We start from the raw sequence: 56,496 nt of genomic DNA on the forward strand, positions 1-56,496 counted from the left end.
CTGGAAAACGTCGAGACCGTCGCGCAGATGCTTCGCGATGCGGATATCGAGGTGCGCATCACCAACGGGCGCTCGTACAAGGGCGGACGCCGCGGCACCTTCAGCTACAGCGAAAGCGACGCGGGCGGCCCGAAGCCCGCGGTGTGGGTCGTGCGTTCGGACGATACGGTGAAGGCACGCCAGATCCTGCGCGAAGCCGGCCTGCTGGAATCCACGCGCGAAAGCTTCGCCGGCCCGAGTTTCCGCCTCAATTCCGACCCGACGCCGGCTCAGGCGAAGTCGCAATCGCGCGCGTTGCGCTTCAAGCTGGTGCTGATCGCCGGCATCGTGATCGTCGGCGCGCTGGCGATCCGCCACGCGGTGAAGCTCGACATCGCGGGTGAGGCGCTCAAGACGCATCCGCTCGACGGCACGACCGCGCAGATCCCGCAGCCGCTGGCGGCGGCGGTCTTCACGCAGGAATTGCCGAAGACGCGCATCGACGTGGTGTGCTTGTCGATCGACGGCGCCGATGCGTCGCCGGAACTGGTGCAGGCGATGCAGCCGCTGTTGCTGCAGCCGCGACGTCGTGACGTGGTGCCGGCATCGCAATGCATCCGCAACGCGAACGACGACGTCGGCAGCAACCAGCGCGGCACGGGCAAGCCGGCGGTGATCGTCGACGTGCACGCGTTCCGTCCGACCGCGCGCGACGACGACGGCAACGTGACGGGCACGCTGGAAATCACGGCCTACCACCACCGGCTATCGGGTTCGTACAAGACGCTGGAAGTGAAGCAGACCGAAAGCGGATGGCAGGTGGGACGGACGTTGAAGCACGTGGCGATGTGATCGCAACGTCCCCTCTCCCACGAGCGGGAGAGGGGCTGAAACACACATCAACTACCGATCAGATCAACGCTTCGGCGGCGCCAGGTCCGCACGCGTCAGGAAGCCGTCGCGGTCTTCGTCCATGAAGGCGAACGACTTCTCCAGGCGCGGCATCTTCTCGCTGACTTCCACGCGGCTCAGCTTGCCGTCCTTGTTGAGATCGGCGGCGGCGAAGCGTTCCTCGGCGCGCTTGGCGCGTTCGGCTTCGTGCTGCGGGCGCATGCGCTCGTGGTAGCGGGTGAGTTCGCTGCGAACGATGTAACCGTCGCGGTTGCTGTCGATCTCGGCGAACTTCTCGCCGATGAAGCGAAGCGAGCCGGCTTCGGTACGGCTGATGCGGCCGTCGCCGTCGGTATCGGCCTTCACGATGCGATCCATGCCGCCGCCGTGGCGGCCGTGGCCGCCCTTGCGGTGGTGCGGGCGTTCGGACGCGTCGAGCTTGCCGTCGCGATTCTTGTCGAGCTGGTCGAACGAGGCGGCCAGGCGCGGATGGGCGGCGGCTTCGGTGCGATCGATGACGCCGTCGTTGTTGAGGTCGATCTTCTGACGCGTGGCGCCCGACTGCGGCGCGGCGATGGCGGCGCCTGCGACGGTCGCGGCGACGGCGGTGGCGAGCAGGACGGACAGGGTCGTGCGGGTCATGGCAAAGCTCCTGGGGGCGGCACCGGATGGGGCCGATGTCAGGTCAACGCGCGCCGCGATCGCAGGTTGACGTCGCGCCTGCCGCGTTCAGTCGCACGACAGCGTTGTCCTCACGTGCGGCGGCGCTATGCTGCGTGCATGGGCACCGAACCGCAGGACAGCGACGACCTGCGCCTGTTCCACACGGGCGAACACGCATGCGGCTACTGGCCGGAGCGGGCCGCGCGCGACCTGGTGCTCGACCCGCGCGATCCCCGCCTGCGCCACTGGTATCCGCACGCGCTGAGCTGGGGTTTCCGCCGCTCCGGCGACATCGTCTATCGCCCGCATTGCGCCGGCTGCCGCGCCTGCGTGGCCGTGCGCATCCCCGTCGACCGCTTCGTGCCCGACCGCAGCCAGCGCCGCTGCCTCACGCGAAATGCCAATGTCGAAATGCGCGTGCTGCCGGCGCATCGCACGGCCGAGCAGCTCGCGCTGTATCGCCGTTACCTCGCCTCGCGCCACGCCGGCGGCGGGATGGACGGACACGGTGCGTCGGAGTTCGACCAGTTCCTGATCGGCAGCTGGAGCGAAGGCCGCTTCCTCGAACTGCGCGAACCCTCGCGGCAAGGTCCGGGACGCCTGCTCGCCGTGGCCGTCACCGATTGCACGGACGTCTCGCTGTCGGCCGTCTACACCTTCTACGAGCCCGACCAGGCCGACCGCGGACTGGGCACGCTGGCGATCCTGCGGCAGATCGAATGGGCCCGGCGCGAACGCCGTCGCCACGTGTACCTCGGCTACTGGATCGAAGGCCATCCGAAGATGGACTACAAGCGGCGTTTCCGTCCGCTGGAGGCCTTCGACGGCCGGCAATGGCACGACCTGCCCTGAGCGCCGGCTCCGCGCATCCGCCCGCACAACCGCCACGCGCTGTCATCCGGCGTGCGCGGACGCATGACAGAATCGCGCGATGTCCAGACTCCCTCTCCTCCTCGCCGCGCCGCTGGCGCTGCTGCTCTCAGCCTGCACGCAGGTCAACGTCAAGGGCGACCCCGAAGCGTGGGCGCGCGCGATGAGCGCGGACACGACGCTCCGCGTGGCGACGTACAACACGTCGCTCTACGACGACGAGACCGGCGGGCTCGTTCGACGGCTCGAATCCGGCGACGGCGGCGCGCGCAAGATCGCCGCCGTGCTGCAGCGCGTGCGTCCGGACCTGGTGCTGCTCAACGAGTTCGACTTCGACGAGCAGGGTCGCGCGGCTGATCTGTTCCAGCAGCACTACCTGGAAATCGCGCAACCCGGCGGCGGCGATCCGCTGCGCTATCCATACCGCTACCTCGCACCGGTGAACACGGGCGTGCCCAGCGGCCTGGACCTGGATCGCAACGGCACGGCGGGCGGCGAAGGGCGCAATCGCGGCAACGATGCGTGGGGCTACGGCCTGCACCCGGGGCAATACGGGATGCTCGTGCTGTCGAAGTATCCGATCGACACCGAACAGGTGCGCACGTTCCAGAAGCTGAAGTGGAGCGCGATGCCCGGCGCGCGCATGCCGGTCGATCCGAAGACGGATGCGCCGTGGTATCCCGCGGACATCTGGTCGCAGCTACGGCTGTCGTCCAAATCGCATTGGGACGTGCCGGTGCGCACGCCGTCGGGCGTGGTGCATTTCCTCGTCTCGCACCCCACGCCGCCGGTGTTCGATGGTCCGGAGGACCGCAACGGCGCGCGCAATGCGGACGAGATCCGGTTGTGGTCGGAGTACCTGTCCGGCGGCGCGAAGCCGTGGCTTTGCGACGATCGCGGTCGTTGCGGCGGTCTGGCGTCCGATGCGCGCTTCGTGATCGCGGGCGATCTCAACAACGATCCGGTCGATGGCGACGGTCGACACGAAGCGATCGTCGAACTGCTCGAACATCCGCGCGTGCTGCGCTATGCCACCCCGCGCAGCGCCGGTGCGGCGGAAAAGACCGCGCAGTACGCGGCCGCGGGCATCGTCCATCGCGGCGCGCCCGAACACGCGACGGGCGACTTCGGGCCGAAGGCCGGCACGATGCGGCTGGATTACGTCCTGCCGTCGGTGGGTTTCGCGCTGAAGGACAGCGGCGTGTTCTGGCCGTCCTCCACTTCGCCCGACGCCGCGATCGCCGATGGCAGCGATCATCATCTGGTGTGGGTGGATCTGGACGGGGCGGTTTCGAAGTAGCGGTGATGCTGCTTCGTATGACACTGCTTCGTTGACGCTGGTTCGTTGACGCTGCGGCTGTTTCGGTTTCGCCGTGCATTGATGGTTCGTCATCCCGGCGAAAGCCGGGATCCAGGCCCGAAGCGCTTGGGCACTCCATCGCCGGCGAACCATTAGGTCGTCATTCCAGCGGAAGCTGGAATCCATTTTGCTTCTTCATTCACGCAGAGCAACACCGCAGCGCTGTACGGCACGGCCCGTTCACCGACGCGGCTTCGTTACCCCTCACCCCAACCCCTCTCCCGATGGGAGAGGGGCTTAAGCGCGCCCATCGTCACGCGCCGTCATCTAGCCAGCGTTCGCCCGAGCGCGAGCCGCTGGCTCACAAGCGCGCGGCCTCACCCCTCAGGCGGCAGCTTCGTGTCCGGTGTCGGCAACTTACCGAGCGTCGGCGGCGCTACATCGATCTTCGGCTCCACGAAGCCCGCCGGAAGCGGCGGCGCGCCCGACGCAAGCGGAGCAGGCGGCAGGACCGTGGAGGCACCCGGCTCCGGCGCATACACGCGCGGGCCGAAGCCGAACGCCGCATCGCTGCGTGCGGACACGATCATGCGCACCATGCCGGTGGGGATCATCAGTTCGATCTCGACGTCATGCCCGTCGTCACCGCGACCGTGCAGCGTCATGTCGATCAGCGCGCCGCCGGTGTCGATCGCGCTGCACAGCACGTGCGGGCCGTGCGGGCCGTCGTGCAGGTACGGGCGGATCGCTTCGCCCAGGATCTCCAGCGCCTGCGGATACAGGAACACCGCATAGCCCTGGAAGCGGTCGCGCTTGCTGTCTTCGGCCATGGCCAGCCCTCAGCGCAGTTCGAAGGTGAGCGCGGCTGCCGCATCGCGGGCGCGCTGGCGGGCGTTCTCGATGTCCTCGCCCAGCGCCAGCGTGACGGCGACGCGGCGATGGCCTTCCACGCGCGGTTTGCCGAACAGGCGAAGCTGCGTGTCGGCCTGTTCGAGTGCCTTGTCGACATCGGAAAACACCGGCACGCCGTGCCCGTGCGCGAGCACCGCGCACGACGCTGCCGCGCCAGACTGCCGGATCGCCGGGATCGGCAGGCCGAGGATCGCGCGCGCATGCAGCGCGAATTCGCTCAGGTCCTGCGAGATCAGCGTGACCAGGCCCGTGTCGTGCGGACGCGGCGACACTTCGCTGAACCACACGTCGTCGCCCTTCACGAACAGTTCGACGCCGAACACGCCCCAGCCGCCGAGGTCGTCGGTGATCGCACGCGCGATCTCCTGCGAACGCTCCAGCGCGCGCGGCGACATCGCCTGCGGCTGCCAGCTTTCGCGGTAGTCACCATCGCGCTGCAGGTGACCGATCGGCGCGCAGAACGTGGTGCCGCCGGCGTGGCGCACGGTCAGCAGGGTGATTTCGTACTCGAAATCGATGAAGCCTTCGACGATCACGCGGCCCGCGCCGGCGCGACCGCCGGTCTGCGCGTATTCCCACGCCTGGTCGATGTCGGCCTCGGTGCGCACCAGGCTCTGGCCCTTGCCGGAGGACGACATCACCGGCTTCACCACGCACGGCACGCCGATCTCGGCCACCGCGGCGCGGTAATCCTCGAGCGTGTCGACGAAACGGTAGGGCGAAGTCGGCAGGCCGAGCGTCTCCGCGGCGAGGCGGCGGATGCCTTCGCGATCCATCGTCAGGCGCGCGGCGCGGGCGGTCGGGATCACGCGCACGTCGCTGCCGCGCGCTTCGAACTCGCGTTCCAGCTCGACGAGCGTCTGCGTGTGGATCGCCTCGATCTCCGGGACGATCAGGTGCGGACGCTCCAGCGCGACCAGCGCGCGCACGGCGGCGCCGTCGAGCATGTCGAGCACGTGGCTGCGATGGGCGACCTGCATCGCCGGCGCGTCCGCGTAGCGGTCGGCAGCGATCACTTCGACGCCAAAACGCTGCAGTTCGATCGCCACTTCCTTGCCCAGTTCGCCCGAGCCGAGCAGGAGCACGCGGAAACCGTGCGGGGACAAGGGCGTGCCGATGGTGACCATGCGCAATCCGTGGGGGCTGGGAAAGGCGGCCAGTGTACCGGGCGCATCAACGTGACGATCCGCCGGCCGGCGCTCGCGGCGGCGCGAACGAGCCGCTTCGGGCTGTCGGCGCGCAGCGTTGGCATGCGATCCTTGACCGCGATGCCCGGCCCCCACCCGCGCAACCTGGTTCGATGGATGGTCGTCGCGCTCGCGATGACGCTTTCGGCGTGCTCGCGCGAAGCCGAGGCGCCGCGCCCGGTCGAGCACGGCACGCGCCTGGCCGGCGTGCTGATCGACCCGCAGATGGACGAGATCAGCGGACTGGCGGCCTCGCGTCGCCATCGCGACGTGCTGTGGATGCACGACGACGGCGGCAATCCCGAGCGGCTGTTCGCCGTGAGCACGAACGGCACGCGTCTGGCGACATTGCGCGTGGAAGGCGTGACGAAGACCGACTGGGAAGACATCGCCTCGTTCGAACTCGACGGCAAGGCGTACCTGCTGATCGCAGACACCGGCGACAACGGCGGGCTTCGGCGCAGCCTGCAGCTGCACGTGATCGAGGAGCCGGCGAAGCTGGAGAACGCGCGCCTGCGTCCGGCGTGGTCGATCGCCTTCCGCTGGCCGGACGGTCCACGCGACTGCGAGGCCGTCGCCGTCGATGCCGAACGCGAGCAGGTGCTGCTGATCTCGAAGAAGCGCCAGCCGCCCGAGCTGTTCTCGCTGCCGCTGCGGCCCTCGACCGGAACGGCCTTGCAGACGGCGCAGAAACTCGGGCCGCTCGCCGGCGTGCCGCAGCCGTCCGCCGAAGCGCTGACCCGCAGCCCGCAGCGCGCGCGCCTGGACAGCCAGGTCACCGCCGCCGACATCTCGCCGGACCACCGCACGATGGCGGTGATGACCTACCGCTGGCTGCTGCTCTACCCGCGCCTGGGCGACGAAGGCTGGGGCGAGGCGGTCTCCCGCGCGCCGCGCTTCCAGCCACTGCCCTGGCTGCCGCAGGCCGAAGCACTGGGCTGGAGCGCCGACGGCACCGCGCTTTACGCCACCGGCGAGTTCATCCCCGCCCCGCTCTACCGGATCGTCCCCTGACGCCGCTCGTCGGACGGGCGCGCCGACGCGATTGCGCAACCTGATATCTTTTTGATATCAAATCCTCCATCGACGAATGGAGATCGCCCCGATGAAAGAGAACCCGATCCGCTCCCTGCCCGGGATCCCGGTCCTGCTGATCCTGCTCATCCTCCTGGCCACGGCCGGCTGGATGCTGCTGACCGGCCTGGGCGTCGCCGGCGACGACCCCTCGGGAACGCGCCTGGCCTGGGGCCTGCTTCTTGGGCTGGCGAGCTTCGTCTGCCTGTTCGGCCTGTACATGGTCGAACCCAACAAGGCCGCAGTGCTGAGCCTGTTCGGCAAGTACATCGGCACCGTCAAGGAAAACGGCCTGCGCTGGAACAACCCCTTCTACGCGAAGAAGAAGGTCAGCCAGCGCGTGCGCAACTTCGAAAGCGGCAAGCTCAAGGTCAACGAACTGGACGGCAGCCCGATCGAGATCGCCGCCGTCATCGTCTGGCAGGTCATCGACAGCGCCGAAGCCGTCTACAACGTCGACGACTACGAGAGCTTCGTGCACATCCAGTCCGAATCGGCGCTGCGCGCGATGGCGACCAGCTATCCGTACGACCAGCACGAGGAAGGCCAGCTCGCGCTGCGCAGCCATGCGGCGGAAATCAGCCAGCACCTGCAGGACGAACTGGCCGAGCGCCTGGCCGACGCCGGCGTGCGCGTGGTCGACGCGCGCATCAGCCACCTCGCCTACGCGCCGGAAATCGCCCAGGCGATGCTCCAGCGCCAGCAGGCCAACGCGATCATCGCCGCGCGCACGCGGATCGTCGCCGGCGCGGTCGGCATGGTCGAAATGGCGCTGGCCGAACTGCAGAAGAACGGCGTCGTCGAACTGGACGAGGAACGCAAGGCGCACATGGTCAGCAACCTGCTGGTCGTGCTGTGCGGCGAGCGCGGCACGCAGCCGATCGTCAACACCGGCACGCTGTACTGATGGCGATGATCGATTACGTGATTCCCGCCCTCCTGGCGGCCAGCAGCCTTCCGGCGTTCATCGCGGCGTCGTTGATGTCGCGCGGCCGCCCGCCGGGCGCGCCGCGGCCGCCGCTGGCGGTGGTCATGCGGCTGGTGGGCATGGCGATCGTCGCCGGCGCGCTCGGCCTGCTGTGGGCCGGCGAGGACGGCACGCGCCGGCTCGCGGTGATCGTCGCGATGGTCGTGGCGGTGAACGGGCTCGGGCTGGTGCTGCTGTTCAAGCTCGGCCGCGGCCGATCCGGGCCGCGCTGACGGAGGCCCGGTGAGCGAGAAGAAAGCCTTCCCGCTGCGCATCAGCGCCGAGGTGCTCGCCGCCGCGCAGCGCTGGGCGGACGACGAACTGCGCAGCGTGAACGCGCAGATCGAATACGTGCTGCGCGACGCGCTGCGCAAGGCGGGGCGGCTGCCGGGGCATACTTCCGCACAGGAATCCGACCCCGCATCCGACGAGGAATCGACGTGAACCAGTGGACGTACCACGTGTTGGAAATCGTGCCGCGCATGCTTGGCCCGGCCGTGAGCGAGCGGCTGCAGGAAGAACTGAACCGCCTGGGCGCGGACGGCTGGGAGCTGGTCAGCGTGATGCCGGTGACGCCGTTCGACCACCTGCGCGCCGTGCTGAAGCGTCCGGCCTGACGCATTGCCGGGTGCGCCTTCGCACCCGCCCCGCTACCCTGTCCCGATGCGCGCGCCCGTTCCCCTGAAGACCGCCCTGGTCAACACGCCCCGGATCGAGATCTGGCCGGCCGGGCTGCTGCGTGCGCGCAGCAACTTCGACGCACGCGCCCTCTCTCGCGCGCGCCACGTGCTGCGTCGCAAGCGCGACGGCCAGTACCTCGCCGCCGACCTTCCCGAAGGCCTGCTCGCGCTGGTGCCGCGCCTGCGCGCCGAGCCCGGCCTGGACGAAGCGCTGGACCTGCTCGACGCCGCGCCGGCGCACCGTCGCGTGGGGCTGGAGCACGTGCGCGACCTGCCGCTCGACCGGCTGGAAGAACGACTCGAACAGCTCGGCCTGGACCCCCACGCTTACGCCGAGCGCACCGGGCTGGAGCTGGTCGCCGAACCCGACTGGCTCGCCTTCGCCGGGTTCGATCGCTATCGCCGTCCGTTGTGGCTGCACGTCGAAGCCGCGCGCGCCTGGACGCACATGCGCGAGGCGGCATTGCACGACGACGTGGTGCTGGAAGCGATCTCCGGTTACCGCAGCCACGACTACCAGCTGGGCATTTTCGAACGCAAGCTCGCACGCGGACTAAGCGTCGAGGACATCCTCACCGTCAACGCGGCGCCGGGCTACAGCGAACACCATTCCGGCCTCGCGCTGGACATCGGCGCGCCGGACGAGCCGCCCGCCGAGGAATCATTCGAACACACGCGCGCCTTCGCCTGGCTGCGCGACAACGCCGGCGGTTACGGCTTCGCCATGACCTACCCGCGCGACAACCCGCACGGCATCGTCTACGAACCGTGGCACTGGGCATTCCGGACCGCGTGACGCGGCACGGCCGAACCATCCTCCCTTTCCCTTAGATGCCCACGTCCTTCCGTTCGCTCGCCGACGGCGCCTCGCAGCGCGACAACAACTTCAACCTGATGCGCCTGTTCGCCGCGTGGCTGGTGATCTACGGCCATTCGTACGCGGTGACGGCATCGCCGGGACCGGACCTGATCCAGCAGGTGGTGCAGATCCGCTTCGCCGGCGCGGTTGCGGTGGACATGTTCTTCCTGATCAGCGGCTTCCTCATTGCCGCGAGTTTCGAACGCAACCGCCTGCGCGACTACCTCGCCGCGCGCGCGTTGCGCATCTTCCCGGCGCTGATCGTCTGCGTGTCGCTGAGCGTGTTCGTGCTGGGGGCGCTGCTGACGACCTCGCCGGACTACTGGCAGTCGCCGCAGACTTGGAAGTACCTGCTGCGCAACATCACGCTCGACAAGGCGCAGTACTTCCTGCCGGGCGTGTTCGAGGACTTGCCGAACAAGGCGATCAACGGGTCGATCTGGTCGCTGCCGGTGGAATTCCGCCTGTACCTGCTGCTGGCCGCGCTGGGCATGGCGCGACTGCTGCGTGGCTGGCGCTACAACACGCTGGCCGTGGTCGGTCTGGTGGCCGGTTTCATGTTCATCGACGTCGCTTCCCTGGCGTCGTGGAAGGTCTCGAACCTCTGGTGCCAGGCGTTCTTCGCGATGGGTGTGTTCGCCTGGGTAAACCGCGCGCGCATTCCGCTGGCCTGGCCGCTGCTGGTGGTTGCGCTCGGCGCGGCGGCGGTAATGCGCGGCACGGCGTATTTCCATATCGCCTATTTCATCGCGCTGTCGTACACGACGTTCTTCGTCGCCTACGTGCCGAAGCTGCCGCGGCTCCGGCACCACGACATCTCCTACGGCCTTTACCTGTACGGCTGGCCGTCGCAGCAGCTGGTGCTGCATGTAGCGCCCGGAAGCGGACCGCTGTTCAACACGTTCTGGGCGACGCTGCTCGCCGGCACGCTCGCCGCGCTGTCGTGGCGTTTCGTCGAACGGCCGGCGTTGCGGTTCAAGCGCAGGCGCGCGCCGGCGCCCGTCGCGCCGGACGTCGTGCCCGAGCCGATGCCGGTCGCTATTCGCGATCCAGCGTGATGCGCACGCCGGCGACGGTCTTCTGGGTGATGGTCAGGTCGAAGTTCGAACCGCCGGTACGCTTTTTCACCAGCACGTCCTCGCCGTCGTCGACCTCGATCTTGTAGCGATCGCCGAGCTTGGCGCGCAGCGTGTCGCGGATCAGGCGGGCGATGTGGTTCTCGCCGGCGTCCTTCGGCACCTGCACGGTGACGTCGACAGGCGCGGCGTCCGTCGGGGCGATGCGGAAGGCGACGACGCCGTCGCTGTCGGCATCGCTGCTGACCTGGATGCGCCACTTGTTCGACGGAGCCGCCTGCGCGAGCGCGCATGCGCAAAGCAGGACGACGAGAGACACGGCGCGGATGAAGCCGGAGCGTTGGAGCGATCGCATGACGAACCTCCTTCTGTGGGCAGCAGGGACGGACGGCGCGAGCCGGCCGTAGGCGCTTCGAATCTAGGCACGCGCCCCGTCACGCCGGCGTCGCGGTCGCGCCGCGCGCTTGGCAGCCGTCGGGGTGCTCAGTCCTGCGAACGCTTCGTGGGCACTTTCGCGGCCGCGGCGAAGTCCGCGATCCGCCACAGGTAGAGGCTGGCGTAGGTGCGGTACGGACCCCAGCGCTCGCCGGTTTCTGCCAGCACCTTCGGCGTGGGCATCTCCTCCAGCGCGTCGACGCGCTGGGCGCCCTTGCGGATGCCGAGGTCGTCGGTGGGCAGCACGTCGGGCCGACCCAGGCGGAACATCAGCATCATCTCGACCGTCCACCGGCCGATGCCGCGCACCGGCACCAGCGCCTGCACGATGGCGTCGTTGTCCATGACGCTCATCCGGCGAAGGTCGGGGATCTCACCCCGTGCCTCGCGCGCCGCGAGATCGCGAAGCGCCAGCGTCTTGTTGCCCGACACCCCGCACGCGCGAAGGCCCGCATCGTCGATGCGCGCCAGCGTGTCGGCGTGGAAGCGCGTGGCGCCGATCGCCGCTTCCACGCGGCCCACGATCGTCGCCGCGGCCTTGCCGCTGAGCTGCTGGTAGAGGATCGCGCGGGCAAGCGCGTCGACCGGATCGAAGGGTTTGCGCCAGCGCGGATCCGGTTCGATGGGGCCGATCTTCTTCATCCAGCGCGCGAGCTTCCGGTCGCGCCTGACCAGGTGCGCATGCGCTGCGTCGGTATCGAATCCTCGCGAGAAACGGGGCACGTCAGCGCCTCAGCGAGTCGACGGCGTAGAGCACCCACGCCAGGATCATCATGCTGCCGCCGATGGGCGCGAACCGCGTCGTCATGCCGGACAGCACCGCACCGGCGAGGCTGCCGGAGAACACCAGCGTGCCCAGCAGCAGCAACACCAGCGCCAGCGTGCGGAACATGCGCGGCCGCCGCGGCACGAGCGCCGCCAGTGCGATGCCATGCCCGAAGGCGAACAACGCGGCGCTGTGCAGGCGCTGCACGTCCTCGCCCTGCGCGGCATGGGCGGCATAGGCCGACAGCGCGACCGCCGCGGCCGCCAGCAGTGCGCCCGCGGCGGCGAGCAGGCGCGCGGATAGCGGCAGATGGTGCGTGCTCGGGTAGAGGCTCATGCAGGTCGTCCCTTGCGCGAAGTCGGCACGATAGCGCCTGTTCGCGCGAGACTCCAAACCGTGCGGGCCGTGCATGGCCCATTCGCAGTGCGAACGCGGGCACAAAAAAACGCGCCGCGGAGTCCGCGGCGCGTTTCGTGAAGCGTCGGCGCGAGCCGGGCGTCTTACTTGACGGCCCAGAACACGTCGAAGGTGCCTTCTTCGGTGAACGCAGCCGGCACACCGCCGGTCCACGCTTCGTACGGACGGTCGACCGTCTCGTAGCCGTGCGTCAGCGCCCAGCCACGCAGGGCGTCGCGGACCTTCGGCAGGTTGGCCATGTGGCCCTTGAAGCCCGGGACGACGGCGACGCGCGCCGGCTCGTTGAACGCGAAGGTCACCGGACCTTCGAGCTTCACGTCCAGCTTCTCGCTGCCGTCGGCGGCACCGATCTTCTTGACCGGCTGGGCGACGTCGAAGGAGTACATCTCCGAACCGAACTCGTTGGTCACGATGCGGACCGGGCCGGCCGGCTCCAGGCCGTTGGCGGCCATCACCTTCTTGATCCACTCCATGTTGGAGTTGATCTGGCCCATGACCTTGTCGTTGGTGCGCTCGACCGCGGCGGTGACGACCAGCAGGTTCTCGGCCGGGCGATCGACGATCTTGGGCGCCTTCGACGGGTCGGCCTTGCTCAGCTCGGCGTAGTCGTAGTTCGGCACGGCGGCGAGCATGTTGGTCAGGCGGGTCAGGCCCATCTTCATGTCTTCGCCGACGTTGCTGCTGACGTACAGGCCGGCGTAGCGGCCGATCAGGTTCCAGCCGTAGTCGACGTCATAGGTCTGCGTGATCTGCACATTGCGGCCACCGCGGCCGGTCGGACGCAGGGTGAACTCGGTGCGCTTGTTGCGACCCGGCTCGATGTCGGTCAGCGCATAGGCGACGCGCTTGCCCGGATCGCTGGCGGTGATCTCCCAGCTGCCTTGGCGCAGGCCCTTTTCCTTGGAGTTGTAGTCAAGGCGCGCACCCACGCCCGATTCCGGGCCGGAGAGCTTCAGCTCGATCTTCGGGTCGCGCAGGACGAGCGGGTTCCAGTCCTTGAAGCGCTTCAGGCTATTGAGGCTGTCGTACACGATGGTGAGCTTGCGGTTGGTCTCAACCGAATGCTCCAGGTGACGGCTCGACGGCAGCGCGATGCCTACGATGAGGAACAGCGCGGCCACGATGGCCAGGGAAATCAAAATCTCGATCAGACGGGTCATTCAGGTTTCTCCGAGGGCGCCGGTACCCGGTTGACCGGGACACAGACCCGCAATCGTATCAAGGAAGCCGCGGGCGGGGCAGCTGTCCGGGCAAGAAAAGTAAGGTGGGGAAAGGCCGCCTGGCGCGGCGCCCGGAGCCATTGCGCAGGGCCGGCCAGTCCGGAGCCGGGTGACCCGACAGGGTCGGCAAGGTGCGGCCCCGGAACGCCGGGGCGCGGTCGACGACCTTGCCACTTCGGGCCCGTCCGCGTGCGGAAAGGGCCCGGCACCGACCGCGCTCAGACCAGCTGCAACTCGAAGGCTTTGAGCACCGCTCGCGTGCGATCGCGCACGCCGAGCTTGGACAGGGTGAGCCGCCATCGCATGCGAGGCATTGCCTCGCATGGCGGCGAACGCCCGGCGCGCTGCGCCGGGCCGGGCATCCTGCGCTCAGACCAGCTGCAACTCGAAGGCCTTGAGCACCGCGCGCGTGCGATCGCGCACGCCGAGCTTGGACAGGATGTTCGAGACGTGGTTCTTGATCGTGCCTTCGGCGACGCCGAGGGAATTGGCGATTTCCTTGTTGGAAAAGCCACCGGCCATCAGGCGCAGGATCTCGGTTTCGCGTTCGGTCAGCGGATCGGGGCGATCGAGGCTGACGAAGTCGTTGCGCATGTGTTCCAGGCCGGACAGCAGGCGCTGCGTCACCGCCGGCTGCACGAGCGAACCGCCGTCGGCGACGGCCTGTATCGCGCTCACCAGTTGTTCGAGCGAGACGTCCTTGAGCAGGTAGCCCTTCGCGCCCGCCTTCAGGCCGGCCAGCACCAGCTGGTCGTCGTCGAAGGTGGTCAGAATGATCGTCGGCGGCAGCGTGTTGTTGCGCGCCATGTGCTGCAGCGCCTCCAGGCCCGACATCACCGGCATGCGCATGTCCATCAGCACCACGTCGGGCTTGAGCTGCGGAATCAGGTCCACCGCCTGGCGGCCGTCGCCGGCTTCGCCAATTACCTCGATGCCTTCGGCCAGGGCCAACAGGGAGCGGACGCCCTGCCGGACCAGCGTCTGGTCGTCGACTATCAACACACGGATCATGCGATGGCTCCTTCGCAGGCAGCGGCCGCAGCCGCCGAGGCCGGCAGCGTCAGGTGCAGGCAGAAGCCCGCACCCAGCCGGGTTTCGATCTTGAGGTCCCCGCCGTGCGCCTGCAGGCGCTCGCGCATGCCGCGCAGGCCGTTGCCGGCGACGAGGTTGTCGCTTCCGTTGCCGTCGTCGCGCGCGCTCATGACGATGCAGTCCGAACGCCGCCCGGCGTTGATCCACAGGTTGCGCGCGCCGGCGTGGCGCACGGCGTTGGTGATGATTTCCTGCGTGCAGCGCAGCAGCACGTGCGCGCGCTCGGGATCGTCCAGCGTCAGCGGCGCCTGGATGTCCATGTGGATGTCCAGCGCCGGCACGTTCTCGGCCAGCGGCAGCAGCGCGGCCGACAGGTCGATCGCCCCGCCCTCGCGCAGCTGGCTCACCGCTTCGCGCACGTCGGTCAGCAGCAGGCGCGCGAGCGTGTGTGCCTGCTGTACGTGCTCCTTCACACGGCCTTCGGACAGGTGCCCGGCGACTTCCAGGTTGAGGCTCAGCGCCGTGAGGTGATGGCCCAGCAGGTCGTGCAGTTCGCGCGAGATGCGCGTGCGTTCGTTCACCCGAACGCTTTCGCCCAGCAGCGCGCGCGTAGCGCGCAGTTCGGCGTTGAGGCGGCGCTGCTCCTCGCGGGCTTCGGCCTGCTGGCGCGCGACGAGCGCGGTGACGAAGACCAGGCTGGAGAAGCCCATGTAGGTCACCGACTGGAGCACGGCGACCATCGGCGGGAAATCCAGCGCCTCGACGAACAGCGGGATGATCGCGACGTTGCCGCCGACCAGCAGCGCCAGGCCCCAGCGCACCGGCATCAGCCACGGCAGCAGGCCGGCCACGACCATCAGCAGGATCGAGCCCAAGCCCGTGCGCGAGAAGTAGCCGACGCCGATCGCGCAACCGGTGAGGACGAGCAGCAGGACCTTGTCGAGCGCCCCGCTCGGCCGTCCGAGCTGGCGGCTGATCCACCAGTAGATCAGCCCGAACGCGAGGTAAACCACCAGCCAGCGCAGGATCTGCAGCGCCGGTGGGCCTTCGGTGTCGGGACTGAGGATGGTCGGATCGAACCAGACGCTGAGCAGCCAGAGGCCCACGGCGCCCCAGGTGAACAGGCCCGCGTAGCGCAGCAATCGGGTGTGGTTGAGGCGGGCCAGCATGCCGGCATGCTAAACGCATCAAGGGTCTGGGGAGCCGTCCGAAAGTCATGTCTCAGCGGTCGCCCGCATCTTCCCATGGCGTCGTCGGCCGCGCCGTGACGGGTCGCCCGGGGGAGTCGGCCATGCGATAATCGCGACGCCGGCCGCGCTTTGCGCCCGGTCCGAAGCACAGCTGGAGCCTGGAATGTCGATCGTCGTCCGCGACGTGCGTGAGCACGAGCTGGATTCCGTCCTTGCCCTCAACAACGCCGCCGGCCCTGCGATCCTGCCGCTGGATGCGGCGAGACTGCGTCACTTCTTCGATACCGCCGAATACTTCCGCGTCGCCGAGCGCGACGGGGCCATCGCCGGCTTCCTGATCGGCGTGGGCAGCCATACGAACCACGACAGCAGCAACTTCCGCTGGTTCTGCGAGCGTTACCCGAATTTCTTCTACATCGACCGCATCGTGGTCGCCAGCCGCCGTCGCGGCGGCGGCGTCGGCCGTGCGTTCTATGCCGACGCCCAGAGCTACGCCGAGCTGCGCTATCCGCAGATGGCCTGCGAGGTGTTCCTGGAAGGCACCAACGACCCCGCCCTGCTCTTCCACGGCAGCTTCGGCTTCCACGAGGTCGGGCAGCACGTGATGGAAGAGGCCGACGTGCGCGCCGCGATGCTCATGAAGCCGCTGTGCAGCTACGCCTGGGTCCGCGAGACCTACGGCGACGCGCTGCCGCAGGCGCCGTGGATCACCCGCCCGCGCAACGCCGTCGCCGCGCAACGCCTGACCGGTACCGCCCTGTGAGCGCCGCCATGGACTTCGAACTGGCCGGCGAACTGAAGATCGGCCAGGTCGGCATCGCGAACCTGCGCATCCGCACCCTCGACGTCGCCAGACTCACCGAGGAAATGCGCGGCCGCGTGCAGCGCGCGCCGAAGCTGTTCGCGCGTGCGGCGGTGGTGATCGACTTCGGCGGCCTCACGCGCACGCCGGACGAAACCACCGCACGCGCCCTGATCGAAGGCCTGCGCGACGCCGGCGTGCTGCCGGTGGCGCTGGCCTACGGCACCACCGAGATCGAGCGGCTCTCCGAGGCGCTCGGCCTGCCGCTGCTGGCGAAGTTCCGCGCCTCCTACGAGCGCGACGAGCAGGCGCCGTCGCCCGCGCCGACCATTCGTGAGCCAGAGCCCCCGCCGCCGCCGAAGGCCGCGAAAAGCGCGCCCGCCGCCGCGGCGCCGGCCGTCGCGAACGTGGCGCCGGGCATGATCCAGTCGGCACCGGTGCGTTCGGGCCAGCAGATCTACGCCGAAAACCGCGACCTGACCGTACTGACAACGGTGGGCGCCGGTGCGGAGGTGATCTCCGACGGCTCGGTGCATATTTACGGACCGTTGCGCGGTCGCGCCCTGGCTGGCGCGAAAGGCAACGAACAGGCCCGCATCTTCTGCCGCGAGTTCCATGCCGAACTCGTCGCGATCGCGGGCCACTACAAAGTGATGGAAGAAATTCCGAAGGAACTGCGCGGCAAGGCCGTGCAGATCTGGCTCGAAGACCAACAACTAAAGATCGCGGCTCAGGATTGAGACCGCACCACCGGAGGATTGTTTAGTGGCCGAAATCATCGTAGTCACCTCGGGCAAGGGCGGCGTGGGCAAGACCACCACCAGCGCCAGCCTCGCGTGCGGTCTCGCCCGCCGTGGCCACAAGGTCGCCGTCATCGACTTCGACGTCGGCCTGCGCAACCTCGACCTGATCATGGGCTGCGAGCGTCGCGTGGTGTACGACTTCGTCAACGTCGTCAATGGCGAGGCGAACCTGAAGCAGGCGCTGATCAAGGACAAGCGTTTCGAGAACCTGTACGTGCTCGCCGCGTCGCAGACGCGCGACAAGGACGCGCTGACGAAGGAAGGCGTGCAGAAGGTGCTCGACGATCTGGCCGCCGACGGCTTCGACTACATCGTGTGCGACTCGCCGGCCGGCATCGAGAAGGGTGCGTACCTGGCGATGTACTTCGCCGACCAGGCGCTGGTGGTCGTGAACCCGGAAGTCTCGTCGGTGCGCGACTCGGACCGCATCCTCGGCCTGCTGGCGTCGAAGACGCGCCGCGCCGAGAACGGCGAGCGCATCAAGGAACACCTGCTGCTCACCCGCTATAGCCCGAACCGGGTGGAAACGGGCGAGATGCTGTCGGTCGGCGACGTCGAGGAAATCCTCGGCCTCAAGACGATCGGCGTGATCCCCGAATCGCCGGACGTGCTCAACGCGTCCAACAAGGGCGAGCCGGTCATCCTGGAAACCGAGTCCAACGCGGCCCAGGCCTATGACGACGCCGTCGCGCGCCTGCTGGGCGACACCCGGCCGATGCGCTTCATCACTGCAGAGAAGAAGGGTTTCTTCAGCAAGATCTTCGGAGGTTGAGGATGGGCTTGTTCGATTTCCTGCTCGCCAAGAAGCAGACCGCCACGATCGCCAAGGATCGCCTGCGCATCATCGTCGCGCACGAACGCGCCGGCCGCGGCAGCAACAGCCCGGATTACCTGCCGATGCTGCAGCGCGAGTTGCTGGAGGTGATCCGCAAGTACATCAATGTCGACGCCGAATCGGTGAAGGTTGACCTGATCGGCGAAGGCGACAGCAAGGTATTGGACATTTCCGTCGCGCTGCCGGAAAACCCGGCGCAGGCGTGATCGCCTGATCCCTTCTCCCGCCCGCGGGAGAAGGTGGCCGAAGGCCGGATGAGGGCAGCCCAGAGCTGCCGCTCCGTTCGCCCTCACCCTGCCCTCTCCCTGCCCTCTCCCGCAAGCGGGAGAGGGGACGAAACCCGCAATGCTCACCCTCGCCGACATCTCCTTCGACGCCACCGCCGCGCTGCTCGTGCGGTACGGCCTGGCGTTGCATCGCGTCGCCGACGGCGAGGCGATCCCCGGCAGCTACTGGGGCGAATGCGAAGCGGGGCTGATCGGCCACAACGTCTATGCGCGCGGCGACACGCCGGTGCATTCGCTGCTGCACGAAGCCGCGCACCTGATCGTCCTGCCGCCCGAACGCCGCGCGCAGGTGCACACCGACGCCACCGATTCGATCGAGGAAGAAGACGCCGTGTGCGTGCTGCAGGCGCTGCTCGGCGATGCGCTGCCGGGCGTCGGACGCGAACGCGTGCTCGCCGACATGGACGGCTGGGGCTACACGTTCCGGCTGGGTTCGGCGAAGGCGTATTTCGAACGCGATTCCGATGCCGCATGGGAATGGCTGCATGTGCGCGGCCTGGCCGATCTGGCAACGCGTTCCCTGGCGGCGCCTCTCTAAGCCGTCATTCCCGCGAAGGCGGGAATCCAGCCGCCCGCTGCAATTCCCCCTTCCGGAAGTGAGGCGTTTGAGTGCTGGATCCCCGCCTTCGCGGGGATGACGGGCTGTCGCGACCCAGTACCCGCCGCGCTGCACCGCACCAATCTTCCTTCCCTTGCGCCCGTCCCGCGCCGCCTCTAGCCTTCCGGGGCCGCCGTCTGGCGGGCAGTTCACTCCGGAGAGAGTCATCATGAAACCCGTACGCGCGCTCCTCGCGCTCAGCATCACCGCGGCCGCGATCGGCCTGGGCGGTTGCAAGAAGGAACCGACCCCGACCACCACGACCACCGGAGCGCCGACCACCGCGCCGGCCGGCGAGACCGCCGACCAGTTCATCGCCCGGGTGAACGATGAGTACCGGAAGATGTATCCGGAGATGACCGCCGCGCAGTGGCTGTCCTCGACCTACATCAACGACGACAGCCAGCTGCTGTCGGCCAAGGCCAACGAACGCTACCTCGCCCAGCTCAACAACTGGATCGAGCAGGCCAAGCGTTTCGAAGGCCAGCAGATGTCGCCGGAAACGGCGCGCTCGATCCAGTTGCTCAAGCTCGGCACCGCGATGCCGCCGCCGAAGGATCCGGCCAAGCTCGAGGAACTGACCAAGATCGCCACGCGCCTGGAAGGCATGTACGGCGCCGGCACTTACTGCACCGGCGAAGGCGACGCGAAGCAGTGCCGCCAGCTGGGCGACCTGGAAGACGTGCTGCGCACCAGCCGCGACTACGACGAGCAGCTGCAGGCGTGGCAGGGCTGGCACACCATCTCCAAGCCGATGCGCGGCGATTACACGCGTTTCGTCGAACTGGTGAACCAGGGCGCGCGCGACATGGGCTTCGCCGACACCGGCGAGATGTGGCGTTCGGGCTACGACATGACGCCGGCCGAAATGGCCACCGAAACCGACCGCCTCTGGGGCCAGGTCAAGCCGCTGTACGAACAGCTGCACTGCTATGCGCGCACGCGCCTTGAAGCGAAGTACGGCACCGACCGCGGCCACGTGGCCGGCAACATGCTGCCCGCGCACCTGATGGGCAACATGTGGCAGCAGGACTGGGGCAACCTGTGGGACATCCTGGCGCCGTATCCGAACGCCAGCGTTCCGGAGATCACCACCGCGCTGGAATCGCAGTACCGCGCCACGCACGACGCGATGCTCGCGAAGAATCCGGGCAAGCGCGCGCCGGCGGAACTGGCGCAGCTGGAGCAGGACGCCCGCCTCGCCTCGGCCAAGCTGATGAGCGAGCGCGCGCAGGATTTCTACACCTCGCTGGGCATGCAGAAGCTGCCGGAGAGCTACTGGACGCACACGCAATTCATCAAGCCGCGTGATCGCGACGTGGTCTGCCACGCGAGCGCATGGGACATGAACATGGCCGGCGACGTGCGCATCAAGATGTGCATCAAGCCGAACGAGGAAGATTTCACGACGATCTACCACGAGCTCGGCCACGTCTATTACTACCTCGCGTACAACAAGCTGCCGCCGCTGTTCCAGCAGGGCGCGCACGACGGCTTCCATGAAGCCATCGGCGACACGATCGTGCTGTCGATGACGCCCAAGTACCTGCAGTCGATCGGCCTGGCCGGCGAGCAGCAGGTCAGCGACGAGGCCGTGGTCAACGCGCAGATGCGCATGGCGCTGGCGAAGGTCGCGTTCCTGCCGTTCGGCCTGATGATCGACCGCTGGCGCTGGGGCGTGTTCGACGGCTCGATCAAGCCGGCCGACTACAACAAGGCGTGGTGGGAACTGAAGGCGAAGTACCAGGGCGTGGCGCCGTCGACGGCGCGCGGCGAGGAGTTCTTCGACGCCGGCGCGAAGTACCACGTGCCGGGCAACACGCCGTACACGCGCTACTTCTTCGCGCACGTGCTGCAGTTCCAGTTCTACAAGGCACTGTGCGATGCGTCGGGCTACAAGGGCCCGCTGCACGAGTGCAGCTTCTACGGCAACAAGGAAGCCGGCGCGCGCTTCCAGGCGATGCTCAGCAAGGGCGCGAGCCAGCCGTGGCAGAAGACGCTGAAGGAACTCACCGGCGGCGAGCAGATGGACGCCTCGGCGGTGCTGGAGTACTTCGGCCCGCTGCAGACCTGGCTGAAGCAGCAGAACGAAGGCAAGACCTGCGGCTGGCAGGCCGATGCGACCGCCGCAACGCCCGCACCCGCGACGACGCCCGCCGAACCGGCGAAACAGCAAGCGCCGAAGCAGGGCTGAGTTTCGTCCTGAACGCGCGAAGGAAACGGCCGGCCCTGCCGGCCGTTTTCTTTTTTGCGACATCCCACGGCATTCCCGCCAACCTGCGTAGCGCGGACGCCACGGCCACGCGGGTATGGTGACGGCATGAACAAGCACCTGGTTTTCCTCGCCGTCGCCGCCACGCTGCCGTTCGCCACGAACGCCACCGAACGCGTCGACCTGCTCATCCGCGACGCCACCGTCGTCGACGTCGTCTCTGGAAAACTCCAGCCGCATCGCACGATCGCCGTGCGCGACGGGCATATCCTCGCCATCGCCGATGCGAAGCAGGCGAAGCGATACGAGGCGCCGCAGGTCGTCGATGCGCAGGGCAAGTTCGCCATCCCGGGCCTGTGGGACATGCACGTGCATTTCGGCGGCGGCGACAAGTTGATCGAGGAGAACCGCAACCTGCTTCCGCTCTACCTCGCGCACGGCATCACCGCGGTGCGCGACTGCGCGGGCGATCTGAGCCCGAGCGTGCTGCAGTGGCGCGACCAGGTGAGCAAGGGCGAGCTCGCCGGCCCGCGCATCTTCACCTCCGGCCCGAAGATCGAAGGCTACAAGTCGATCTGGCCTGGCGACATCGAGATCGGCAATACGGCTGAGCTCAACGCCGCACTCGATCAGTTGCAAGGCTGGAAGGTCGACTTCGTCAAGATCACCGACAACACGCTGTCGCCGGAACTCTTCCTCGCAGCCGTGAAGGAAGCCGACCGTCGCGGCCTGCGAACTTCCGCGCACGTGCCGTATTCGCTCACGCTGGAAGAAGTGAGCGCGGCGGGACTGGATTCGATCGAACACTTCGACTACGCCTACAAGGCCGGCTCCCCGCTGGAGAAATCGCTCGGCGAGAAGATCGCGACGGGCGAGATCAACAGCCGCGATGCATGGACGCAATGGAACGCCACCTTCGATCCCGCGCGTGCGATGGCGGCCTACCGCAACCTCGCCGCGCACGGGACCGCGATCACGCCGACGATCAACGGCAGCCGCGTGGTGACCTACCTCGACCAGGACGACCACAAGCGCGACCCGTACCTGAAGTACATCGGCCCCGGCCTGCAGGCCACCTACACCTGGCGCGTCGAACGCGCGGCGAAGGACGACGCGCAGGCCGTCGCGCGTCGCCACGAACGTTTCGAGACCAGTGCGGGCGTGCTGCCGATGATGCAGAAGGCCGGCATGACGATCCTCGCCGGCACCGATGCGGGCTTCCTCAACTCCTACAACTACCCCGGCATCGGCCTGCACCAGGAACTGGGCTGGCTCGTGCATTACGGCCTGACGCCGACGCAGGCGCTGCAGGCGGCGACGATCAACGGCGCGCGCTTCCTCGGCCACGCCGATGAATACGGCACGTTGCAGCCGGGCAAGGTCGCCGACGTCGTGCTGCTCGACGCCGACCCGCTGCGCGACATCGACGCCACGCGCCGGATCCACACCGTGGTGCAGCGCGGCCAGGTGCATGACCGCGCCGACCTCGACGCGATGCTGGCCGACGTCGAACGCCGCGTTGCGGCGCAGCAGGCCGCGGCGGCGTCGACGGAGCCCTGATGGCCGCCGCACGCCGGCGCTTCCCCAATGGCAGGGGCGGTCGTACCCTGCGCGCATGAACCGCGCCGACCGCCTCTCCGACCTCGCACCGCAGCCGCTCGAACACGCCACCGCCCTGCCCGCGCGCTACTACGTGGAGGCGGCGATGCCGGCGCTGGATCGCCGCGCCATCTTCGACGCAGGCTGGCAGCTGCTCGCGCACGTGTGCCAGCTGAAGGACGCCGGCGACCACGTCGTCGGCGATTTCGCCGGGCTGCCGGTGATCGCGGTGCGCGGCGCGGACGGCGAGATCCGCGTCTTCCACAACGTCTGCCGCCATCGCGCCGGGCCGATCGCCAGCTGCGACGGCCTGGCCGCCAAGTCGCTCCGCTGCCGCTACCACGGCTGGACGTACACGCTGGACGGCGTGCTGCGTTCCGCGCCGGAAATGGGCTCCGCGCCGGACTTCGTGCCCGGCGACATCCATCTGCCGCAGCTGGCCGTGCGCGTGTGGCAGGGGATGGTATTCGCGGCGGTCGATGAAGCACGCGCGCCGGCCTTCGACGCGTTCGTCGAGGGCATCGACGAACGACTCGGCGCGAACCGCCATCTCGAACATTACGGCCACCACCGCCGCGTCGGCTACGACGTCGCGTGCAACTGGAAGGTCTACGTCGACAACTACCTCGAGGGCTACCACGTCCCGCACATCCATCCCGGATTGAACAAGCTGCTCGATTACCGCAGCTACATCACGGAAACCGCGCAGTGGTATTCGTACCAGTTCAGCCCGCTGGAAAGCGGCGACGGGCTCTATGGCGACGGCGACGCGCTGTATTACTGGCTGTGGCCGAACACGATGCTCAACATCCTGCCCGGCCGCCTGCAGACCAATCGCGTGGTGCCGAAGGGCGCAGACCGATGCCGCGTCGAGTTCGACTTCTACTACGCGATGGACGACAGCGACGAAGCGCACCAGCGCCGCGAGGCGGACCGCGATTTCAGCGACGAAGTGCAGCTGGAAGACCTGACGATCTGCGAGGACGTGCAGCGTGGGCTGTCGTCGGGGTCGTACGAACCCGGGCGGTTGAATCCGTTGCGCGAGAACGCGGTGCATCACTTCCATGAGCTGCTGCGTTCGGTGTATCGGGCGGATGGGGGGTAATGCCGTCATTCCCGCGAAGGCGGGAATCCACACTTCAGCGCGTCAAGTTTCCTGAAAGCAGAGCCACATCGGACAGATGGATCCCCGCCTTCGCGGGGATGACGACTCAAAAGCGACGCGCCGCCCTGCCCTTCGGCGTCCCCGACCTCGACCAGCACACCACCCATGACCCAAACCCGCCCTCTCGGCTTCTGGTCCGCCACCGCGCTCGTGGTCGGCAGCATGATCGGCTCCGGTGCGTTCCTGCTCCCGGCCGCGCTGGCGCCGTTCGGCGCGGCGAGCCTGCTCGGCTGGGGCATCACGCTCGCCGGCGCGATGCTGCTGGCGATCACCTTCGCGCGACTGGCGATGCGCTGGCCGCAGACCGGCGGACCGTACGTGTTCGCGCGCAACGCGTTCGGCGAACTGCCGGGCTTCGTCATCGCGTGGAGCTACTGGATCTCGATCTGGTGCGCCACGGCCGCCATCGCGGTCGCCTTTGCCGGGAGCATCGGCGCGATCTTCCCCGCGCTCACCGCCACGCCGCTGCGCGCGGCGCTCTGCGCGCTCGGCGCGTTGTGGCTGTGCAGTGGCGTGAACCTCATCGGCCTGCGCGAAGCCGGCGGCCTGCAGCTGATCACCACCGTGCTGAAGCTGCTGCCACTGCTGCTGTTCGGCCTGGTCGCGATGTGGTTCGTCGATGCGAAGCACTACACGCCGTTCAACCCGACCACCGACAGCCTGCCGCACGTCGCCAACGCCACCGTCGCATTGACGCTGTGGGCGATGCTCGGGCTGGAAGCGGCGACGGTGCCTGCAGGCTCGACCGAGAACGCACAGGCGACCGTGCCGCGCGCGACCGTGCTGGGTGCGCTCCTCGCGGGCGTAGCGACGATCCTCGCCTGTACGGCGGTGCTCGGGCTGCTGCCGCGCGAAGTGCTCGCGCAGTCGCAGGCGCCGATGGCCGATGCCGCACGTTCGCTCTGGGGACCGGCCGCGGGCGTGACGCTCGCCGTCGTCATGGCGATCTCCTGCTTCGGGGCGCTCAACGGCTGGATCCTGCTGTCGGCGCAGCTGCCGCTCGCCGCCGCGCGCGACGGCCTCTTCCCGGCCTCGTTCACGAAGCTCGACAAGGGCGGCACGCCCGTGGTCGGCGTGATCGTGAGCAGCGTGCTCGCCAGCGCGCTCGTCGCAGCGAACTACAGCCGCTCGCTGGTGCAGGTGTTCACGTTCTCGATCCTGCTCTCGACCGCCGCCACGCTGCTGCCGTACGTCGTGAGCAGCGCCGCATGGCTCGTGCGTGGCACGGGCGCGGTGAGCCGCACGCTCGCCGCGCTGGCGCTGGGCTACAGCCTGTACGCGATGTTCGGCATCGGCACTGAAGCGCTCGTGTGGGGCGCGGTGCTCATCCTCGCCGGTTTCCCGCTCTATGCGTGGATGCGCCGGCGCCGCGTCGCGGTCAGCGGCTGATTACAGCGTTTCGCCGGGGACGGTCTGCGTCGCCCCGTTGCCCGAACGCATCCGCGACACGCGCGCTTCCCAGCGCCAGAAGCCGAACGCGATCGTCAGGAACGCGATGGCGGTGGCGATCAGCCACAGCGCGTGGTCGCTGATCAGCGGCGAAAGCACGCCGGCGATCACCGCGTTGAGCACCAGGCCAGTAAACGCCTGCAGCGACGACGCCGAGCCGCGCTGGCGCGGGTACATGTCGAGGATCGCAAGCGTCACGATCGGGAACACCAGCGCGATGCCGAACGCGTTGAGCATCATCGGCAGCACCGCCCACGGCACCTTGGGCACGTCGGTGAGCAGGTTGTAGCCGAGGTTGATCGCCATGGCGACGGCCGAGCACGCGAACCCGATCGACACCAGCTTCGCGCCGCTCACCTTACCCGCGCTGCGCCCGGACACGAACGCGCCCAGGATCATGCCGCTGATCATCGGCACGAAGAACCAGCCGAACTCGCGCTCGCTGAGCTTGAGGATGTCGAGCACGAACGCCGGCGCCGACGCGATGTACACCCACAGCGCGGCGAAGTTGAACGCCGCCGCGGCGGACAATCGCTGGAAACGCGGATTGACGATGATGGCCACGTAATCGCGCAACAAACGTTTCGGCGCCAGTGGCAGGCGCGCCTGCGGCGGATGCGTTTCGGGCAGCGCACGCCACGTCGCGACGATCAGCACGATCGAGAACGCGACCAGGAACCAGAAGATCGCCGGCCAATGCGCGACGCCGAGGATCCAGCCGCCGATCACCGGTGCCAGCGCGGGCGCGACGCCGAAGATCATCGACACCTGGCTCATCAGCCGCTGCGCGTCGTCGCCGTGCAGCACGTCGCGAATCACCGCGCGGCCGACGATCAGGCCCACGCCGGACGAGAGACCCTGCAACGCGCGGAAGGCGAGCAGCGTCGTCAGGTCCTTCGACAGCGCGCAGCCGACCGAGGCGATGGCGAACACGATCAATCCGCCGAGGATCACGCGCCGGCGCCCGATCGCATCCGACAGCGGCCCGTGCACGATGCTCATCAGCGCGTAGGCGACCAGGTACACGCTGATCGTCTGCTGCATCGCGAGCTTGTCGGCACCGAACTGCGCGCCGATGGCCGGGAACGCAGGGAAGATCGTGTCGATCGAGAACGGTCCGAACATCGCCAGTCCGCCCAGCAGCAGGGCGAGGCGGCGGACGGGAATGGACAGCGTGGCGGGTTGCGTGGGCATCGGCTCGGTCGAATTCGATTCTTGCGAACACGGACGCGATCGCGCCCGCGTGTGTGACGGTCAGGCGTCCGGCGGGCCTTTCAGCTCGACGAGGTTGCCTTCGGGGTCGTACAGGTATTGCGATGGGCCCTCGCCCTCCGCGCCGTAACGCGAACCGAACTCCGCGACGCGGACTTCGTGCGCTGTGAGGTGGGCGACGATCGCGTCCACGTCGAACGGTTCGACGCGCAGGCAGAGGTGGTCCATGTTGTGGCCTTCCTGGCCCGGCGCCGCGCCGCCCTTGCGGCCCAGCGTGCCGTCCACGTCGACCAGGTCGATCAGGCTGGCGCCGGCGCGAAGCTGGATCAGGCCGATGGCGGCCTGCCGGCGTTCGACGGTGCAACCCAGCACGTCGCAGTAGAACGCCACCATCCCGGCGACATCGCGAACCCGCAGCACCACGTGGTCGATCTGCTGCAACTGGAACGGCGGTGACGGCATCGGCGGCATCCTGCGCACGGGCGCACAGGATACAGCCGGCCCGTCTTGCCGAATGCGTCGTCATGCACGGTCGTCAACCGCACGAATACTTCGTCGGCCGGAGAACGGCGAAGGCCCGCCTCCGAAAAGGCGGGCCTAGCTGGCGATATCCGGCGGGCGACCGCGATGGCCGCCCGCCTGGCGTGCTTGCGGACCGCCAATTACCAGCCGAAGCCCACCGCGGCACCGACCGACTGATCGTCCTGGGTGAACGCGCCGCCCAGGGTGAAGTTGGCCGAATCGCTGATCGCGTGCTGGTAGCCGACCGACAGCGCCACTTCGCCGTTGACCACGCCGGTGCCCACCGCCGCACGATCCTGCGTGTGCAGGCCGGCGAGCGAGGCCGACATCATCGACATCGCGCTGTTCATCGCGCCCATGCTGTCGATGCGCTGGTCCTGCACGTTGAAGCGGTCGTCCATCTCGCCGTGCAGCGCGTCGAAGCGCGAGTCGGTGTACGAACGGGACTGCTCCAGCACTTCCGTGTTGCCCTGGACCATGCGCTGGTTGAGCGTGGCGACATTGCTTTCCACGTTCGTCACGCGACCGTCGATGGTGGTGACGTCCGAACGCAGGTTCGTCACGTCGCCTTCGGTCTTCGTCTGACGCTGGTCGAGCGTGGCGACGTCGCCCTCGGTCTTCGTCTGGCGCTGGTCGAGGTTGGCGATGTCGCCTTCGTTCTTCGTGGTGCGTGCATCGACGCCCGCGATGGCCGACTCGTTGGCGGCCACGCGCTCGTTGGTGGCGTTGAGCTGCGAACCGTTCACGGCCTGCTTGCTGGTCGCCGAGACTTCGCCGTCGGCGACGCCGCCGAGCTTGCGCTCGCCCTGCGTGCCGGCGATGTTCACCTCGGTGCCGTCCTTGTCGGCGGCGACCGTGATCACCTTGCTCGTCGCGTCCTGCTTCACCAGGCCGACTTCGCCGTTGCTGATCTGCTGGCTCAGGTTGGACACGTCGCCTTCCACGTTCGTCACGCGGTTGTCGAGGTTGCTGATGTCGCCCTCGTTCTTCGTGGTGCGGTCGTCGAGCGCCGCGATGTCGCTGGTGTTCTTGGCAATGTCGGAGGTGTTCTTCGCGATGTCCGACGTGTTCTGCGCAACCGAAGCCTCGGTCGCGTCGGCGCGCGTCTGCAGGTCGGCGATGTCGCTGGTGTTCTTCGCGATATCCGTCGTGTTCTTCGCGATGTCGCTGGTGTTCTTCGCGATGTCCGTCGTGTTCTTGGCGATGTCGCCGGCGTTCTTGGCGATGTCCGTCGTATTCTTCGCGATGTCGGTGGTGTTCTGGGCGACGGCGGCGTCGGTCGCGTCGGCACGGCCCTTCAGCGCGTCGATGTCCGACGTGTTCTGCGCGACATTCTGGTTGGTGGTGTACAGCTGCGAGCCGTTGATGGCTTCCTTGCTGGTCGCCGAGACCTCGCCTTCGGACACGCCCTGCAGCTTGCGGGTGCCGGCAGTGCCGGTGAAGTCGACGGCGGCGCCATCGGTGTCCTTGCCGACGGTGAGCTTCTGGCCGGCGGCCGACTGCTGCACCAGGCCGACCGTGCCGCTGCTGATGTTGTTCACCGTGGTCTGCAGCGACGAGATGTCATTGGCGTTGCTGGTCACGCGGGTATCGAGCGCGCCGAGCGCGGCGTCGACCTTGCCGAACGCAGTGCCGACGTCCGTCGCCGCGCCCGAGGAGCCGCCGATCGTGTTGGCGTTGGCGAGCGCGTAGCTCGGCGCGGTCACGTTGCCCGACGCATCCAGCGGGGAACCGAAGGCGGCCGCGATAGCGGTGTTGCTGTCGAACAGCTGGTCGCCGTTGATGGCATCCGCGCTGCCGCTGGCGACGTTCCCCGCGGCCAGGCCGGTGATCTTCGTCGAGTTCATCTCGAGGCCGCCGTGGAAGCTGGCGAGCTTCCAGGCATCCAGGTAGCCGCCGAGGTTCAGCGAGTCTTCGTTGCCGTTGACCGTGTCGCTGGCGTAGAAGACGGCGCGCTTGCCCGGATCGCCCTGCCCGCTTTCGCCCGTGCCGGCCGCGACGAGGCAGGTCCCGCTCGCGGAGGACGTGTGCAGGGTCGGCGAGTTCTCGTCCTGCAGGTACGTGCAGCCGATGGCCGATTCGTTCGTGCCCGCGTTGATCACGACCTTTGCCTGGGCATTGCCGACGGCGGCAAGCGCGACGACAGCGGTCAGCACGGCGCCGGCAGCGGACGCCTTCGTGCGGCCCTTGGCCATTTCGGAAGCCACGACATAACGGCCTGTGGCGGCGTTGAAAACGATGCGGAAGATCTTGTTCATGACATCACCTTTGAGAGTTGGAGGACGTTGGATGCGGTGTGCTTCGCAACGGCGGTGATGTTCGTGATCTGAGACTTTTGCTTACATCAGAGTTTTCTACAGACTGTGCATTTCGCCTTCGCGAGACGCGCTACAAGGGCTTCCGAAAGGAGCTTTCGGAATATTCCTACCCAACATCGCGCCGAATGGCCGCGCCTTCGGTGTTGGTCGGCCTGAGATGCGCAAGGAAAAGTTGTGCGCGGACGCCTCGGGTATTGCGCCGGCCATCAAAAAGGGCCATGCGACGCGCGTGCAGACGAGTCATGCACGACCCGCGCGACCTCGCCGGCGCGGCCAGGAATTCAGGGCCAACGCCTCACGTCACGCGAGCTCGTGCGGATCCCCTGCCCCGTCCACCGTCTCGTGACGTTTCTCCAGCGCTGCAACGACGGCCTGCCGCCTCGCGCCGCCGATCATCGCCGTGAGCCAGTCCTGCAGCAGGTCGGCCCACGCACGCTTCGCATCGGGATGCGACAACTCGTGATCCGCACCTGCGATCGTTCGCGTCGTGATGGACGACGCACGCACCAGTGCGCCACGGAAGCTTTCGGCGACCGGCTGCGGCAACACCTGATCGTGCTGCGAGGACACCAGCAGCACGTCGCCGCGGAACTGCGTCAGCGCCGTCAACGCGCGGTTGCCGTCGGGCGGCTGTATCTGCCGGCGGTACTCGTCCAGCGCGACGCGCGCTTCCAGTTCGTGCTTGGGCACGTTCCAGCCCTCGTCGGGATACAGCGCGGGCGCGCGCAGCGCGAGCCATTGCACGCGGCGCTGCGCGGTCAGCAACGTCGCGAGGTAAGCGCCGTAACTGAAACCGACGACCGCGATCGCGCGCTCATCGACATCGTCACGCGCAACAATGCAGTCGTAGGCGGCGAGCAGGTCACGCAGGTTGTCCTCGCGCGTCACGCGTTCGTGGCGCGGGTCGTCGCGATCGTGTCCGCGCAGGTCGACGGCCAGCACCACGCAACCGACCGCGACCGCGTCGCGCACGTGCCCCAGGTCGAACTCCTGCGTCCCGTTCCAGCCGTGTACGAAGATGACGGCCGGTAGCGCGGGTTGCGGCACTGCCAGCGTCGCGCAGAAGTGGTCGTCGTCGACGCGGATGCGCCGCGATTCCACGCGTACTTCCACCGGCGAAGCGGCCTGTGCCGAGGCCGCTTCGGCGCACGTCCGCTCGCTGTCGATGTCCGCCTCATTCATGGCCGGATCGTCGCGCCGGGCTCGTGATCCCCTCGTCGGCGAGCCGCCGGCGCGCCTCCATGGCATCGCGACTTTGCATCACGCGGCCTTGAAGAACGCCGTCATAAGGTCGATGCCTAGCCAGCACGAGCAGGCCGGGGACGCGCCCATTCATGCGCCTTCCCCGAGCGGCGACGGCGTCCCTCAGAAACCGAACCCATGAAGATCGCGCAGATTTCACCCTTGTACGAAGCGGTCCCGCCGAAGCTGTACGGGGGAACCGAACGGGTCGTGGCACACCTCTCGGATGCACTGGTCCAGGCCGGACATGACGTCACTCTGTTCGCGGCCGGTGACGCGAACACGCGGGCGACGCTCGCGCCGATGCGCGACCAGGCCATCCGGCTCGACCCAGCGCCGCTGAAGAGCGACCTCGCCGCGCACCTGGCGATGCTCGACGAAGTGCGACAGCGCGCCGATGAATTCGACATCCTGCATTTCCACATCGACCTGCTGCATTTCCCGTTCTTCCAGGACATGCCGTGGCGCACGCTGACCACGCTGCACGGTCGGCTGGACCTGAAGGATCTTCCGGAAGCGTATGCGTGCTGGCCGCAGTTCCCGCTGGCGTCGATCTCCGACCATCAGCGCCGGCCGATCCCGTCGGCGAACTGGGCGGGCACGGTGTACCACGGCATGCCGCCGGAGCAGTACGAGTTCAGCCCGACGCCGCGCGGTGGGTACCTGGCCTTCCTCGGCCGCATCTCGCCGGAAAAACGCGTCGATCGCGCCATCGAGATCGCACGCCGCGCCGGCCTGCCGCTGCGCATCGCGGCGAAGGTCGACACGGTGGATCGCGCGTACTTCCACGACGAGATCGAACCGCTGCTGTCGACGCCGGGCGTGGAATACATCGGCGAGATCAGCGACGAGCAGAAGAGCGATTTCCTTGGCGGCGCGGTCGCGCTGCTGTTCCCGATCGACTGGCCCGAACCGTTTGGCCTGGTGATGATCGAGGCGATGGCCTGCGGCACACCGGTCATCGCGTGGAACTGCGGCTCGGTGCCGGAAGTGCTCGACCACGGCGTAACCGGCGTCATCGTCGACGGCATGGACCAGGCGGTGGACGCCGTGCAGGCCGTCGCACGCTACGATCGCGGCCGTATCCGCGCGCGATTCGAACAACGCTTCTCGTCCGCCGCGATGGCTCGCCGCTACGTCGAGCTGTACTGGCGCGTGCTCGAACAGGGCGGCACGCGCATCCGCCTCACCGCATGATCGACGGCAGCCGCACGCCAGCGACGCCGCGCGCCACGGAGGGCGCACCGCTCCACCCCACTTCATCGACGGGCTGACCATGGATCCCGCCGCTGCCGCGACCTTGTTCTCAAGTTACGTCCTGAAGGACGGCGACACGTTCCTCATCGCGAACGGTTCGGGCGACGTCGTCGGCGAAGGCGATGGCCAGTTCCACAACGACACGCGCGTGCTCTCGCGTTTCCGCCTCACGCTCGGCGACACGGCGCCGGCGCTGCTCAGTTCGATGGTCTCGCGCGACAACGTGTTCTTCGTCGCGCACCTGACCAATCGCGCGCTTCCGCCGCTCGGCGGCGACGCGACGCCGCATGGCCTGGTGCACATCAAGCGCACGCGATTCCTCTGCGCGGACCGGTTGTTCGAGCGCGTGGCGCTGACGAACTACGGCACCGACGGGGTGCGCCTGCACCTCGCCTTCGATTGCGATGCCGATTTCCGCGACATGTTCGAAGTGCGCGGCACGCATCGCGCGGCGCGCGGACAGCAGCTGCCGCCGCATCCGCGCGAGGATGGCCTGACCTTCGGCTACGTTGGACTCGACGGTGCGCCCTGCCGCGCGTCGATCGTGTTCTCGCGCGCACCGCAACGCCTCGACGACGGGCGACTCGCGTTCGACATCACGTTGCCGCCGCGTGGGCGCGACGAGTTGTACCTGGAAGTGAGCGCCGACGACGACCCGCCGCCGGCCACGCGTTCGCGCTATCGCGCCGCGGCGAGCGTCGCGCGCACGCGCATGCGTCGCAGGCAGCGGCGGCTGTCGCGCGTGCGCAGCGAGGCGCCGCTGTTCAATTCATGGATGGAACGTTCGCGGGCCGATCTTGCGCTTCTGACGAGCGAACTCGACACCGGCCCGTATCCGTACGCGGGCATTCCGTGGTTCTCCACGCCCTTCGGTCGCGATGCGGTGATCACCGCGCTGCAGACGCTGTGGCTGGATCCGCAGCTCGCGCGCGGCGTGCTCGCCTTCCTCGCGAAGAACCAGGCGAAGGAAGAGTCGTCGTTCATGGATGCCTCGCCGGGCAAGATCATGCACGAGACGCGCAAGGGCGAGATGGCGCGTCTTCGCGAACTCCCGTTCGGCCTGTACTACGGCGGCGTGGATACGACGCCGCTGTTCCTCGTGCTCGCGTCGGAATACGCGCGCCGCACCGGCGACGTCATCTTCATCCGCAGCATCTGGAACGAGCTGAAGGCCGCGGCAGCCTGGATCGAACGCGTGTGCGACGCGAATCCGCTGGGGTTCCTCGATTACGCGCGTGGCGAAGCGACGGGGTTGGCCAACCAGGGGTGGAAGGACAGTTTCGACTCGGTGTTCCATGCCGACGGACGTTCGCCGCAAGGCCCCATCGCACTCGTCGAAGTGCAGGGTTACGTCTTCGCCGCGATGCGCGGCATGTCGCGACTGGCACTGGCACTGGGCGAGGACGACTCGTCGAAGCAATGGCTGTGGCGTTCGGAACGCATCGCCGAAGCGGTCGAGCAGCACTTCTGGATGGAATCGGGTTTCTACGGCATCGCGGTCGATGGCGAGAACGCGTTGTGCGCGGTGCGCGCGAGCAATCCCGGCCACCTGCTCTACATGGGCCTGCCGAAGCACGCACGTGCGCAGGCGGTCTCGGCGCAGCTGATGTCGCAGGACTTCTTCAGCGGCTGGGGCATCCGCACGCTCGCCGTCGGCGAGGCGCGCTACAACCCGATGTCGTACCACAACGGCTCGGTGTGGCCGCACGACAGCGCACTGTGTGCGGCGGGCCTGGCGCGCTATGGCCAGCGCGAGGCGTCGGTGCGATTGCTGCGTGCGGCGTTCGAGGCGGCGGTCGGATTCGACATGCGGCTGCCCGAGCTGTTCTGCGGCTTCCCGCGCGTGCCCGGCGGCGCGCCGGTGGCGTATCCGGTCGCCTGCTTGCCGCAGGCGTGGGCAGCGGGATCGGCGTTCATGTCGCTGCAGGCGTGCCTGGGCATCGAGATCGATGGACCTTCCGCGGAAATCGTGCTGGATCATCCGCGCCTGCCCGCAGGTGTCGAGGAGCTATCGATCCGGAATCTGACCCTCGGCGAGCGACGCGCGCACCTGGTGCTCAAGCGCGTGGCCGATCGCGTGGCGGTGTTTGTGGAGGGGCCGGATGCGGCGGGGGTGGTGGCGAGGGTGCGGGGGTGAGGTAGGTTGCTGACGCGGCCCTGCCACGTATCGTGCCTGGTGGGTTGCCGCTCGCTTACGCCGAGCAAATGCAGGATCAAAAGCTTCCGCTCGTAAACGAGCGGGTTACTTTTGTTTCGGCAAAAGTAACCAAAACCATCCGCTCCTGACGCGATCCGCCGCTACGCGACGGTGCCCTGCGCTCCTTGGCAATCAGGGGACGTCGCCCAAACTCGCTGCGCTTCGCTCCGCTCAGACAGTGGGCGACTCTTCGCCCCTGATTGCCTCCGGTGCTCGGCTCGCTTTAAGTCGCTGGGAGATCAAAAGCGCATACAACGGCAGCGGCAGCGGCAAGCGGAAAGGGCGATGGCGGGTCAAAAATATCGTCATCCCGGCGAAAGCCGGGATCCAGGCCAGGAGTGCTTGGGCACTCCTTCCACGTTGACCCATTCCCACGTCATTCCAGGGAACGCTGGGATCCATTTGCTTCTGCCGCCGCGTTATGGCGACGAGCATTGCGAGCGCCAACGTACTCGCCCGCCCCGACCCTCACCCCAACCCACTCCCGGCGGGAGAGGGGCTAAAGCGCGCCGTCATTTCAGCCGAAGCTGGAATCGATTTGCTTTTGCTGCCGCGTTTGGCGACGAGCATTGCGAGCGCCAACGTAATCGCTCGCCCCGCCCCTCACCCCAACCCCTCTCCCGGTGGGAGAGGGGCTAAGGCGCGCCGTCATTACAGCGAAGCTGGGATCCATTCCGCTGTTGCCGTTGCTGTTGCTGTTGCTGTTGCTGTTGCTGTTGCTGTTGCTGTTGCTGTTGCTGTTGCTGTCGAACAGCCTATTCGTTGCTAGCCCCGTAGGGCGCCGCACAGGATGTGCGGCGCTGAGCGCTGAGCCATGGATGGCGAATCGCGAACGCGCCTACTCGCTTTCCGGTCGTGGGATTGATTGTCGGGGAACTGCCCTTTCTTTTGGTTACTTTTCTTTGGGCAAGCAAAGAAAAGTAACCCGAGCGCCGCAGGCGATCGGAAGCTTGGCTAGTGATTCTTCTTCGCTCTCACGGGCTTCGGGGAAAGCATGGAAAGTCCATGGATTCCCGCCTTCGCGGGAATGACGAGCAAGGGCAAGAGCAAGAGCAAATTGCAAGATCGAGATGGAATCCCAGCTTTCGCTGGGATGACGAGTGTGGTTCACCAGCGTCGGAATGCCTGCACGCTACGGGCCTGGGTCCCGGCTTTAGCCGGGATGACGCTGGTGTGATTCAACGTGGTTGGAGTGCCCGACCGTCTTTCGCGGCATGGACCTCGCGAATATTCGGGCCGACGTCCCGACCTCCCGACCTCCTCCAGAACCACAGCAGCCTAAGCCGCCTCCCGCGCCCGCAGCGCGACTTCCACCGCGCGGAACACCGCACTCATCTGCAGCGGCTTCTGCAATACGGCGGCGACCGCATCGGACGGCAGCGCGTCGTGGCGGAGCGGATCGGCCGGGTCGCCCAGCGTGATCACCGGGCCATCGAAGCCCGCATCGCGCAGCGCCAGCAACAGGCTGACGGCGGAGAGCATCAGGATGTCGCTGTCGATGATGGCCACCGATGGCAGGCCTTCGCGAGCGAGCAGACGCAGCGCCGCAGCGCCATCGACCGCGATCTGCGGCTCGTAGCCCTGGCTGTCGAGCGCGTTCGCCAGCAGCGACAGGCGCGTGCCATCGCCATCGACCAGCAGGATGCGCTGGCCATTGCCCACGGCGAAACGCTCGCCGGCGGCATCGCCATCGGCACCGGGCGCGCGCAGCGGCAGGTGCAGTTCGAACGTCGTGCCCTGCCCGACTTCGCTTTCCACCACGATGCGGCCCTGCAGCGAATCGACGAAACGCTTGCACGACATCAGCCCGAGCCCCGTGCCGTCGGGCTTGGTGGTGAAGAACGGCGTGAACAGCCGCGCTCGTGTGTTCGCATCCATGCCGCAGCCGCGGTCGGAAATGCGGATGCACAAGTGATCGCCGCCCTCGCGCGTGACGCGTCGCGCGGACAGCCGAAGTTCGCCGCCTCGTTCCCTCATCGCCTGCACGCCGTTGAGCGCGAGGTTCACCAGGCACTGCTGGAATTCGATGTAGTTGCAGCGGATGACGAGGTCTTCCTCCAGCGGCTCGCACACCAGCTGGATGTCGCGCGGCAGCGTGCCCTGCAGCAGCAACTGCACCGCCTGGAAGAGCTGCGCGACGGCGACGTCCTCGCTCGCGCGATGCGAGCCACGCACGAAAGCGAGCATGGATTCGGCCATCTCGTGGCCGCGCCGCCCGCTTTCGGCGATCAGCGACGACAGCCGATGGATGTTCGGATCGTCGCTGTAGGAGTTCAGCAGATCCGGCACGATCAGCAGCGGTTGCAGCACGTTCCGCAGGTCGTGGCTCAGGCCGGCGGCCAGCATCGCGAGGCAATCCAGGCGCTGCGAACGCATCAGCTCCTTTCCGGCAAGCTCGCGCTCGCGTGCGTTGCGCGCTTCGCGCACCGCGCGCGCCACCGCGTTGGGCAGACGCGCGGGATTCTGCTTGAGCACGTAGTCGTTCGCGCCGCGATGCAGCGCGTCGACCGCCGTTTCCTCGCCGATGGTGCCGGAGACGAAGATGAAGGGCAGCTCGGCATCGCGCTCGCGCAGGATGCGCAGCGCTTCCATGCCGGAGAAACCCGGCAGCGACAGGTCAGACAGCACCACGTCGAAGCGCTCGCGGGCGAGCGCCTCGCGCAGCGCGGGCTCGCTGTCGACGCGATGGAACCGCGCCTGCAGCCCGGACTCCAGCAACTGCTCGCTGAGCAGTTCTGCGTCCTCGCTGCAGTCCTCGACCATGAGGACGCTCAGCGGACCCAGCGTCGATGGCGTCCCGTTGGACTGCATGCTCAGACCGGCTGTTGTCCAGCGCGCTCGGGCGCCTGGTTGATGACGGCCCAGAACGTGCCGAGCGTCTTCACCGCCTGGAAGAACTGATCGACATCGACCGGCTTGACCACGTAGGCGTTCACGCCCATGTCCCAGCTGCGGGCCAGGTCGCTTTCCTCGCGCGAGGACGACAGGATGACCACCGGCAGGCAACGCAGGTGATCGTGCTCGCGGATGGCCTGCAGGACTTCCAGGCCGTCCATGCGCGGCATCTTGATGTCGAGCAGCAGCACGGCCGGCATGCCCTCGGCCCGATCGGCGAATTTGCCGCGACGCAGGAGGTAATCCAGCGCCTCGACGCCGTCCTCGACGTGCACGATGGGATTGATGAGGTTGGCCTCACGCAGGGCGTCGATCGCCATTTCGGCGTCGGCCTGGCTGTCTTCGGCGAGGAGGATGGTGCGGTAGTCGGTCATGCGGCGGTTCGCTCGTAAGTGGGCGCATCCAGCGCCGCGGGAAGGGTGAAATGGAAGGTGGTGCCGGCATCGGGCGCGGATTCGGCCCAGATGCGGCCGCCGTGGCGCGCGAGCACGCGGCGCACGCTGGCCAGTCCGATGCCGGTGCCGGGGAATTCGGTGGCCTTGTGCATCCGCTGGAACACGCCGAACAGCTTGCTCGCGTACGCCATGTCGAAACCGGCGCCGTTGTCGCGCACGCTGAATTCGTGCGAGCCGTCGTCGAGCATGCGATGGGCGACCTCGATCGTCGCGACGTCCCGGCGCGAGGAATACTTCACCGCGTTGCCCAGCAGGTTGGTCCACAGCTGGCGCATCATGTTTTCGTCGGCGACCAGGATCGGCAGCGGCGCGATGCGCCATTCCACGCGCGGCGCCCGCGCTTCGGCGCCGGCATCGAGCATCGCGCGCGTTTCGGCCACGACCGACTGCATGTCCACCGCCTGCAGGCGCAGTGCGCTGCGACCCAGGCGCGAATACACCAGCAGGTCGTCGATCAGCTGCGACATGCGTCGCGCCGAACTGCCGATGACGTCCAGGTAGTGGTGCGTCTTCTCGTCGGCGCTTTCGGACAAATGGCGCGCGAGCTTGTCGGAAAAACCGGCGACGTGGCGCAGCGGCGCGCGGAGGTCGTGCGAGACCGAATAGCTGAAAGCCTCCAGCTCGCGGTTCACTTCCGATACCTGCTCGACCTTGCCTTCCAGCTGTCGGTTGAGTTCGGCGATCTTCTGGTTGGTGGCTTTCTGCGCGGAGACGTCGGAGATCGTCATCAGCACGACGTGGTCGTCGACATCGGGCAGCGGCATGCGGCGCGCGTTGAGCAGCACCGTGCGCGACGGACCGTCCGGCTGCTTCTGGTCCTGTTCGAAGTCCCACAGCTCGCGGCCGCGCTGGAGCACGTCGCGCAGGCGCTGGCGCAGGACCGGATCGTCCCATGCACCGTGGCCGATGTCGGACAACGACAGCGACACGCCATCGCCCTCGATGCCGTACATCTCGGCGAACGCGGCGTTGTGCATCACGATGCGCTGGTCGTCGTCGAACAGCACGATCGGCTCGCGCACCGTCTGCAGCACCGCCATCGCGCGGGCGCTGGCCTGCGTGGAGCGTTTCTCGGCGTTGATCCGGCTGGAGATCTGCCGCCCCAGCAGGAGCATCACGATGCCCATCAGGACCAGCTGCGCGGTCATCGCGGCCCAGCCGAGCCATGTGGCGTGGCGGCGCTGCTGATCGGCGTCGAAGTTCCGGCGCGCCAGCAGGTCGCGTTCGTTCCTGCGCATTTCCTCCAGCGCCGGGCGGATCGCGAAACGATCGGCCAGCGGCGCGAGGATCTGCGCGCTGTGGGCCGCACCGCCGCTCGCCGTATCGCGCAGGAGCTCGTCCATGACGTCCATGCGGTTCTCGACCAGCTCGCGCAGGCGGCCGATCAGCACCTGCTGCGCGGGGTTGTCGGCGGTGAGCACGGTCAGCCTGTCGAGGTTCGGACCGATGGCGGCCTTGCTTTCGGCATAGCGCTGGCGCGTCAGCGGCCGGTCGTGGCCCAGCGCGATCGACATGGCGGCCGATTCGGCGTCGCGCACGCTCAGCGCGAGCGAGGCCACGGATGCCTCCACCTCGTGCGTGTGCGACACCGCGTCCGCCGCCGCGAGGTTCTGCTCGGACAGGCGCTGCAGCAGCAGGAAGGGCGCGACCATGATCAGGACGATGCCGGCCGCCAGAAGCGGCAGCCTCCATCGTCCCCACGGGATGCGAGTCGTGACTGGTTCCATCTTTCCCCGGTACCGGCGAATGGCCCGCCGGCAAACTGATTCGAGACGCGCAGCTTCACTGCATGCGCGCCTGAACACGCGCCGTGAAGCGCGCCGATGCTAGCCGATGGCGGCGCGTGCGTCAGGTGAAGGCCGCGTGCGGCGCTTTGCCGTATCGGGTCGGAGCGTCGCGCCGCGGCGGCGCAAGGGCCGGGCTTCACTTGCCGTCCTCGCCCGGTGTGGTCACCTTTGCACCCTGGAAACACCGTGGACCCACGCCATGAGCAAATTCCATCGCGACCACGAGGGGCTGCCCGAGGCCGACACCCGCAAGGGCGAGCTGCGCAAACCCGACGACCGCGACGATCAGCCCGGACAGGGCGCGGACCTCACCCCACCGCTGCGAGACACCGCGCTGGACGCCGAGTACGACCTGCCCGACAACGGGACGCCCTCGCAGGCCGAGCGTTGATCGCAGGACGTGGCGTTTTGCACGGAAATTTAACGGCGGGCGCACTAGGCTCGTCGCCGCACAGGGGGAAGTGACATTGGTCGACGCGATTCCCACGCCGCGTGATACGGGCGTGGACTTTGGCGATGTATCCGTTCGCGGGCTCGACGACGAGTCCCGCCAGTTCGCGCTTCTCATCGGAAGCGTGACGGACTACGCCATCTACATGCTCGACCCCAACGGCGTCATCCGCAGCTGGAACCCCGGCGGCGAACGCATCAAGGGCTACACCGACCGCGAGATCGTCGGCCAGCATTTCTCCCGCTTCTACACGCCCGAGGACATCGTGCGCGGCGAACCGCAGCGCGGCCTGGAAGCGGCGCGCACACAAGGCAAGTTCGAATCGGAAGGCTGGCGCCTGCGCAAGGACGGCACGCGTTTCCGCGCCAGCGTGGTGATCGACCCGATCTGGCAGGACGGCGAACTGATCGGTTTCGCCAAGGTCACGCGCGATGTCACCGAGCGCTACGAGGCGATGCTGCGCCTGCAGGCCGCGCAGAAGGCGCTGGCCCAGTCGCAGAAGCTGGAGGCCATCGGCAAGCTCACCCTGGGCCTGGCGCACGACTTCAACAACCTGCTGACGGTCATCGTCAACAGCCTGGACCTGATCGGCCTGAAGAACACGCAGGATGCGCGCACGCTGGAGTGGATCGAAGCCGCACAGCGCGCCGCCGATCGCGGCACCCTGCTCACCCGGCAGCTGCTCGCGTTCGCGCGCGGCCAGAACCTGGCGCCCGAACCCCACGACATCAACGACCTGCTGTCGCGTTCGTCCGAGCTCTACCGCCGCGCATGCGGTGCGTCGATCCGGTTCGAGTTCGACCTGGCCGACGACGCCCCGCCGCTGGAAGTGGATGCCGCGCAGTTCGAGGCCGCCGTGCTCAACCTGGTCGCCAACAGCCGCGACGCGATGATGCCCGGCGGCGGCACGATCACGGTGCGCACGCGCCGCACGAAATGCACGCGACCCGAAGCGCCCGACGAGGGCGATCGCGAGTACGTCGTGGTCGAGGTGATCGACGACGGTTCGGGCATGAGCAGCGAGGTCGCGGAACGCGCTGCCGAGCCGTTCTTCACGACGAAGGAAATCGGCAAGGGCAGCGGCCTGGGCCTGAGCCAGGTGTTCGGTTTCGCCGCGCAATCCGGCGGTTTCGTGCTGCTGCAGAGCGAGCCCGGCCAGGGCACGCAGGTGCGCATCCACCTTCCCGCACAACTGGCGCCCGGGGGCGACGCCGCGAACGGAGAACGAACCGATGTCTGAGGTACGCGTCCTGCTGGTCGAGGACGAGGACGATCTGCGCCTGCTGATCGGCGAAGCGCTGCGCATGACCGGATACCGCGTCAGCACCGCCGCCGACGGCCCGCAAGCCGTGACCGCGATGGAGCGCGAGGCGTTCGACGTCGTGGTCAGCGACGTGAGCATGCCCAACGGGATGTCGGGGATCGAGCTGTCCGACCACGTCGCGCGATTGCAGCCGCACGCGCGGGTGATCCTGGCATCGGGCTTCGCGCGCGCGCAGCTGCCGGCGCTGCCGGGGAACGTGATCTTCCTGCCCAAGCCCTACCGTATCCCGCAACTGCTGGCGCTGCTTCCCGAGCGCGCCGAGCCGGGCGATGCGCCGTTACCCGCGTGAAGACTGAAGTTGTGCCCGCTTCGGCCGATATCGAAAGGTGATGCCGATGTAACCGTGTCCGCGCAGCGATGCGCTCACAACGTTGTCACCGTCGGACGCACTGAATAGAACGCACCGAAAGGTCCCGGACCGCTGCCGGAAGAACACGCGACGCGATGCCTCCCGACGAACGCTCCCGTCCCGCCAGTCGCCGCACGCAATCGGCTGCCGCCGTGCTCGGCTTCGGACTGGCGCTGGCGGTGGTGCTCGCCGCGACGCTGTTCGCCGGCGCGGCGGCCGACCGGGCCAACCGCCTGGAAGCGGCCGAGCGACAGAATCTCGCGCTGGCCGCCGGCGCCGAGCGCCTGGTCTGGCTGCAGTTGCGCAACCTCGAACGCGCGATGCGCGGCATCTCCAACGATGTGCAGGGTGTCGCCGTGGCCGCACCTGAACACCTGCCGCAGCTGATCACCGAGTTCTTCGCCGGCGTCTCCCAGCGCCAGCAGGAACTGGAAAGCCTCGAGCTCACCGATGCGCAGGGCCGCCCCATCAGCAGCGGCCGCGGCGAGCCCGACCTGCCGAACTGGCCGGATCTCCGCACGCCGCAGCCGCATCCGCAGTCGATGTTCGTCGGCCCGCTCGCACAGCATCGCGGCCAATGGCTGCTGCCGCTCGCCCTGCCGATGGACGACGGACGCTGGATCGTCGCGCGCCTGCGTACGACCGAACTGCAGAAACTGGTCATGCACCTGGATGCCGACCGCATCCACCTGATCCAGCTCGCCGGCGCCGATGGCCGGCTGGTCGCCGACACGCGAGGCGAGCAGTACGTCGGCCAGCCCGACGACGCCGTGGTGCCGACCCGGATCGAACCCACGCTGATGGAGGAGGATGACGACGACCAACGCGACGGCGTGTCGCGCATGACCGTCAGCGGCCTGGTGCCCGACTACCCGCTGCATGTCGACGTCGCCATCGCGCGCGGGTACATCCTCGCGCCGTGGTGGCGCCTGGTCGCGGCGGGCATCGCGCTCTACCTGCTGTACCTGGTGGGCCTGGTGTACGTCGTGCGCGTGGTCCGTCGCAATGCGCGGGCGAACGCGCAGATGGTCGAACGCCTGACCGAAGCGGCCGACAACCTGCGCCGCGCGCAGCAGCTGGGCCGAACCGGCACGTGGATCGCCGACCGCAACGGCACGATCTGCTGGTCCGAACCGGTCAGCGACCTGCTCGGCCTGCCGGAAGGACAATCGGCCGCGACCATCGGCGAGTTCTACGCGATCGTGCATCCAGACGACCGCGAACGGTTGTCCCAGCACTTCAACGAGGCGTGGCGGACCGGCGCGCCGTACTCGCTGGACTATCGCATCGTCCGTGGCGACGACGCCCGCGTGCGCTGGATATCCGCGCGCGGTGCCGCCACGCGCGACGACGACGGCACGGTCGAAATGGCCGGCACCGTGGTGGACGTCACCGATCGCATCGAGGCGCAGCTGGCGCTGGAGGAAGCCGAACGCCAGTTCCGCCTGCTGTTCGAGCGCAATCCGCTGCCGTTCTGGGTCTTCGACGTGCGCACGCTGCGCTTCCTCGAAGTGAACCAGGCGGCGATCGACCAGTACGGCTACTCGCGCGAGGAATTCCTCGCGATGACCATCTACGACATCCGCCCGGAAGAACATCGCGAAGAGGTCGCCAACGACCTGGCGAACCATCAACCGGGCGACCGAGACGAGATCCGCCTGTGGGTGCATCGCCGCAAGAACGGCCGCCTGCTGGAAGTGCGCATCCACGCAACCGACATCGATTTCCGCGGCAATCCCGCGCGGCTGGTGCTGGCCGAGGACGTCACCGACCGCATGGCGCAGCAGCGCGAGCTGGCCTATCGCGCGAGCCACGACATGACCAGCGGCCTGCTCAACGCCGACGCGCTGGCGCAGCGCATCGATGCGTTGCCGCCTGGCCCGTGCCGCATCGCGTGCGTGCAGTTGCGCGGGCTGGAACTGATCGAGGACAGCCTCGGACGCGAAGCCGGACACGACACGCTGCGCGTCATCGCCACGCGCATCGCCCGCCTGGGCGAGCGCTTCGGCGTGGCCGGGCACGTGCGCGGCGAGGAGTTCGCGCTCGCGGTGCATCCGGTGGAGGCCTGGGGTGAAGCGCTCGAATGCCTTCAGCAGGAACTCGCGCGACCGATTCCCGGCGAGGACACGCTGCACCGGCTGGAATCGTGGATCGGCGTGTCGGACATGCGCACCGGCGACGACGAGGCGGTGCAGGCGATCAGCAACGCGGGGCTGGCGGCGCACGTCGCACGCACCGAGCATCGGCCGATCGTCGTGTTCGAGCCGGGCATGGCGCGCCATGCGAGCGATCGCCTGCGACTGGCCGGCCGCATCCACCGCGCGATCGACGCGGGCGAATTCGAACTGCATTTCCAGATCCTGTGGGACGTGGCGTATTCGCGCCCGGCGGGCCTGGAAACGCTGATCCGCTGGCCGCAACGCGGTGGCGGCTACCTGCCGCCGTCGGAATTCATCGGCCTGTGCGAGGACACCGGCCTGATCGTCCCGCTCGGCCGCTGGGCCTTGCGCGAGGCGGCCGCCGCGCACCGCCTGCTCGAACGCGCCGGCTTCCCCGGCCTGCCGGTGGCGGTGAATGTCTCGCTAATGCAGTTCCTCGATGGCGACATCGCGCACGACATCGAAAGCGTGCTGCGCGAATACGAACTGCCGCGCGGCGCCCTGCATATCGAACTGACCGAAAGCGTGCTGATGACGCGTCCGGAACAGGCGCTGGAAACATTGCGGCGATTGCAGTCGGCCGGCGTCTGCCTGTCGCTGGACGATTTCGGCACGGGCTTTTCGAGCATGTCGTACCTCAAGCAGCTGCCGCTGGATGCGATCAAGATCGACCAGTCCTTCGTGCGCGACGTACATCGGGACGAGCGCAGTGCGTCGATCTGCCAGGCACTGCTCGCACTCGGCCATGGCCTCGGGCTGGAGGTCGTCGGCGAAGGCGTGGAAACGCGCGCTCAGTACGAATGGCTCGCCATGCACGGCTGCAACCAGGTCCAGGGCTTCGGCATCCACCGTCCGGCCCCGCTGGCGCAGGCGATCGAAACGCTGCGCGAAATGCGCGAGTGGGTGGACGGGCCGTGGCAGGCGTTTGCGACGGAGGGGTGAGCCTTCCGTTCGGCAGCCTAAGCAACGAGCTATCGCAAGCGCCAGCGTGATCGCAGATCTGCGCTCACCACAAGCCCTCTCCCGCACTCGGGAGAGAAGCTAAAGGCAACGATGGGCCCCAGCTCCTGATCGTCATCCCGGCGAAAGCCGGGATCCAGGCCCGTAGCGCTTGGCGTTCCTTCAACGTTGGCCCATGTCAACATCATTCCAGGGGGAGCTGGAATCCATTTTGTTGTTGCGTTCGAGACGTGAAGCAGCAGCGCAGCGCTGTGCGGCCCGGGATGTTCACCGATACGGCTTCGTTGCCCCTCACCCCAACCCCTCTCCCGATGGGAGAGGGGCTAAAGCGCGCTCGCCGTCGGGCCGCCGTCATTCCAGCGCAAGCTGGAATCCATCTGCTGTTGCTGTTGCTGTTGCTGTTGCTGTCGAGCAGCCTATTCGTCGCTAGCCCCGGAGGGCGCCGCACAGGATGTGCGGCGGTGAGCGCTGAGCCATGGATGGCGAATCGCGAACGCGCCCTTTTGCTTTCCGGTCGTGGGACTGGGTTGGACTTGTACGCACTTTCTTTGGGTTACTTTTCTTTGTGCGAGCAAAGAAAAGTGACCCGAGCGCCGCAGGCGATCGGAAGCTTGGCGGGTGATTCTTCTTTGCTTTGCCGGGCTACGGCTAACGCATGGAAAGTCCATGGATGGTGCCGCCATTCGGCGGCCCAGAAGCGGCCCGCCTTCGCGGGAATGACGAGCAAGAGCAACGGCAACGGCGATTGCAGCCGCAGCAGCAAGATCAAGATGGATCCCGGCTTTCGCTGGGATGACGAGCAAATTGCAAGCGCAAGTCAGCAGCAACGGCAACAACAGCAACAACAAAAAACCCCTCCACCAATCAGCAGAGGGGCCGTGCAGTCCACCCGCGAAAACGGCGGCCTACCTCGCCGCCGTCGCCCGCGACAGATCCTGCTGGATCGTCACCGCCTGCCCGGCTTCGATCCGCTCGCCGCCGCGCACGATCAGCCGGTCGCCCGGCTTCACCGCGCCCTGCACTTCCACCAGGCCGTCGACCTCCGTGCCGGTTTTCACCGGCAGGCGTTCGGCCGTACTGTTCGATGCCACGCGCAGCACGTAGTCGCCATCGCGACGCAGGATCAGCGCGTCGCGCGGCACCGCGACGACCGAACGCCTGCCCGAATCGGGCATGCCGACGTCCACCGCGGTGCCGACGGGAAGTTCGCCGTCCTCCATCGCGATGCGCAGTTCGAGCTGGCGCGACGCCTCGTCACCGACCGGCACCAGCGCACTCACCGGATGCGTGCGGGTACCGCTCTTCTCGGCGGTCCCACGCTTGCCGACGCTGACTTCCACCGGCATGCCGACCGCGAGGTGCTGCGCCAGATCGACCGGCGCGCGCACGCGTACTTCCTGCGCGCCGGTGTCGACCAGCCGCGCGACCGGATCGCCGATGCCGACGTATTCGCCCAGCTGCACGGAACGCTCGGCGACCACGCCGTCGAACGGCGCGCGCACCACCATCTGTGTGCGGCGAAGCCGCGTCTGCGCGAGCAGCGCCTGCGCACGCGCAAGGTCCTGCGCGAGCATGTCGCGATCGGCGCGCGTCTGTTCGTACTGCGCACGGGCGATGTTCTGCTGCGCGGCGAGCTGCGCATAGCGCTGCTCCTGCCGCGCCGCCATGTCCAGCTGCGCCCGGATGCGCGCCACGTCCGCCTCGCCCTGCTGCTGTTGCAGGGCCAGCGTGCTGTCGTCGAGCACCGCCAGCGGTTCGCCTGCGCGGACCTTCTGCCCGACTTCGGCCACGCGCACGACGCGGCCGTCCTGCTCGCTGGCGACTTTCGCGTCGCGGCGGCTGATCACGCTGCCCGGCGCCCAGTGCATCGGCGCCAGCTCCGTCGTCACTGCATTCGCCACGCCGACCACCGCCGGCGGCGTGGCGGGCTTGGCAGGCGGCGTCGCTTCGACTTCCCAGCGGATCAGCGGAACCAGCAGCACGGGCACCAGCGCGAGCACCAGGATGATCCGGCCGGGCAGGCGGGACGACGGCTTTCGGGACTTGAACTTCATTGCATGCCTCCGGGGGGAAGGGATGGGTTGCTTCAGGCCAGCGCGGGGGCGCCGGCTTCGATGCGTTCGCGGCGCGATTCGGCCAGTCGCAGCAGCGCCGGCACCAGCACCACGATGAACACCAGGCTCAATGCGACGCCGCCGACGGACACCGCCGCGAGGCCGCGATAGATCACCGCGCCGGGACCGGGGTTGATCGCCATCGGCAGTGCGCCGAGCACGCCGGTCAACGCGCCGATGAGGATCGGGCGAAGGCGCTGGTCCAGCGCCTGCTTGAGCGCCTCGTCGAGCGTCGCGCCCGCGGCCTGCCCTTCGCGCGCCTGCGCCACGAGCAGGATCGCGTTGTTGATCACCATGCCCAGCAGCATGATGAAACCGATCATCGACAGCAGGTCGAGCGTCTGTCCGGCGATGAGATCCAGCACGCGCAGGCCGATCACGCCGCCGAGCACCGCCATCGGCAGCGTCGCCATCACGTAGGCCGAATCGCGCAGCGACCTGAACATCGCCGCCATCAGCAGGAACAGCACCACCAGCGCCATCGCGAAGTTCGTGCCCATGCTGCGCACGACCTCGCCGAGGCGGTCCGCGCTGCCCGATACGCGGATCGCGGCATCCTGCGGCAGCGCATCGCGCAGCACCGGCACGACGTCGCCTTCGACGATGCCCAGCGCTTCTTCCAGCGACATCGCCGGCGGCGGATCGACGGTGAGCGTCACCGTGCGGCGGCGATCGACGCGCCGCATCTGATTGGGCGCGAGCACGGTGTCGACCTGCGCCAGTTCCGCCAGCGTCAGCGCGCCGCCGTTCGGCGTGGCGAGCGGCGCGGCGCCTAGGCGCTCGACGTCGTCCTCGCGATCGCTGCGCAGGATGATCGCCAGGCGCCGGTCGCCGTCGAAGTATTCGCCGAGCCATTGCCCGTCGCCGAGCGCACGCACGACGGTCGCAAGATCCGGCCGGCGCCAGCCCACTTCGGCGAGGCGGCGATCGTCGGGATTGATGCGCAGCTCCGGCGTGCCGGCGTCGGCATTCGGCCACGCCTGCACGTTCGCGCCGGCGAACTTCTCCGACAGCAGCTTGCGTCCGGTTTCCGCCGCGCGCGTCAGCGCGTCGCCGTCGGCATGCTGCAGATGGATCGCGATGGCGCGCGCCGAGCCGCCGAAGCTGCCGAACAGTTCGCCTTCGCTGGCGAACGCGCGCGTGTCGGGGAAACCGACGGCCACTTCATCGCGAACGATGCGTTCGAGTTCGCCGATGTCGTCCGGATCGACCACGCGCGCACCCACCGTGCCGCCGCCGGGCCACAGGTTGAGGTACCAGTTGCTCAGCTGCGGGGCCTTCTCGCCGTCCATGTACGGCTTCATGCGCGCCAGCAGCGTCGGCGCGATCTCGGCGTTCACGCGCTCCGGGCTCATGCCGGGCGGGAAGTTGAAGATCGCGTCCACCGCCGCGCGCTTCACCGGCGGCAGATAGTCGATCTTCGGCATCAGCACCACGGTCAGCACGATCGGCGCGACGACCAGCGCGCCGACCCACGCGAGCTGGTTGCGGCGGCTGCTCGTGGCGCGCATCGCCCAGTCGCTGACGCCGATCCAGAAACGATGCTGCTTCTGCTCGTGCACGTCCTCGCGCGTGCGCAGCCACGAACTCGCGGCGGCGGGCAGCACGGTGACCGCGATCAGCAGCGAGATGCCGACGGCGATGGAAATCGTCAACGCCAGGTCCGCGAACAGCTGGCCTTCGACGTCTTCCATGAAGATCACCGGCAGGAACACGGCGATGGTCGTCAGCGTGGACGCGACGAGCGCGCCGCCGACCTGCCGCGTTCCGTCCAGCGCGGCCTGCTTCGCGGGCACGCCTTCCTCGCGCAGGCGCACGATGTTTTCGGCGACGACGACCGCGGCGTCCATCACCATGCCGACCGCGAACGCGAGACCGGCGAGCGAGATCACGTTGAGGCTGCGCCCGGTGAGCTTGAGCACGATGAAAGTCGCCAGCAGCGAAATAGGAATCGCGCAGGCGATGAGCGCGGTCGCGCGGACATCGCGCAGGAACCACCACAGGCAGCCCACCGCGAGCAGCACGCCTGCGCCGAGACTGCCCGACAACAGGCCGATCGCGCGGTTGATGAACACCGAGGCGTCGAAGCTCTGGCGGATGTCGAGCCCGAGCGGCGCCAGTTCCTTCGCGCGCACTTCCTCCACGACCGCCTTCACGCGATCGAGCGTGTCGAGCACGTTCGCGCCGCTCTCGCGCAGGATGCGCAGGCCGATGGCGGGATTGCCGTTCTGGTAGGCGAAGAAGCGCTGCTCGGGGCGCTTCACTTCGACGTTGGCGACATCGCCCAGCCGCACCGGCCGGCCGTCGCGCCAGGCGAGGATGAGGTTGCCGAGCGCTTCGGGGGAATAGCGCCCGGCGAACCTCAGAACGTATTCGCGACGACCGGCCTCGACGACACCGCCGGACACGTCGGTCGCGCGCGCGGCGACGTCGGCGATCTGCGGGATCTGGATGCCCAGCGCGGCCGCGCGCTCCAGGTTCATCGTGATGGTGAGTTCCTCCGGCGCACCGCCGTTGATCTCCACGCCCGCCACGCCTTCCACAGCCGACAGGCGCGGCACGATGCGATCCTCGATCATCTGCCGCTGGTCGAGGATGTCGCCGGGCGTTCCCGGCAGCTGCTGCACGAAGAAATAGGTGAGCGAGTTGTTGGCGTTGTCGGCGCCAGCCTGCACGACCGGCGGCGTCGCATCGCGCGGCAGCGGCTGCAGGCGGTTCATGCGCGAGAGCACTTCGACCAGCGTCGCGTCCATGTCGCTGCCGACGGCGAAGGTCAGGTTGATGAAACTGTTGCCGGCGTTGATGTTGGATTCGATCTCCGCCAGCCCGGGCAGCCCCTGCATCACCGCTTCGATCGGCTCGACGATTTCCGATTCCATTTCCTGCGGCGACGCGGCGCGCCAGCTGGTCTGGATCGACATCTGCGGGCGTTCGATGTCGGGGAACAGCTGCAGCGGCAGCTTCAGGAGGCACAGCAGGCCGAAGGCGCAGACCATCGCGACGGCGACGGCGACCGCGGCGGGATTGCGCAACGAGGCTTCGGTGAGTTTCATCGTGCGGCTCCGCGCGGGGGACGAGTGCGGAGCGCACGATGCGCCTGCGCGACTTTGCCGGGATGGTCCGGAAGTCACGCGCGGCGGGGCTTTGCGTTCAGTCGTTGAGTCGTCGCGGTGAAGCGTTCCTGGCCGGCTATTCGTGTTTCTTTGGTGCAACGTGGGGCGTTGTGTGCACCCAACTAATGGCAGGGGTGTTGGGTGTGCGGGCTTGCACGTGGTGACGGGCTTTATGCGTTGCGCATGTGTCTGGTACGCGCGGCGGACGCGGCGACCGATGCGTGCGTCGCGCCCATTCGCCCATGCGCCCATGCGCCCGTCATCCGTCATCCCGGCGAAGGCCGGGATCCAGGCCCGTGGTCTCCGGGCACTCCGCGGCGCGGCGAACGACATCACCGCCATTCCAGTGAGACTTAGAATGCATTTTTTCTTCTGCGTTCTGGCTAGAAGCAACTGCGCAGCGCTGTGCCGCAACGGTCGTTCACCGCTGACGCTTCGTTGCCCCTCACCCCAACCCCTCTCCCGATGGGAGAGGGGCTCAAAGCAATGGCTTCGTTGCGCCCAACGTCGCGGAGCCTGCTGTTGCTGTTGCTGTTGCTGTTGCCGTCGCCGTTGCTTTCCGTCTTTTGCAGCGACTTAAAGCGAGCCGAGCACCGGAGCCAATCAGGGGCGAAGAGTCGCCCACTGTTCGAGCGCAGCGAGTTTGGGCGACGTCCCCTGATTGGCGAGGAGCGCAGGGGACCGGCGTCGCGTAGCGGCGCCGGCTCGCGTCAGGAGCGGATGGTTTTGGTTACTTTTGCCGAAACAAAAGTGACCCGCTCGCTTGCGAGCGGAAGCTTTGCACTTGCTTGAATGCTGTTGCTACAGCTTTGCTGATGGCTGCGGTCCAAGGCGCAACAACAAGATCAACATCACGAGCAACAGCTTCCGCCCTGAAGGGCGGGTTACTTTTGTCTTGGCAAAAGTAACCAAAACCGTTCGCTCCTGACGCGAGCCGCCGCTGCGCGGCGGTGCCCTGCGCTCCTCGCCGGAAAAGGGTCGTCGCCCGAACTCGCTGCGCTACGCTCCGCTCAGACAGCGGGCGACTCTTCGCCCTTTTCCAGCTCCGGTGCTCGGCTCGCTTTAAGTCGCTGATGAAGATCAAGGTCAACATCAAAAGCCCGAGCACAAGCCCGAGCTACGGCAAGAGCTGTCGCAAGCCTCAAATCAAAAGCGCCAGCTTGTCGCGATGCGTCCGCGACAACTTCAACTCCTGCCCGCAATCCAGCCGCAGGAATCCTTCCCCGTTCGTATGCGGCCGCAACTCCACCACCCGGCGCGCATTCACGATCGTCGACCGGTGGATGCGCGGGAAACGCTGCGGATCAAGCTGTTTTTCCAGATCGCGCATCGTCGCGCGCAGCACCAGCGTCTCGCCCTGCGGCGCGGCGCGATCGGCCGGGCCGTCGGTGTGGATGCACATGTAATCGCCGGCCGCATCGATCCAGCGGATGCTCGACAGGTCGACGCGTACGGTCCGGCCACCATCGCGCACGGCGAGCTTGTCGTCGCGACGCAGTTGTTCCAGCGCGTCGGGTTTCAAGGCTTCGTCCAGGTCGAGCAGCGGCCGCCCACTCAGCTCGCCGAGCAGGCCGAGCAGATGCGCGCAGTGCCCGCTGGCCTCGCGCTGCGAACGCGCCTGCTGCACGCGGGCAAGCGCCTGCGCCAGGCGGCCCTCCTCGACGGGCTTGAGCAGGTAGTCGGTCGCCGACGCCTCGAATGCACGGATCGCGTAGTGGTCGTACGCGGTGACGAAGACCACCAGCGGCATCTCGTGCGCGGGAATGCTGCGCAGCGTTTCGAAGCCGTCCATGCCGGGCATCTGCACGTCGAGGAAGACCAGGTCCGGGCGATGCTCGCGCATGCCGGCGATGGCGGACAGGCCATCGCCGTACTCGCCGACGATCTCGACGTCCGGATGCGCTTCCAGGCGGATCTCCAGCCCGCGGCGCGCGAGCGGCTCGTCGTCGACGATCAGCGCGCGAAGGCGCGTACCGTGCGTGGCGGATTCGGACTGGCGCTCGCGCTCCACTACGCGACTGTCGACCGCTCGATCCATCTTCAGTCTCCACCCAACTGCTTGGTTTCGAATGGCAGGCGCAGTTCGACTTCGATGCCGCGCTCGCGGTTGCGCACGGAGAAGCTGCTTTCCTCGCCGTACAGCACGTTGAGGCGTTCGCGCGTGTTGCGCAGGCCGACGCCCTTGCCCGGCGGAAGCTGGTTGCCTTCCAGGCTCGAGCACCCCGGGCCGTCGTCGATCACGCGCAGCACGAGCTGATCGCCATCGCGTTCGGCCTCGATGCGAAGCAGCCCGCCGGCGACCTGCTTGGCGACGGCGTACTTGATCGCGTTTTCCACCAGGGGCTGCATCAGCAGGCTCGGCAGCAGCGCGCGCCAGCAGTCCTCGTCGATGTCGGTCTCGATGCGCAGGCGCTCGGCGAAGCGGATCTTCTCGATGTCCAGATACAACGTGAGCGCGTCCAGCTCCTGCCGCAACGTGACGCGCTGCATCGGATCGTTGTCCAGCGAATGTCGCAGGAATGACGACAGGCCCTGCACCATGCGGTTCGCCGTGGCGTTGTCGCGATCGAGCACGAGCGTGGAGATCGCGTTGAGCGTGTTGAACAGGAAGTGCGGATTGAGCTGGTAACGCAGCATCTTCAGCTGCGCCTGGTGCGCCATCGTGCGGGCGGCGAGCGCGCGTTGCGTTTCGTCTTGCAGTTGGCGGTAGTACTTGATGCCCAGGTACAGGCCGACCCACGCCAGCACCACGTAGATGTAGGTCAGCGAATAGGCGATGTACGCCATGCGACTGGTCGGCGCGCAGGTGTCGCAGAAGCGCACGAGCATCGTGCGCGTGGTCAGGTCCATCACCGCCGAGCTGGCGAGGATCGGCACGATCATCGTCATCAGCAGCTTGCGCGGCGACAGGCCCCAGCACGCGCGCAGCAGGTAGCGCAGCCCGAGCGTGACGACGAAGCCGGTGCAGGCGGCCGTGAACGGGACGATCCAGTAGCCGGACGGCTTGCCGTAGGCGATCGCCGACAGCCAGCTCTGGCCGAAATAGCCGAGCCAACCGGCCGAATGGAAGATCCAGAACAGGTGCTGGCGGGGCAGATCCAGCGGGTGGGTCGCGGTAATGGCCATGGAAGCCGCAGGAGCGAGGACGCGGTGCAGCGATGCTAGCCCGTCGGCGGGGCCGGGCGGGAACGGTTCGTCGGCGGTGGGGCACGGTTTGGCGCTTGGAGGCCTCGCACCCCTCTTGATAGCCCCTCTCCCGCTTGCGGGAGAGGGGGTGGGGTGAGGGCGGGCCGAGCGATGCGGCCGCCGCTCGTGGTGCTTAGTTCCCCCAAAAGCAAAATGGATCCAGCTTTCGCTGGAATAACGGGGACCTGGGTACCGTCAGGTGGAGTGCCCGGAGGCTGCGAGCCTGGATCCCGGCCTTCGCCGGGATGACGTGAGAGTAGTCGGCGAGATGACCTCAGCCGTCCCGCTTGGCGGCCGCTACCCCATCCCGCTTCTGCTTCCGCCGCTCATCGATCACCGCCGTGATCAGCGCGCCGATGAACACGATGAGCGCCGCGTAGTACATCCACACCAGCGCGAGCACCAGCGCGCCCATCGAGCCATAGGCCGAACCGGGATTGGACTCGCGCAGGTACCAGCCGATCAGCCAGCGCCCGAGCACGAACAGCAGAGCGGTGATCGCGCCGCCGCCGAGCGCGCGCTTCCAGCCGACCGAGCGGTCCGGCAGGTAGTGGTACATCAGCGCGAAGCTGATCGCGTACACCAGCCACGTCGCCACGTTCATAACGATGGGCAGCGCCCATTCCATGCGCGAGAAAGCCAGCTGCACGAGTGTCGATACCGTCATCGACACCAGCAGCAGGAAGCCCATCGCGAGCACCAGGCCCATCGAGAACACGCGCTTGCGCAGCCACGCCATCGCGCCGGCCAGGCGCGTGGCATCGGTGCGGAAGATCTTGTTGAGCACGTCCTGCAACTGCGCGAACACCGCCGTGGCGCCGATGAACAGCAGCGCGACGCTCCACCATCCGGCGATCGAACCCGTATCGGGCCGGTCGCGCGCGTTGTCGACCACGGTGCGCGCGACGCGTTCGGCTTCGCCGCCGGCGAGCAGGCCGATCTGCTGCATCAGCGATTCCTGCGCGCCGGGCAGCAGCGCGCTGGTCAGCCAGACCAGGATCAGCAGCAGCGGCGCGAGCGAGAGCATCGCGTACAGCGCGAGCGCCGCCGCCTGCGCCATCAGCTCGGTATCGACGAAACGCCGCACCAGATCGGCCGGCAGGCTGCCCTGCGCGCGCCGCACGAGCGCCTTCATCGCCGGGCGGCGGAACGAGTCGCCACGGTCGGGCTCGGTCCGGCGCGGCGCGGTGGGATCGAGCTTCTCCGCCGTTTTCTCGACCGGGTTCTGTGCGGTTTCGTCTGCCATCGGACGAAGGAATAGCGCGGCGGGCGTGAAGTCGGGATGCGCGCGCATTCCGTCATTCCCGCGAAGGCGGGATGACGACATCGCGAGGTCGCGTTGCCTTCATCTCCATTAGCATCCGCCCATGCCCATCAAGCCCCTGCCCCGCCGCTTCTACGCGCACGATTCACGCGACGTCGCGCCGCTGCTGCTCAACAAGGTGATCGTCACTGCCGACGGACGCGTCGGGCGCATCGTCGAAGTGGAGGCCTATCGCGGCGGCGAGGATCCGGCCGCGCACTCGTTTCGCGGACCGACGAAACGCACGCAGGTGATGTTCGGACCGCCCGGGCATCTGTACGTCTATTTCATCTACGGCATGCACTGGGCGATCAACGCGGTGTGCGGCGGGCCGGCCGGGCACGCGGTGCTGATCCGCGCGTTGTCGCCGATGGAGGGCATCGACCGCATGCGTCGCGCACGCGGCATGGAGGACGTGCGGCTGCTTGCGAGCGGTCCCGGCCGCCTCGCGCAGGCGATGGGCCTGAGCGGCGTTCATAACGGCGTGGACATCACGGATCGAAAATCGCCGGTGTGGTTCGGCGACGACGGAACGCCGCCGCCCGACTCGCCCGTCGCGTCGCCGCGCATCGGCATCAGCAAGGCGACGGACCTGCACTGGCGATGGCACGTGGCGGCCGATCCGCATGTTTCGAAAGGCGGCAAGCCGAAGGTGCGGAAGAAGGCCTAGCGCAAAAAGAAGCCCCGCATCGCGGGGCTTCTTCTACACACGATTGCGACCGGCTCAACTCGACGCGCGGCAACCCTGCACGAACACCTTGTTGTCGGTCTCCACGCCCCAGCGGCCGTCCAGTTCGCGGCAGCCGGCGGTCCACGAGCCGACCAGCACGCCTTCGTCGTCGTAGTACAACCACGTGCCCTGCCAGCTCGCGGATGCGGTGAACGACGACAGGCCCACCAGCGCGGCCAATGCGAAGATCCTGAAACGACGCATGCTCATCTCCTTTGATGTCGCGGCAAGGTTCCGCCCGCGCACCGTAGGCGATGCAGCGGGCCGGTTCTGTTAACCAGCCCGCACTCCGCGCGTGAACGACGCCTTCACATGCGCGCCTTCACGCGCTCGGTTTCGCTCAGTCGTACTGCGCCGTCTTCACCAGCATGTGCTTGGCCAGCAGTGCGTGCAGGTAACCGACGCCGCGCGCGATGTGCAGCGTGACGAACAGCAGCAGCACGCCCACCAGCATCGCGATCGGCCACAACCAAGGCTGGTCGTTCGAGTTGATGTTCCAGGGGTCGAGCGAAAGGACGTCGGCATGACCCAGCACCAGTCCGATCGGCGCCGCGATCAACGCCAGCGACACGCTCAGGCACGTCACCACGACGGTGAAGTACACGATGCCCAGCGGCAGCATGAAGAGGAAATACAGCTGCGTCGCCCAGATGCGCGGATCGGTGAACAGCTCGCCGATGCGCTTGAGCAGCGGCTGGCCACGGCTGCTGTACAGCGGGCGGCGCGGCATGCGTTCGCCGAGCATCGCCTCCACGATGCGGCCTTCCACCAGCGACAGCACGCGGATCGAACCGAAATACAGGATCACGAACGGCACGCCGATGATCAGCACCGCCAGGCCGGCCGACAGCGACAAACCCGTCACCACCCACGTGAAGTAGAAGATGCCCGTGGCCAGCGACAGCAGCATGTAGAACAGCGCGCCGTACGTGCGCGGCTCTGCGATCACGCCGAAGAACTGGCCCATCCACGAGCGGCGCGGCTTCGGCGCGGGCGGACGCAGTGCCGTCTGCACCTTCACTTCGGTGTCGCGATAGATGTCGGCGACCTCGTCAGGCGCGCCGTAGCTGCCGGCGACGGCGACGATGACGTCGGCCTCGCTCCTGCCGGGGTTTTCGGCCAGTTCCGAACGCAGGTATTCCTCGGCGTCGTACAGCGCGTCCTGCACGAGCGCGGGGTCGGCGCCGGCGAGCGAACGACGCAGGTGTTCGAGGTATTCGGGAATGGTCGTGGGCAGGCCACCGGGGCGGACACTGCTGGCTTCGAAGGCGTTCATGGCTCAAGTCCCCCCAGGACGGAATCGACACTGTCGCGGGTCGCGCGCCACGCGGCGGCCCATTCGTGCAGCACCGTGCGACCTGCATCGGTGATGCGGTAATAGCGCCGCGGCGGGCCGGTCATCGACGGCTCGACGTGGCTGTCCAGCAACCCCGCCCCTTCGAGGTTGCGAAGCACCGGGTACAGCGCGCTCTGCTTGCCTGCGAGCACGCCGCCGCCGATGCGTTCGAGCTGCTTGGCGATCTGGTAGCCGTACAGCGGGTCCGGCGCCGATCCCAATACCGCCAGCAGCGCCAGGGACACGGTGCCCGCGCTGAGCTCCTTCTGGAATTTCCGCAGCTGGGTATCGAGTTCGATCATGTCGACGGGTGGGTCG

51 protein-coding genes and 1 pseudogene (1 of these 52 only partly in view) are annotated in these 56,496 nt (G+C 67.8%); 26 read left to right on the forward strand and 26 right to left on the reverse strand.

What is annotated here, in order from left to right:
* A protein-coding gene (locus tag GOY17_RS13170) for a hypothetical protein (protein WP_157030739.1) crosses the window boundary here: on the forward strand, positions 1 to 831 show its 3' portion. The gene continues 27 nt to the left of window position 1, outside the view; the window shows 831 of its 858 coding nt (coding positions 28–858); its start codon lies beyond the left edge, outside the window; it ends in the stop codon at positions 829 to 831.
* A 63-nt stretch (positions 832 to 894) separates the two neighbouring features.
* Here GOY17_RS13170 and GOY17_RS13175 read toward each other — a convergent pair whose 3' ends face one another.
* Entirely contained in the window at positions 895 to 1,512 is a 618-nt protein-coding gene (locus tag GOY17_RS13175; RefSeq protein ID WP_157030740.1) for an EF-hand domain-containing protein, read from the reverse strand.
* A 138-nt stretch (positions 1,513 to 1,650) separates the two neighbouring features.
* Between GOY17_RS13175 and GOY17_RS13180 the strand changes: the two genes are divergently transcribed.
* On the forward strand, positions 1,651 to 2,385 hold the full coding sequence (locus tag GOY17_RS13180; protein ID WP_115842866.1) for an arginyltransferase: 735 nt from the start codon (positions 1,651 to 1,653) through the stop codon (positions 2,383 to 2,385).
* 79 nt (positions 2,386 to 2,464) lie between these two features.
* Positions 2,465 to 3,703: an endonuclease/exonuclease/phosphatase family protein gene (locus tag GOY17_RS13185; protein WP_157030741.1), complete on the forward strand. Its 1,239-nt coding sequence runs from the start codon at positions 2,465 to 2,467 to the stop codon at positions 3,701 to 3,703.
* A gap of 377 nt (positions 3,704 to 4,080) precedes the next feature.
* Here the strand turns inward: GOY17_RS13185 and GOY17_RS13190 are convergent, their stop codons facing one another.
* Both GOY17_RS13190 and purT read right to left on the reverse strand, forming a co-directional pair.
* Positions 4,081 to 4,533 carry a hypothetical protein gene (locus GOY17_RS13190; RefSeq protein WP_157030742.1) on the reverse strand — a complete coding sequence of 151 codons (453 nt, stop codon included), beginning with the start codon at positions 4,531 to 4,533 and terminating at the stop codon, positions 4,081 to 4,083.
* A gap of 9 nt (positions 4,534 to 4,542) precedes the next feature.
* Entirely contained in the window at positions 4,543 to 5,742 is a 1,200-nt protein-coding gene (gene purT / locus GOY17_RS13195) for a formate-dependent phosphoribosylglycinamide formyltransferase (RefSeq protein WP_157030743.1), read from the reverse strand.
* Positions 5,743 to 5,865: 123 nt separating this feature from the next.
* Here purT and GOY17_RS13200 point away from each other — a divergent pair, with 123 nt between their 5' ends.
* From GOY17_RS13200 to GOY17_RS13230, 7 genes are all read left to right on the forward strand, one after another.
* Positions 5,866 to 6,816: a YjiK family protein gene (locus tag GOY17_RS13200; RefSeq protein ID WP_157030744.1), complete on the forward strand. Its 951-nt coding sequence runs from the start codon at positions 5,866 to 5,868 to the stop codon at positions 6,814 to 6,816.
* Positions 6,817 to 6,907: 91 nt separating this feature from the next.
* Positions 6,908 to 7,783: an SPFH domain-containing protein gene (locus GOY17_RS13205; RefSeq protein ID WP_157030745.1), complete on the forward strand. Its 876-nt coding sequence runs from the start codon at positions 6,908 to 6,910 to the stop codon at positions 7,781 to 7,783.
* Positions 7,783 to 8,076, forward strand: a complete 294-nt coding sequence (locus GOY17_RS13210; RefSeq protein WP_157030746.1) for a hypothetical protein — start codon at positions 7,783 to 7,785, stop codon at positions 8,074 to 8,076. Before GOY17_RS13205 ends, GOY17_RS13210 begins: the two co-directional genes overlap by 1 nt.
* 10 nt (positions 8,077 to 8,086) lie before the next feature.
* The gene (locus GOY17_RS13215; RefSeq protein WP_115842860.1) at positions 8,087 to 8,287 is read left to right on the forward strand and encodes a type II toxin-antitoxin system antitoxin; all 201 of its coding nucleotides are present in this window, start codon (positions 8,087 to 8,089) and stop codon (positions 8,285 to 8,287) included.
* Positions 8,284 to 8,460, forward strand: coding sequence for a DUF4177 domain-containing protein (locus GOY17_RS13220; RefSeq protein WP_232338430.1), 177 nt, complete (start codon positions 8,284 to 8,286; stop codon positions 8,458 to 8,460). The genes GOY17_RS13215 and GOY17_RS13220 overlap by 4 nt, the downstream gene beginning before the upstream one ends.
* 46 nt (positions 8,461 to 8,506) lie before the next feature.
* On the forward strand, positions 8,507 to 9,319 hold the full coding sequence (locus GOY17_RS13225) for a M15 family metallopeptidase (protein ID WP_157030748.1): 813 nt from the start codon (positions 8,507 to 8,509) through the stop codon (positions 9,317 to 9,319).
* A 35-nt stretch (positions 9,320 to 9,354) separates the two neighbouring features.
* Positions 9,355 to 10,440 carry an acyltransferase family protein gene (locus tag GOY17_RS13230; protein ID WP_157030749.1) on the forward strand — a complete coding sequence of 362 codons (1,086 nt, stop codon included), beginning with the start codon at positions 9,355 to 9,357 and terminating at the stop codon, positions 10,438 to 10,440.
* Here GOY17_RS13230 and GOY17_RS13235 read toward each other — a convergent pair.
* The 7 genes and pseudogenes from GOY17_RS13235 to GOY17_RS13265 form a co-directional block, all read right to left on the reverse strand.
* Positions 10,421 to 10,813 (reverse strand): hypothetical protein, encoded by a 393-nt coding sequence (locus GOY17_RS13235; RefSeq protein WP_157030750.1) that lies wholly within the window; start codon positions 10,811 to 10,813, stop codon positions 10,421 to 10,423. The genes GOY17_RS13230 and GOY17_RS13235 overlap by 20 nt on opposite strands.
* Before the next feature lie 128 nt (positions 10,814 to 10,941).
* Positions 10,942 to 11,616, reverse strand: a complete 675-nt coding sequence (locus GOY17_RS13240) for a DNA-3-methyladenine glycosylase family protein (protein ID WP_157030751.1) — start codon at positions 11,614 to 11,616, stop codon at positions 10,942 to 10,944.
* A 1-nt stretch (position 11,617) separates the two neighbouring features.
* Positions 11,618 to 11,995 (reverse strand): DUF423 domain-containing protein, encoded by a 378-nt coding sequence (locus GOY17_RS13245; protein ID WP_157030752.1) that lies wholly within the window; start codon positions 11,993 to 11,995, stop codon positions 11,618 to 11,620.
* Positions 11,996 to 12,159: 164 nt separating this feature from the next.
* A complete protein-coding gene (locus tag GOY17_RS13250) occupies positions 12,160 to 13,236 on the reverse strand; it encodes a polyketide cyclase (RefSeq protein ID WP_115842853.1) in 1,077 nt (358 codons plus the stop codon).
* Positions 13,237 to 13,514: 278 nt separating this feature from the next.
* Positions 13,515 to 13,583: pseudogene (locus tag GOY17_RS18965) on the reverse strand (DNA-binding response regulator); the annotation flags it as partial.
* Positions 13,584 to 13,665: 82 nt separating this feature from the next.
* Entirely contained in the window at positions 13,666 to 14,307 is a 642-nt protein-coding gene (locus GOY17_RS13260; protein WP_115842852.1) for a response regulator, read from the reverse strand.
* Complete coding sequence (locus tag GOY17_RS13265) at positions 14,304 to 15,497, reverse strand: sensor histidine kinase (RefSeq protein ID WP_115842851.1); 1,194 nt, start codon at positions 15,495 to 15,497, stop codon at positions 14,304 to 14,306. The genes GOY17_RS13260 and GOY17_RS13265 overlap by 4 nt, the downstream gene beginning before the upstream one ends.
* Before the next feature lie 184 nt (positions 15,498 to 15,681).
* Here GOY17_RS13265 and GOY17_RS13270 point away from each other — a divergent pair, with 184 nt between their 5' ends.
* The 9 genes from GOY17_RS13270 to GOY17_RS13310 all read left to right on the forward strand — a co-directional run bounded on the left by GOY17_RS13270 (position 15,682) and on the right by GOY17_RS13310 (position 25,208).
* On the forward strand, positions 15,682 to 16,281 hold the full coding sequence (locus tag GOY17_RS13270; protein WP_115842850.1) for a GNAT family N-acetyltransferase: 600 nt from the start codon (positions 15,682 to 15,684) through the stop codon (positions 16,279 to 16,281).
* Positions 16,282 to 16,289: 8 nt separating this feature from the next.
* Positions 16,290 to 17,060: a septum site-determining protein MinC gene (gene minC / locus GOY17_RS13275; protein ID WP_157030754.1), complete on the forward strand. Its 771-nt coding sequence runs from the start codon at positions 16,290 to 16,292 to the stop codon at positions 17,058 to 17,060.
* A 25-nt stretch (positions 17,061 to 17,085) separates the two neighbouring features.
* On the forward strand, positions 17,086 to 17,895 hold the full coding sequence (gene minD, locus GOY17_RS13280) for a septum site-determining protein MinD (protein WP_115842848.1): 810 nt from the start codon (positions 17,086 to 17,088) through the stop codon (positions 17,893 to 17,895).
* 2 nt (positions 17,896 to 17,897) lie between these two features.
* Positions 17,898 to 18,164, forward strand: coding sequence for a cell division topological specificity factor MinE (gene minE / locus GOY17_RS13285; RefSeq protein ID WP_115842847.1), 267 nt, complete (start codon positions 17,898 to 17,900; stop codon positions 18,162 to 18,164).
* 139 nt (positions 18,165 to 18,303) lie between these two features.
* Positions 18,304 to 18,783 (forward strand): hypothetical protein, encoded by a 480-nt coding sequence (locus GOY17_RS13290; RefSeq protein WP_157030755.1) that lies wholly within the window; start codon positions 18,304 to 18,306, stop codon positions 18,781 to 18,783.
* A gap of 229 nt (positions 18,784 to 19,012) precedes the next feature.
* Entirely contained in the window at positions 19,013 to 21,037 is a 2,025-nt protein-coding gene (locus tag GOY17_RS13295) for a M2 family metallopeptidase (protein WP_157030756.1), read from the forward strand.
* A gap of 126 nt (positions 21,038 to 21,163) precedes the next feature.
* Positions 21,164 to 22,615 carry an amidohydrolase family protein gene (locus tag GOY17_RS13300; RefSeq protein ID WP_157030757.1) on the forward strand — a complete coding sequence of 484 codons (1,452 nt, stop codon included), beginning with the start codon at positions 21,164 to 21,166 and terminating at the stop codon, positions 22,613 to 22,615.
* 55 nt (positions 22,616 to 22,670) lie between these two features.
* Positions 22,671 to 23,759 carry an aromatic ring-hydroxylating oxygenase subunit alpha gene (locus GOY17_RS13305; RefSeq protein ID WP_157030758.1) on the forward strand — a complete coding sequence of 363 codons (1,089 nt, stop codon included), beginning with the start codon at positions 22,671 to 22,673 and terminating at the stop codon, positions 23,757 to 23,759.
* A gap of 165 nt (positions 23,760 to 23,924) precedes the next feature.
* A complete protein-coding gene (locus GOY17_RS13310; RefSeq protein WP_157030759.1) occupies positions 23,925 to 25,208 on the forward strand; it encodes an amino acid permease in 1,284 nt (427 codons plus the stop codon).
* Here the strand turns inward: GOY17_RS13310 and GOY17_RS13315 are convergent, their stop codons facing one another.
* From GOY17_RS13315 to GOY17_RS13330, 4 genes are all read right to left on the reverse strand, one after another.
* On the reverse strand, positions 25,209 to 26,462 hold the full coding sequence (locus GOY17_RS13315; protein ID WP_157030760.1) for a multidrug effflux MFS transporter: 1,254 nt from the start codon (positions 26,460 to 26,462) through the stop codon (positions 25,209 to 25,211).
* Between the two features lie 60 nt (positions 26,463 to 26,522).
* The gene (locus GOY17_RS13320; protein WP_157030761.1) at positions 26,523 to 26,942 is read right to left on the reverse strand and encodes a VOC family protein; all 420 of its coding nucleotides are present in this window, start codon (positions 26,940 to 26,942) and stop codon (positions 26,523 to 26,525) included.
* A gap of 200 nt (positions 26,943 to 27,142) precedes the next feature.
* Positions 27,143 to 29,260: an ESPR-type extended signal peptide-containing protein gene (locus GOY17_RS13325; RefSeq protein ID WP_157030762.1), complete on the reverse strand. Its 2,118-nt coding sequence runs from the start codon at positions 29,258 to 29,260 to the stop codon at positions 27,143 to 27,145.
* 360 nt (positions 29,261 to 29,620) lie between these two features.
* Positions 29,621 to 30,502, reverse strand: coding sequence for an alpha/beta hydrolase family protein (locus GOY17_RS13330; RefSeq protein WP_157030763.1), 882 nt, complete (start codon positions 30,500 to 30,502; stop codon positions 29,621 to 29,623).
* A gap of 270 nt (positions 30,503 to 30,772) precedes the next feature.
* Between GOY17_RS13330 and GOY17_RS13335 the strand changes: the two genes are divergently transcribed.
* The gene (locus tag GOY17_RS13335; protein ID WP_232338431.1) at positions 30,773 to 31,759 is read left to right on the forward strand and encodes a glycosyltransferase family 4 protein; all 987 of its coding nucleotides are present in this window, start codon (positions 30,773 to 30,775) and stop codon (positions 31,757 to 31,759) included.
* Positions 31,760 to 31,838: 79 nt separating this feature from the next.
* Entirely contained in the window at positions 31,839 to 33,956 is a 2,118-nt protein-coding gene (locus tag GOY17_RS13340; RefSeq protein WP_157030765.1) for an amylo-alpha-1,6-glucosidase, read from the forward strand.
* A gap of 1,338 nt (positions 33,957 to 35,294) precedes the next feature.
* Here the strand turns inward: GOY17_RS13340 and GOY17_RS13350 are convergent.
* The 3 genes from GOY17_RS13350 to GOY17_RS13360 are packed head-to-tail and all read right to left on the reverse strand — an operon-like array spanning position 35,295 to position 39,093.
* A complete protein-coding gene (locus GOY17_RS13350) occupies positions 35,295 to 36,827 on the reverse strand; it encodes a response regulator (protein ID WP_232338432.1) in 1,533 nt (510 codons plus the stop codon).
* A gap of 2 nt (positions 36,828 to 36,829) precedes the next feature.
* Positions 36,830 to 37,285: a response regulator gene (locus GOY17_RS13355; protein ID WP_157030767.1), complete on the reverse strand. Its 456-nt coding sequence runs from the start codon at positions 37,283 to 37,285 to the stop codon at positions 36,830 to 36,832.
* Positions 37,282 to 39,093 (reverse strand): sensor histidine kinase, encoded by a 1,812-nt coding sequence (locus tag GOY17_RS13360; protein WP_157030768.1) that lies wholly within the window; start codon positions 39,091 to 39,093, stop codon positions 37,282 to 37,284. The genes GOY17_RS13355 and GOY17_RS13360 overlap by 4 nt, the downstream gene beginning before the upstream one ends.
* A 259-nt stretch (positions 39,094 to 39,352) precedes the next feature.
* On the opposite strand from GOY17_RS13360, the gene GOY17_RS13365 reads away from it, so the two are divergent.
* From GOY17_RS13365 to GOY17_RS13380, 4 genes are all read left to right on the forward strand, one after another.
* Entirely contained in the window at positions 39,353 to 39,544 is a 192-nt protein-coding gene (locus GOY17_RS13365) for a hypothetical protein (RefSeq protein ID WP_115844862.1), read from the forward strand.
* A 112-nt stretch (positions 39,545 to 39,656) separates the two neighbouring features.
* The gene (locus tag GOY17_RS13370; RefSeq protein ID WP_232338610.1) at positions 39,657 to 40,844 is read left to right on the forward strand and encodes a two-component system sensor histidine kinase NtrB; all 1,188 of its coding nucleotides are present in this window, start codon (positions 39,657 to 39,659) and stop codon (positions 40,842 to 40,844) included.
* On the forward strand, positions 40,837 to 41,217 hold the full coding sequence (locus GOY17_RS13375; protein ID WP_115844860.1) for a response regulator: 381 nt from the start codon (positions 40,837 to 40,839) through the stop codon (positions 41,215 to 41,217). Before GOY17_RS13370 ends, GOY17_RS13375 begins: the two co-directional genes overlap by 8 nt.
* A 155-nt stretch (positions 41,218 to 41,372) precedes the next feature.
* The gene (locus GOY17_RS13380; RefSeq protein WP_157030769.1) at positions 41,373 to 44,378 is read left to right on the forward strand and encodes a bifunctional diguanylate cyclase/phosphodiesterase; all 3,006 of its coding nucleotides are present in this window, start codon (positions 41,373 to 41,375) and stop codon (positions 44,376 to 44,378) included.
* A gap of 571 nt (positions 44,379 to 44,949) precedes the next feature.
* Here GOY17_RS13380 and GOY17_RS13385 read toward each other — a convergent pair.
* From GOY17_RS13385 to GOY17_RS13410, 6 genes are all read right to left on the reverse strand, one after another.
* Complete coding sequence (locus GOY17_RS13385) at positions 44,950 to 45,165, reverse strand: hypothetical protein (protein WP_157030770.1); 216 nt, start codon at positions 45,163 to 45,165, stop codon at positions 44,950 to 44,952.
* 136 nt (positions 45,166 to 45,301) lie between these two features.
* Positions 45,302 to 46,450 carry an efflux RND transporter periplasmic adaptor subunit gene (locus GOY17_RS13390; RefSeq protein ID WP_157030771.1) on the reverse strand — a complete coding sequence of 383 codons (1,149 nt, stop codon included), beginning with the start codon at positions 46,448 to 46,450 and terminating at the stop codon, positions 45,302 to 45,304.
* A gap of 32 nt (positions 46,451 to 46,482) precedes the next feature.
* Positions 46,483 to 49,563, reverse strand: a complete 3,081-nt coding sequence (locus GOY17_RS13395; RefSeq protein ID WP_157030772.1) for an efflux RND transporter permease subunit — start codon at positions 49,561 to 49,563, stop codon at positions 46,483 to 46,485.
* Between the two features lie 1,201 nt (positions 49,564 to 50,764).
* A complete protein-coding gene (locus tag GOY17_RS13400; RefSeq protein WP_115844851.1) occupies positions 50,765 to 51,661 on the reverse strand; it encodes a LytR/AlgR family response regulator transcription factor in 897 nt (298 codons plus the stop codon).
* A gap of 2 nt (positions 51,662 to 51,663) precedes the next feature.
* Positions 51,664 to 52,749 (reverse strand): sensor histidine kinase, encoded by a 1,086-nt coding sequence (locus tag GOY17_RS13405; RefSeq protein ID WP_157030773.1) that lies wholly within the window; start codon positions 52,747 to 52,749, stop codon positions 51,664 to 51,666.
* 334 nt (positions 52,750 to 53,083) lie between these two features.
* Positions 53,084 to 54,055 (reverse strand): YihY/virulence factor BrkB family protein, encoded by a 972-nt coding sequence (locus GOY17_RS13410; protein WP_425482309.1) that lies wholly within the window; start codon positions 54,053 to 54,055, stop codon positions 53,084 to 53,086.
* A gap of 121 nt (positions 54,056 to 54,176) precedes the next feature.
* Here GOY17_RS13410 and GOY17_RS13415 point away from each other — a divergent pair, with 121 nt between their 5' ends.
* Positions 54,177 to 54,782 carry a DNA-3-methyladenine glycosylase gene (locus tag GOY17_RS13415; RefSeq protein WP_157030774.1) on the forward strand — a complete coding sequence of 202 codons (606 nt, stop codon included), beginning with the start codon at positions 54,177 to 54,179 and terminating at the stop codon, positions 54,780 to 54,782.
* A gap of 54 nt (positions 54,783 to 54,836) precedes the next feature.
* Here GOY17_RS13415 and GOY17_RS13420 read toward each other — a convergent pair whose 3' ends face one another.
* The 3 genes from GOY17_RS13420 to GOY17_RS13430 form a co-directional block, all read right to left on the reverse strand.
* Entirely contained in the window at positions 54,837 to 55,046 is a 210-nt protein-coding gene (locus GOY17_RS13420) for a DUF6289 family protein (RefSeq protein WP_157030775.1), read from the reverse strand.
* A 136-nt stretch (positions 55,047 to 55,182) separates the two neighbouring features.
* Positions 55,183 to 56,118, reverse strand: a complete 936-nt coding sequence (locus tag GOY17_RS13425) for a sensor domain-containing protein (protein ID WP_157030776.1) — start codon at positions 56,116 to 56,118, stop codon at positions 55,183 to 55,185.
* Positions 56,115 to 56,480 (reverse strand): PadR family transcriptional regulator, encoded by a 366-nt coding sequence (locus GOY17_RS13430; protein WP_157030777.1) that lies wholly within the window; start codon positions 56,478 to 56,480, stop codon positions 56,115 to 56,117. The genes GOY17_RS13425 and GOY17_RS13430 overlap by 4 nt, the downstream gene beginning before the upstream one ends.
* Positions 56,481 to 56,496 lie beyond the last annotated feature (16 nt).

The sequence above is a fragment of the Lysobacter soli genome (genome assembly GCF_009755585.1).
GTDB classification, from domain to species: domain Bacteria; phylum Pseudomonadota; class Gammaproteobacteria; order Xanthomonadales; family Xanthomonadaceae; genus Lysobacter_J; species Lysobacter_J soli.

What these genes read in the sequence shown, in the direction of transcription:
- GOY17_RS13175 (WP_157030740.1), bottom strand. Translation starts at nt 1,512, where the DNA reads ATGACCCGCACGACCCTGTCCGTCCTGCTCGCCACCGCCGTCGCCGCG.
- GOY17_RS13180 (WP_115842866.1), top strand. Translation starts at nt 1,651, where the DNA reads ATGGGCACCGAACCGCAGGACAGCGACGACCTGCGCCTGTTCCACACG.
- GOY17_RS13185 (WP_157030741.1), top strand. Translation starts at nt 2,465, where the DNA reads ATGTCCAGACTCCCTCTCCTCCTCGCCGCGCCGCTGGCGCTGCTGCTC.
- GOY17_RS13190 (WP_157030742.1), bottom strand. Translation starts at nt 4,533, where the DNA reads ATGGCCGAAGACAGCAAGCGCGACCGCTTCCAGGGCTATGCGGTGTTC.
- purT (WP_157030743.1), bottom strand. Translation starts at nt 5,742, where the DNA reads ATGGTCACCATCGGCACGCCCTTGTCCCCGCACGGTTTCCGCGTGCTC.
- GOY17_RS13200 (WP_157030744.1), top strand. Translation starts at nt 5,866, where the DNA reads ATGCGATCCTTGACCGCGATGCCCGGCCCCCACCCGCGCAACCTGGTT.
- GOY17_RS13205 (WP_157030745.1), top strand. Translation starts at nt 6,908, where the DNA reads ATGAAAGAGAACCCGATCCGCTCCCTGCCCGGGATCCCGGTCCTGCTG.
- GOY17_RS13210 (WP_157030746.1), top strand. Translation starts at nt 7,783, where the DNA reads ATGGCGATGATCGATTACGTGATTCCCGCCCTCCTGGCGGCCAGCAGC.
- GOY17_RS13225 (WP_157030748.1), top strand. Translation starts at nt 8,507, where the DNA reads ATGCGCGCGCCCGTTCCCCTGAAGACCGCCCTGGTCAACACGCCCCGG.
- GOY17_RS13230 (WP_157030749.1), top strand. Translation starts at nt 9,355, where the DNA reads ATGCCCACGTCCTTCCGTTCGCTCGCCGACGGCGCCTCGCAGCGCGAC.
- GOY17_RS13235 (WP_157030750.1), bottom strand. Translation starts at nt 10,813, where the DNA reads ATGCGATCGCTCCAACGCTCCGGCTTCATCCGCGCCGTGTCTCTCGTC.
- GOY17_RS13245 (WP_157030752.1), bottom strand. Translation starts at nt 11,995, where the DNA reads ATGAGCCTCTACCCGAGCACGCACCATCTGCCGCTATCCGCGCGCCTG.
- GOY17_RS13250 (WP_115842853.1), bottom strand. Translation starts at nt 13,236, where the DNA reads ATGACCCGTCTGATCGAGATTTTGATTTCCCTGGCCATCGTGGCCGCG.
- GOY17_RS13260 (WP_115842852.1), bottom strand. Translation starts at nt 14,307, where the DNA reads ATGATCCGTGTGTTGATAGTCGACGACCAGACGCTGGTCCGGCAGGGC.
- GOY17_RS13265 (WP_115842851.1), bottom strand. Translation starts at nt 15,497, where the DNA reads ATGCTGGCCCGCCTCAACCACACCCGATTGCTGCGCTACGCGGGCCTG.
- GOY17_RS13270 (WP_115842850.1), top strand. Translation starts at nt 15,682, where the DNA reads ATGTCGATCGTCGTCCGCGACGTGCGTGAGCACGAGCTGGATTCCGTC.
- minC (WP_157030754.1), top strand. Translation starts at nt 16,290, where the DNA reads ATGGACTTCGAACTGGCCGGCGAACTGAAGATCGGCCAGGTCGGCATC.
- minE (WP_115842847.1), top strand. Translation starts at nt 17,898, where the DNA reads ATGGGCTTGTTCGATTTCCTGCTCGCCAAGAAGCAGACCGCCACGATC.
- GOY17_RS13290 (WP_157030755.1), top strand. Translation starts at nt 18,304, where the DNA reads ATGCTCACCCTCGCCGACATCTCCTTCGACGCCACCGCCGCGCTGCTC.
- GOY17_RS13295 (WP_157030756.1), top strand. Translation starts at nt 19,013, where the DNA reads ATGAAACCCGTACGCGCGCTCCTCGCGCTCAGCATCACCGCGGCCGCG.
- GOY17_RS13300 (WP_157030757.1), top strand. Translation starts at nt 21,164, where the DNA reads ATGAACAAGCACCTGGTTTTCCTCGCCGTCGCCGCCACGCTGCCGTTC.
- GOY17_RS13305 (WP_157030758.1), top strand. Translation starts at nt 22,671, where the DNA reads ATGAACCGCGCCGACCGCCTCTCCGACCTCGCACCGCAGCCGCTCGAA.
- GOY17_RS13310 (WP_157030759.1), top strand. Translation starts at nt 23,925, where the DNA reads ATGACCCAAACCCGCCCTCTCGGCTTCTGGTCCGCCACCGCGCTCGTG.
- GOY17_RS13315 (WP_157030760.1), bottom strand. Translation starts at nt 26,462, where the DNA reads ATGCCCACGCAACCCGCCACGCTGTCCATTCCCGTCCGCCGCCTCGCC.
- GOY17_RS13320 (WP_157030761.1), bottom strand. Translation starts at nt 26,942, where the DNA reads ATGCCGTCACCGCCGTTCCAGTTGCAGCAGATCGACCACGTGGTGCTG.
- GOY17_RS13325 (WP_157030762.1), bottom strand. Translation starts at nt 29,260, where the DNA reads ATGAACAAGATCTTCCGCATCGTTTTCAACGCCGCCACAGGCCGTTAT.
- GOY17_RS13330 (WP_157030763.1), bottom strand. Translation starts at nt 30,502, where the DNA reads ATGAATGAGGCGGACATCGACAGCGAGCGGACGTGCGCCGAAGCGGCC.
- GOY17_RS13340 (WP_157030765.1), top strand. Translation starts at nt 31,839, where the DNA reads ATGGATCCCGCCGCTGCCGCGACCTTGTTCTCAAGTTACGTCCTGAAG.
- GOY17_RS13350 (WP_232338432.1), bottom strand. Translation starts at nt 36,827, where the DNA reads ATGCAGTCCAACGGGACGCCATCGACGCTGGGTCCGCTGAGCGTCCTC.
- GOY17_RS13355 (WP_157030767.1), bottom strand. Translation starts at nt 37,285, where the DNA reads ATGACCGACTACCGCACCATCCTCCTCGCCGAAGACAGCCAGGCCGAC.
- GOY17_RS13360 (WP_157030768.1), bottom strand. Translation starts at nt 39,093, where the DNA reads ATGGAACCAGTCACGACTCGCATCCCGTGGGGACGATGGAGGCTGCCG.
- GOY17_RS13365 (WP_115844862.1), top strand. Translation starts at nt 39,353, where the DNA reads ATGAGCAAATTCCATCGCGACCACGAGGGGCTGCCCGAGGCCGACACC.
- GOY17_RS13375 (WP_115844860.1), top strand. Translation starts at nt 40,837, where the DNA reads ATGTCTGAGGTACGCGTCCTGCTGGTCGAGGACGAGGACGATCTGCGC.
- GOY17_RS13380 (WP_157030769.1), top strand. Translation starts at nt 41,373, where the DNA reads ATGCCTCCCGACGAACGCTCCCGTCCCGCCAGTCGCCGCACGCAATCG.
- GOY17_RS13390 (WP_157030771.1), bottom strand. Translation starts at nt 46,450, where the DNA reads ATGAAGTTCAAGTCCCGAAAGCCGTCGTCCCGCCTGCCCGGCCGGATC.
- GOY17_RS13395 (WP_157030772.1), bottom strand. Translation starts at nt 49,563, where the DNA reads ATGAAACTCACCGAAGCCTCGTTGCGCAATCCCGCCGCGGTCGCCGTC.
- GOY17_RS13400 (WP_115844851.1), bottom strand. Translation starts at nt 51,661, where the DNA reads ATGGATCGAGCGGTCGACAGTCGCGTAGTGGAGCGCGAGCGCCAGTCC.
- GOY17_RS13405 (WP_157030773.1), bottom strand. Translation starts at nt 52,749, where the DNA reads ATGGCCATTACCGCGACCCACCCGCTGGATCTGCCCCGCCAGCACCTG.
- GOY17_RS13410 (WP_425482309.1), bottom strand. Translation starts at nt 54,055, where the DNA reads ATGGCAGACGAAACCGCACAGAACCCGGTCGAGAAAACGGCGGAGAAG.
- GOY17_RS13415 (WP_157030774.1), top strand. Translation starts at nt 54,177, where the DNA reads ATGCCCATCAAGCCCCTGCCCCGCCGCTTCTACGCGCACGATTCACGC.
- GOY17_RS13420 (WP_157030775.1), bottom strand. Translation starts at nt 55,046, where the DNA reads ATGCGTCGTTTCAGGATCTTCGCATTGGCCGCGCTGGTGGGCCTGTCG.
- GOY17_RS13425 (WP_157030776.1), bottom strand. Translation starts at nt 56,118, where the DNA reads ATGAACGCCTTCGAAGCCAGCAGTGTCCGCCCCGGTGGCCTGCCCACG.
- GOY17_RS13430 (WP_157030777.1), bottom strand. Translation starts at nt 56,480, where the DNA reads ATGATCGAACTCGATACCCAGCTGCGGAAATTCCAGAAGGAGCTCAGC.